General features: G+C 65.4%; 53 protein-coding genes and 1 tRNA gene. 36 read left to right on the forward strand and 18 right to left on the reverse strand.

Annotated elements, in window-relative coordinates:
* Positions 1-314: 314 nt before the first annotated feature.
* Positions 315-1,622, reverse strand: coding sequence for a hypothetical protein (locus ACK4HJ_RS18935; protein WP_409834441.1), 1,308 nt, complete (start codon positions 1,620-1,622; stop codon positions 315-317).
* Positions 1,623-1,640: 18 nt separating this feature from the next.
* The gene (locus ACK4HJ_RS18940; RefSeq protein ID WP_409834442.1) at positions 1,641-3,491 is read right to left on the reverse strand and encodes a glutamine--tRNA ligase/YqeY domain fusion protein; all 1,851 of its coding nucleotides are present in this window, start codon (positions 3,489-3,491) and stop codon (positions 1,641-1,643) included.
* A gap of 172 nt (positions 3,492-3,663) precedes the next feature.
* On the opposite strand from ACK4HJ_RS18940, the gene ACK4HJ_RS18945 reads away from it, so the two are divergent.
* The 6 genes from ACK4HJ_RS18945 to ACK4HJ_RS18970 all read left to right on the forward strand — a co-directional run bounded on the left by ACK4HJ_RS18945 (position 3,664) and on the right by ACK4HJ_RS18970 (position 7,811).
* Positions 3,664-4,017, forward strand: coding sequence for a hypothetical protein (locus ACK4HJ_RS18945; protein ID WP_409834444.1), 354 nt, complete (start codon positions 3,664-3,666; stop codon positions 4,015-4,017).
* Positions 4,018-4,216: 199 nt separating this feature from the next.
* Positions 4,217-4,693, forward strand: a complete 477-nt coding sequence (gene aroQ / locus ACK4HJ_RS18950) for a type II 3-dehydroquinate dehydratase (RefSeq protein WP_409834446.1) — start codon at positions 4,217-4,219, stop codon at positions 4,691-4,693.
* 28 nt (positions 4,694-4,721) lie between these two features.
* The gene (gene arfB / locus ACK4HJ_RS18955) at positions 4,722-5,135 is read left to right on the forward strand and encodes an alternative ribosome rescue aminoacyl-tRNA hydrolase ArfB (protein WP_409834448.1); all 414 of its coding nucleotides are present in this window, start codon (positions 4,722-4,724) and stop codon (positions 5,133-5,135) included.
* A gap of 122 nt (positions 5,136-5,257) precedes the next feature.
* Positions 5,258-6,079, forward strand: a complete 822-nt coding sequence (locus ACK4HJ_RS18960) for a DODA-type extradiol aromatic ring-opening family dioxygenase (protein WP_409834449.1) — start codon at positions 5,258-5,260, stop codon at positions 6,077-6,079.
* Positions 6,080-6,131: 52 nt separating this feature from the next.
* Positions 6,132-6,803 carry an alpha/beta hydrolase gene (locus tag ACK4HJ_RS18965; protein ID WP_409834451.1) on the forward strand — a complete coding sequence of 224 codons (672 nt, stop codon included), beginning with the start codon at positions 6,132-6,134 and terminating at the stop codon, positions 6,801-6,803.
* Positions 6,804-6,908: 105 nt separating this feature from the next.
* Positions 6,909-7,811 (forward strand): DUF3014 domain-containing protein, encoded by a 903-nt coding sequence (locus ACK4HJ_RS18970; RefSeq protein WP_409834453.1) that lies wholly within the window; start codon positions 6,909-6,911, stop codon positions 7,809-7,811.
* Positions 7,812-7,850: 39 nt separating this feature from the next.
* Here the strand turns inward: ACK4HJ_RS18970 and ACK4HJ_RS18975 are convergent, their stop codons facing one another.
* Entirely contained in the window at positions 7,851-8,318 is a 468-nt protein-coding gene (locus tag ACK4HJ_RS18975; protein WP_108615884.1) for an Lrp/AsnC family transcriptional regulator, read from the reverse strand.
* Between the two features lie 150 nt (positions 8,319-8,468).
* On the opposite strand from ACK4HJ_RS18975, the gene ACK4HJ_RS18980 reads away from it, so the two are divergent.
* A complete protein-coding gene (locus tag ACK4HJ_RS18980; protein ID WP_409834455.1) occupies positions 8,469-9,773 on the forward strand; it encodes a methionine gamma-lyase in 1,305 nt (434 codons plus the stop codon).
* Here ACK4HJ_RS18980 and ACK4HJ_RS18985 read toward each other — a convergent pair.
* The gene (locus tag ACK4HJ_RS18985; protein ID WP_409834457.1) at positions 9,721-10,194 is read right to left on the reverse strand and encodes an Lrp/AsnC family transcriptional regulator; all 474 of its coding nucleotides are present in this window, start codon (positions 10,192-10,194) and stop codon (positions 9,721-9,723) included. The two genes, ACK4HJ_RS18980 and ACK4HJ_RS18985, sit on opposite strands and share 53 nt — an antisense overlap.
* Before the next feature lie 103 nt (positions 10,195-10,297).
* Here ACK4HJ_RS18985 and mdeB point away from each other — a divergent pair, with 103 nt between their 5' ends.
* On the forward strand, positions 10,298-12,979 hold the full coding sequence (gene mdeB, locus ACK4HJ_RS18990) for an alpha-ketoglutarate dehydrogenase (protein ID WP_409834459.1): 2,682 nt from the start codon (positions 10,298-10,300) through the stop codon (positions 12,977-12,979).
* 124 nt (positions 12,980-13,103) lie between these two features.
* Positions 13,104-13,337, forward strand: a complete 234-nt coding sequence (locus ACK4HJ_RS18995; RefSeq protein WP_409834461.1) for a hypothetical protein — start codon at positions 13,104-13,106, stop codon at positions 13,335-13,337.
* A 24-nt stretch (positions 13,338-13,361) separates the two neighbouring features.
* Here ACK4HJ_RS18995 and ACK4HJ_RS19000 read toward each other — a convergent pair whose 3' ends face one another.
* From ACK4HJ_RS19000 to ACK4HJ_RS19030, 7 genes are all read right to left on the reverse strand, one after another.
* Positions 13,362-14,345: a threo-3-hydroxy-L-aspartate ammonia-lyase gene (locus ACK4HJ_RS19000; RefSeq protein WP_409834463.1), complete on the reverse strand. Its 984-nt coding sequence runs from the start codon at positions 14,343-14,345 to the stop codon at positions 13,362-13,364.
* Between the two features lie 132 nt (positions 14,346-14,477).
* A complete protein-coding gene (locus ACK4HJ_RS19005; RefSeq protein ID WP_409834465.1) occupies positions 14,478-15,308 on the reverse strand; it encodes a zinc-dependent peptidase in 831 nt (276 codons plus the stop codon).
* A 54-nt stretch (positions 15,309-15,362) separates the two neighbouring features.
* The gene (locus tag ACK4HJ_RS19010) at positions 15,363-16,142 is read right to left on the reverse strand and encodes a UDP-2,3-diacylglucosamine diphosphatase (protein ID WP_409834466.1); all 780 of its coding nucleotides are present in this window, start codon (positions 16,140-16,142) and stop codon (positions 15,363-15,365) included.
* 185 nt (positions 16,143-16,327) lie between these two features.
* Positions 16,328-16,855, reverse strand: a complete 528-nt coding sequence (locus tag ACK4HJ_RS19015; RefSeq protein WP_409834468.1) for a peptidylprolyl isomerase — start codon at positions 16,853-16,855, stop codon at positions 16,328-16,330.
* A gap of 25 nt (positions 16,856-16,880) precedes the next feature.
* Positions 16,881-17,465 (reverse strand): peptidylprolyl isomerase, encoded by a 585-nt coding sequence (locus ACK4HJ_RS19020; protein WP_409834470.1) that lies wholly within the window; start codon positions 17,463-17,465, stop codon positions 16,881-16,883.
* Positions 17,462-18,775, reverse strand: coding sequence for a L,D-transpeptidase family protein (locus tag ACK4HJ_RS19025; protein WP_409834471.1), 1,314 nt, complete (start codon positions 18,773-18,775; stop codon positions 17,462-17,464). The genes ACK4HJ_RS19020 and ACK4HJ_RS19025 overlap by 4 nt, the downstream gene beginning before the upstream one ends.
* A 73-nt stretch (positions 18,776-18,848) precedes the next feature.
* Positions 18,849-19,979 (reverse strand): tetratricopeptide repeat protein, encoded by a 1,131-nt coding sequence (locus ACK4HJ_RS19030; protein ID WP_409834473.1) that lies wholly within the window; start codon positions 19,977-19,979, stop codon positions 18,849-18,851.
* 227 nt (positions 19,980-20,206) lie between these two features.
* Between ACK4HJ_RS19030 and cysS the strand changes: the two genes are divergently transcribed.
* From cysS to ACK4HJ_RS19060, 6 genes are all read left to right on the forward strand, one after another.
* Positions 20,207-21,586 (forward strand): cysteine--tRNA ligase, encoded by a 1,380-nt coding sequence (gene cysS, locus ACK4HJ_RS19035; RefSeq protein WP_409834475.1) that lies wholly within the window; start codon positions 20,207-20,209, stop codon positions 21,584-21,586.
* Positions 21,587-21,631: 45 nt separating this feature from the next.
* The gene (locus tag ACK4HJ_RS19040; RefSeq protein ID WP_409834477.1) at positions 21,632-22,306 is read left to right on the forward strand and encodes a DNA-3-methyladenine glycosylase family protein; all 675 of its coding nucleotides are present in this window, start codon (positions 21,632-21,634) and stop codon (positions 22,304-22,306) included.
* A gap of 109 nt (positions 22,307-22,415) precedes the next feature.
* The gene (locus ACK4HJ_RS19045) at positions 22,416-23,390 is read left to right on the forward strand and encodes an acetyl-CoA carboxylase carboxyltransferase subunit alpha (protein WP_409834479.1); all 975 of its coding nucleotides are present in this window, start codon (positions 22,416-22,418) and stop codon (positions 23,388-23,390) included.
* A gap of 172 nt (positions 23,391-23,562) precedes the next feature.
* A complete protein-coding gene (locus ACK4HJ_RS19050) occupies positions 23,563-25,413 on the forward strand; it encodes a methyl-accepting chemotaxis protein (RefSeq protein ID WP_409834481.1) in 1,851 nt (616 codons plus the stop codon).
* Positions 25,414-25,549: 136 nt separating this feature from the next.
* Complete coding sequence (gene tilS / locus ACK4HJ_RS19055; protein WP_409834483.1) at positions 25,550-26,515, forward strand: tRNA lysidine(34) synthetase TilS; 966 nt, start codon at positions 25,550-25,552, stop codon at positions 26,513-26,515.
* 95 nt (positions 26,516-26,610) lie between these two features.
* Positions 26,611-26,703 (forward strand) — tRNA-Ser (locus ACK4HJ_RS19060).
* Between the two features lie 142 nt (positions 26,704-26,845).
* Here the strand turns inward: ACK4HJ_RS19060 and ACK4HJ_RS19065 are convergent.
* From ACK4HJ_RS19065 to ACK4HJ_RS19080, 4 genes are all read right to left on the reverse strand, one after another.
* Complete coding sequence (locus ACK4HJ_RS19065) at positions 26,846-27,469, reverse strand: hypothetical protein (RefSeq protein ID WP_409834485.1); 624 nt, start codon at positions 27,467-27,469, stop codon at positions 26,846-26,848.
* A 460-nt stretch (positions 27,470-27,929) separates the two neighbouring features.
* Positions 27,930-28,382 carry an RNA-binding S4 domain-containing protein gene (locus tag ACK4HJ_RS19070; RefSeq protein ID WP_409834487.1) on the reverse strand — a complete coding sequence of 151 codons (453 nt, stop codon included), beginning with the start codon at positions 28,380-28,382 and terminating at the stop codon, positions 27,930-27,932.
* Positions 28,379-29,851: a sensor histidine kinase gene (locus ACK4HJ_RS19075; protein ID WP_409834489.1), complete on the reverse strand. Its 1,473-nt coding sequence runs from the start codon at positions 29,849-29,851 to the stop codon at positions 28,379-28,381. The genes ACK4HJ_RS19070 and ACK4HJ_RS19075 overlap by 4 nt, the downstream gene beginning before the upstream one ends.
* Positions 29,852-29,858: 7 nt before the next feature.
* Entirely contained in the window at positions 29,859-30,557 is a 699-nt protein-coding gene (locus tag ACK4HJ_RS19080; protein WP_409834491.1) for a response regulator, read from the reverse strand.
* A 203-nt stretch (positions 30,558-30,760) separates the two neighbouring features.
* On the opposite strand from ACK4HJ_RS19080, the gene ACK4HJ_RS19085 reads away from it, so the two are divergent.
* The 15 genes from ACK4HJ_RS19085 to ACK4HJ_RS19155 all read left to right on the forward strand — a co-directional run bounded on the left by ACK4HJ_RS19085 (position 30,761) and on the right by ACK4HJ_RS19155 (position 48,743).
* Positions 30,761-31,720 (forward strand): Bug family tripartite tricarboxylate transporter substrate binding protein, encoded by a 960-nt coding sequence (locus ACK4HJ_RS19085; RefSeq protein WP_409834493.1) that lies wholly within the window; start codon positions 30,761-30,763, stop codon positions 31,718-31,720.
* Positions 31,721-31,845: 125 nt separating this feature from the next.
* Positions 31,846-32,382 (forward strand): tripartite tricarboxylate transporter TctB family protein, encoded by a 537-nt coding sequence (locus ACK4HJ_RS19090; RefSeq protein WP_409834494.1) that lies wholly within the window; start codon positions 31,846-31,848, stop codon positions 32,380-32,382.
* 15 nt (positions 32,383-32,397) lie between these two features.
* On the forward strand, positions 32,398-33,906 hold the full coding sequence (locus ACK4HJ_RS19095; RefSeq protein ID WP_409834496.1) for a tripartite tricarboxylate transporter permease: 1,509 nt from the start codon (positions 32,398-32,400) through the stop codon (positions 33,904-33,906).
* Between the two features lie 367 nt (positions 33,907-34,273).
* Complete coding sequence (locus ACK4HJ_RS19100) at positions 34,274-34,954, forward strand: DUF2325 domain-containing protein (protein WP_409834497.1); 681 nt, start codon at positions 34,274-34,276, stop codon at positions 34,952-34,954.
* Positions 34,955-35,061: 107 nt separating this feature from the next.
* Positions 35,062-36,582, forward strand: coding sequence for a sigma-54 interaction domain-containing protein (locus ACK4HJ_RS19105; RefSeq protein ID WP_409834499.1), 1,521 nt, complete (start codon positions 35,062-35,064; stop codon positions 36,580-36,582).
* 153 nt (positions 36,583-36,735) lie between these two features.
* A complete protein-coding gene (locus tag ACK4HJ_RS19110; RefSeq protein ID WP_409834501.1) occupies positions 36,736-37,932 on the forward strand; it encodes a substrate-binding domain-containing protein in 1,197 nt (398 codons plus the stop codon).
* A gap of 220 nt (positions 37,933-38,152) precedes the next feature.
* Positions 38,153-39,688, forward strand: coding sequence for a fibronectin type III domain-containing protein (locus ACK4HJ_RS19115; protein ID WP_409834503.1), 1,536 nt, complete (start codon positions 38,153-38,155; stop codon positions 39,686-39,688).
* An 82-nt stretch (positions 39,689-39,770) separates the two neighbouring features.
* Positions 39,771-40,541, forward strand: a complete 771-nt coding sequence (locus ACK4HJ_RS19120) for an ABC transporter ATP-binding protein (protein ID WP_409834505.1) — start codon at positions 39,771-39,773, stop codon at positions 40,539-40,541.
* On the forward strand, positions 40,538-41,266 hold the full coding sequence (locus ACK4HJ_RS19125; protein WP_409834507.1) for an ABC transporter ATP-binding protein: 729 nt from the start codon (positions 40,538-40,540) through the stop codon (positions 41,264-41,266). Before ACK4HJ_RS19120 ends, ACK4HJ_RS19125 begins: the two co-directional genes overlap by 4 nt.
* A gap of 91 nt (positions 41,267-41,357) precedes the next feature.
* Positions 41,358-42,344 (forward strand): branched-chain amino acid ABC transporter permease, encoded by a 987-nt coding sequence (locus ACK4HJ_RS19130; protein WP_409834509.1) that lies wholly within the window; start codon positions 41,358-41,360, stop codon positions 42,342-42,344.
* A gap of 136 nt (positions 42,345-42,480) precedes the next feature.
* Positions 42,481-43,560, forward strand: coding sequence for a branched-chain amino acid ABC transporter permease (locus ACK4HJ_RS19135; RefSeq protein WP_409834511.1), 1,080 nt, complete (start codon positions 42,481-42,483; stop codon positions 43,558-43,560).
* Positions 43,561-43,680: 120 nt separating this feature from the next.
* Positions 43,681-45,834 (forward strand): D-(-)-3-hydroxybutyrate oligomer hydrolase, encoded by a 2,154-nt coding sequence (locus tag ACK4HJ_RS19140; RefSeq protein WP_409834512.1) that lies wholly within the window; start codon positions 43,681-43,683, stop codon positions 45,832-45,834.
* A gap of 298 nt (positions 45,835-46,132) precedes the next feature.
* Complete coding sequence (locus tag ACK4HJ_RS19145; RefSeq protein WP_409834513.1) at positions 46,133-47,281, forward strand: ABC transporter substrate-binding protein; 1,149 nt, start codon at positions 46,133-46,135, stop codon at positions 47,279-47,281.
* A 46-nt stretch (positions 47,282-47,327) separates the two neighbouring features.
* A complete protein-coding gene (locus ACK4HJ_RS19150; protein ID WP_409834515.1) occupies positions 47,328-48,194 on the forward strand; it encodes an alpha/beta fold hydrolase in 867 nt (288 codons plus the stop codon).
* Positions 48,195-48,275: 81 nt separating this feature from the next.
* The gene (locus ACK4HJ_RS19155) at positions 48,276-48,743 is read left to right on the forward strand and encodes a DM13 domain-containing protein (protein WP_409834517.1); all 468 of its coding nucleotides are present in this window, start codon (positions 48,276-48,278) and stop codon (positions 48,741-48,743) included.
* Positions 48,744-48,755: 12 nt separating this feature from the next.
* Here ACK4HJ_RS19155 and ACK4HJ_RS19160 read toward each other — a convergent pair whose 3' ends face one another.
* Positions 48,756-48,998, reverse strand: coding sequence for a glutaredoxin domain-containing protein (locus tag ACK4HJ_RS19160; protein WP_409834519.1), 243 nt, complete (start codon positions 48,996-48,998; stop codon positions 48,756-48,758).
* Between the two features lie 108 nt (positions 48,999-49,106).
* Here ACK4HJ_RS19160 and ACK4HJ_RS19165 point away from each other — a divergent pair, with 108 nt between their 5' ends.
* The 6 genes from ACK4HJ_RS19165 to ACK4HJ_RS19190 are packed head-to-tail and all read left to right on the forward strand — an operon-like array spanning position 49,107 to position 54,532.
* Entirely contained in the window at positions 49,107-49,673 is a 567-nt protein-coding gene (locus ACK4HJ_RS19165) for a lipocalin family protein (protein WP_409834521.1), read from the forward strand.
* Positions 49,674-49,681: 8 nt separating this feature from the next.
* Positions 49,682-50,683, forward strand: coding sequence for an NAD(P)/FAD-dependent oxidoreductase (locus tag ACK4HJ_RS19170; RefSeq protein WP_409834523.1), 1,002 nt, complete (start codon positions 49,682-49,684; stop codon positions 50,681-50,683).
* 18 nt (positions 50,684-50,701) lie between these two features.
* Entirely contained in the window at positions 50,702-50,875 is a 174-nt protein-coding gene (locus tag ACK4HJ_RS19175; protein ID WP_409834525.1) for a DUF2256 domain-containing protein, read from the forward strand.
* A complete protein-coding gene (locus tag ACK4HJ_RS19180; RefSeq protein ID WP_409834527.1) occupies positions 50,872-52,188 on the forward strand; it encodes a DASH family cryptochrome in 1,317 nt (438 codons plus the stop codon). The genes ACK4HJ_RS19175 and ACK4HJ_RS19180 overlap by 4 nt, the downstream gene beginning before the upstream one ends.
* On the forward strand, positions 52,185-53,747 hold the full coding sequence (locus ACK4HJ_RS19185) for a cryptochrome/photolyase family protein (RefSeq protein WP_409834529.1): 1,563 nt from the start codon (positions 52,185-52,187) through the stop codon (positions 53,745-53,747). Before ACK4HJ_RS19180 ends, ACK4HJ_RS19185 begins: the two co-directional genes overlap by 4 nt.
* Positions 53,748-53,794: 47 nt before the next feature.
* On the forward strand, positions 53,795-54,532 hold the full coding sequence (locus ACK4HJ_RS19190) for an SDR family NAD(P)-dependent oxidoreductase (protein WP_409834531.1): 738 nt from the start codon (positions 53,795-53,797) through the stop codon (positions 54,530-54,532).
* A gap of 107 nt (positions 54,533-54,639) precedes the next feature.
* Here ACK4HJ_RS19190 and map read toward each other — a convergent pair whose 3' ends face one another.
* Entirely contained in the window at positions 54,640-55,440 is an 801-nt protein-coding gene (gene map, locus ACK4HJ_RS19195; protein ID WP_409834533.1) for a type I methionyl aminopeptidase, read from the reverse strand.
* On the reverse strand, positions 55,440-55,718 hold the full coding sequence (locus ACK4HJ_RS19200; RefSeq protein ID WP_409834535.1) for a ParD-like family protein: 279 nt from the start codon (positions 55,716-55,718) through the stop codon (positions 55,440-55,442). The genes map and ACK4HJ_RS19200 overlap by 1 nt, the downstream gene beginning before the upstream one ends.
* Positions 55,719-55,767 lie beyond the last annotated feature (49 nt).

Here is a 55,767-nt window from a genome sequence, read left to right on the forward strand (position 1 = left end):
CGCCGGGCAATTGCCCGCGCACAGCGCCTGCTGGGGGCGATCAATTCTCGAAAGCAAGGGCTGTCTTAGTTCGGGCATCACTACGGCACTGCCAGAACCGATTCGTGAAGAGCTTCCTTAGGGCTTAATGACCACCCCGACAAAGTCGTTTTAACAGCAAAAGCGGCGGCGGTGGGCAACATGGCCGTCAATTTCGCCAGCACGATGGGCACAGCCTAAATGGCGCCGACCTCTGGTGCAAAAGGTGACAGCCGACTGCAATCAAGTTGGCAGTGAGAAATACAGGACGGCGAGCACTCCAAACCTCGCGTGCGTCAAGGCGCCACTCCCAATTGCTTACCAATCTCCACGTCCTGTAACGCGGCGGCCTTCAGAAAGCGCAGCGCGATATTGAGCATTGCAGAAGAGGCTACATCTGAAGTAGCCAGTAGTACATCCAATACTTCGGTCGGTGACTTGTTTCCTGGCGGCTTCAGCTCAAAGAAGTCGATTGAGTTCCTTCCAATCTCAAAATTGTCGTGAAGATTCTTTTCTTTTGAGCTATTTATGAACTCTTTAATGTTTCCATTCGTATGGGCATAAACGAAGAAATCTGTGATGAGGCCACGGGTCAAATCGACGGAGATCCCTATAGGTCGACAAGAGAAATTCGTAGATTTAAACTCAGGTGAGGTGTTTGCTTTGTCCCATCCTGTTTCTTCACGAAATTCTCTGAGCGCTCCAGCGATGATGGTGCTTTCGAATGAGTTATTGTTGAGGTCAGAAAAATCAAGAGACCCTGATCCCGAGGGAGCGCAATTCCCAACTTTTCCAGGGGAGAGATTCTTTTTTTGATAAAGCAAGCGGTGGTGCTTGTCAGTCAAAATTAGATTGATGCCAATATGGTGGGCGGTTTGAGCTTCGGATATTTCCGCAATATTCCATTTTCCATCCGCATGACCACTTCCAACAATTAATTCATTGCCAATTATTGCAGTCACCCCCTTTAATTCAATTTTTCGTAAGCAAAAAAAACCGGCAGAAATGTAATCAAAGTAGTTCGTTTCTCGAATCGCGATTGCTTTTACGGCCGATAATTCCTTCGGAGAAGTATCCAGTCTAATTTTTCTGTCATTCCATACGGGAATTCTTGATTTAAAGGCGGTCTGTGAATGAAATTTTCCACTTCTGAAGTAAGAAAGCAGGGAAAATGCAGTGATTCCTTTTAACTCTTTAGCGTCGGCGCACAGTCTGTATGGACTTCGGTGATCGATTGCCTTTTTTAGTGCGCCACGGATAATTTCGATGTTCACCTCTTCGTCGATGAGGTAATAGCGATTACCTATGCGTGTAATGTGATCATTGTTGCCCAACGAATCGATGAGTGCGGTGTTGTAGTGGTGCGAAATATCAATGTCGTGGACTTCGTTGCGAAGACTTCCAATGTCGCTCATCGTTAGCAACGCGCCGGCGAGTGTTCCAGCTAATCCTATGAATGCCCATAGATCAAGCGGTGTATCTGAAAGAGTGAGAAATGTCACTGCCAGCGACACCATAGTTAGCGACGTGCCCACAACGAACTTGGGTCTATTGACGAGCACGTAGCGAAGATAGTGTGCCCACGACTTGAGTGTGATGAACATAGCGTGCTTTTCGATTTATTACTTCCCCCAACTATCCTTCAACCCCACCGCCAAGTTAAACACTGGCTTGCCCGCCGCGTGATCCACCCGGTCCGCCACAAAGTACCCATGCCGCTCAAACTGAAACTTGTCGTCCGGCTTGGCGTTGGCCAATGACGGCTCCACGATGGCGGTCACCACCTTCAGGCTGTTCGGGTTCAGGCTTTCAATAAAGTCCTTGCCGCCCGCATCGGGGTGGGCGTCCAGGAACAGGCGGTCGTACATGCGCACTTCGGCGTTCACGCCGTCGGCCACGCCCACCCAGGTGATGGCGGCTTTGACCTTCACGCTGTCAGCGCCGGGGGTGCCGCTCTTGGTGTCGGGCACCACGGTGGCCAGCACTTCGGTGATGACTCCGTTCGCATCCTTGGTGCAGCCGGTGCATTCAATGACGTAGCCGCCCTTCAGGCGCACCTTGTTGCCCGGGAACAGGCGCTTGTAGCCTTTGGGCGGCACTTCTTCAAAGTCTTCGCGTTCGATCCAGACTTCTTTGCCGATGGTGAAGTGGCGCACGGGGCTTTCAACACCCTCGGGTGGGTGGGGCAGGGCGGGCAGGCTGCAGGGCTCCAGGTGGCCGGCGCCCATCACGTCGTCCCAGTTGGTGAGCACCAGCTTGACGGGGTTGAGCACGGCCATGCCGCGGTGGGCCTTCAGCTCCAGGTCTTCGCGCAGGCAGCCTTCCAGGGTGCTGTAGTCGATCCAGCTGTCGGATTTGGTCACGCCAATGCGTTCTGCAAACACCTGCAGCGCTTTGGGCGTGTAGCCACGGCGGCGCAGGCCCACGATGGTTGGCATGCGGGGGTCGTCCCAGCCGCTGACCTTGTGGTCGTACACCAGCTGGGCGAGCTTGCGTTTGCTGGTGATGACGTAGGTGAGGTTCAGGCGCGCAAATTCGTACTGGCGGGGGGCGGGGCTGGCCAGCAGGCCGCCTTCGGTCAGGCGCTCCAGCAGCCAGTCGTAGAAAGGGCGCTGGTCTTCAAACTCCAGCGTGCACAGGCTGTGGGTGATCTGCTCCAGCGCGTCCTCGATGGGGTGCGCGTAGGTGTACATGGGGTAGATGCACCAGGTGTCGCCCGTGTTGTGGTGGGTGGCGCGGCGGATGCGGTAGATGGCCGGGTCGCGCATGTTGATGTTGGGGCTCGCCATGTCGATCTTGGCGCGCAGCACCATCGATCCGTCTTCGTGCTGGCCGTCGCGCATCTCGCGGAAGATGCGCAGGTTTTCTTCGGGCGTGCGGCTGCGGAAAGGGCTGTCCACGCCGGGTTTGCTGAAGTCGCCCCGGTTGGCGCGCATCTGCTCGGTGGTCTGCTCGTCCACATAGGCGTGGCCCGCTTCGATCAAATATTCGGCGGCGCGGTACATGAAGCCGAAGTAGTCGCTGGCCTGGTAGGGCGCGGCACTGCCGGGCGCTTGGCCAAGCTGGGCCCAGTCAAAACCAAGCCATTTCACGGCGTCGATGATGCTGTTGACGTATTCGGTGTCTTCTTTTTCGGGGTTGGTGTCGTCAAAGCGCAGGTGGCATACGCCGCCGTAGTCGCGCGCCAGGCCAAAGTTGATGCAGATGCTCTTGGCGTGGCCGATGTGCAGGTAGCCATTGGGCTCGGGCGGGAAGCGGGTGCGGATCTTGGCGGGGTCGGGCTCGCCCTGGGCATGGTGGGCGGCGTCGCCGGGGGCGCCAGCCCAGCGGCGGGTGGCGTAGGTGCCTTGCTCCAGGTCTTTTTCGATGATCTGGCGCAGGAAGTTGCTGGGCTTGGTGGACTCAGCGGTGTCCGCAGCGAAGGCGCTGGTTGCGGTGTTTGCAGGTGTGTTGGCGGGGGAGGGGGTGCTCATCCGGTCATTTTAGGCGGCGGTTTCGTGATGCTTTACGCAGTGAAACAAGTGCGTATACGTCCAGACACAACAAAAAGACGCTTTTGTGCCATCCTTTCTCCTACTTGGCGCGTTGTGTGCCGGTGAGGCAGATCAAATTGGCTGGCTGCTCTCGCACAAACAGGAGATTTCCATGACGAAAAACCGTTCTATCTACGCAGTGGCCGCATCGGCTGGCGTGGCCCTGGCCTTGTTGGCTGGCGCCGGTGCCGCCCAGGCCCGCGACGTGAATTGGTCCATTGGCGTTGGCGTGCCTGGTGTGGTGGTTGGGGCCAGCAGTGGCGGCTTCTATGCACCGGCTCCGGTGTACGTGGCGCCCCGGCCCATCTACCACGCACCCCCGCCTGTGTATTACGCGCCACCCCGGCCCGTGTACTACGCACCCCCCGTTTACTACGCGCCGCCTCCCGTGGTTTACTACGGCCATGGTCATCGGCATGGCCACGGTCACCGGGGCCGTGGACACGGCCACCATGGTTACCGCTAGTCCGCCAGAAGGCATTCTTTTGTAACCATCCTCTTGGGCGCCAGTCGCTCACAGGCAGCGTCTTTGCACAGGCTGCCTTTTACAGCGGCCCTTCGGGGCCGCTTTTCTTTGGACAGGGGCTAAGGGGGGCGGGATCACCGCCGCATAATCCGGCCTCTCGCCCGCCGGTGTGGCGGGCGCATCGCCCGGAGACCCGCTTGTGACCGCCCAGAAAACCGTTTTTGTCCTGAATGGCCCCAACCTGAACCTGCTGGGCACGCGCGAGCCCGCCGTCTACGGCGCCCAAACACTGGCCGATGTGGAAAAGCTCTGTGCCGACGCCTGCCAGCGCCATGGCTATGCACTGCGTTTTCACCAAAGCAACCACGAGGGTGTGCTGGTGGACTGGATTCATGAGGCAGGCCGCCTGCACGCGACGGGCGAGCTGGCCGGGGTGGTGTTGAACGCCGGGGCCTACACCCACACCAGCATAGCGTTGCACGATGCCATCAAGGGCACGGGTATCACCCTGATCGAGTTGCACATCAGCAATGTGCACGCGCGCGAGGCCTACCGCCACCATTCGTACATGGCTGCTGCTGCCAAGGCGGTGATGTGTGGCTTTGGTGTGCTGGGCTATGGCCTGGCGATTGACGGCCTGGCGCAACTGCTGGCGCAGCAGCAGCCTGCGGCCTGATGGCCGGGCGCGCGGGCGTTTAATTTGTATGGCCCCGCTGCCCCTGCAGGTCTCTGAGGACGAGGTTGAAATCACCGCCATGCGCGCCCAGGGCGCGGGCGGGCAGAACGTCAACAAGGTGTCGAGCGCCGTCCACCTGCGGTTTGACGTGGCAGCCTCGTCGCTGCCCGAGGGCGTGAAAGAGCGCCTGCTGGCCCTGCGCGATACCCGCATCACGCAAGAGGGCGTGGTTGTCATCAAGGCCCAGCAATACCGCAGCCAGGAGCAGAACCGCGCCGATGCGCTGGCGCGGCTGAACGCGCTGGTCAACACCGTGGCCGTGCCGCCCCGGATACGCCGCGCCACCAAGCCCACTTATGGATCGCAGCAGCGCCGCCTGCAGGGCAAGACCCAGCGCAGTGAGACCAAGGCGCTGCGGGGGCGGGTGCGCGACGGCTCTTGATGGCAGGGTGGGCGCTGCCAGGGTTTGATTGGCATCACCCATAGAACAATCTGTCTGCCCCGCAGGGCTTGGTGTGGGCGCCCGTCCGGCCTACAGTGAGGGCATTCACGGATGAAACTGTCATGACCGCTGTTGCCCACGCCCCTTCCTCCACTGTTCCAGCCCTGTTCGTATCGCACGGCGCGCCGCTGTTTGCGCTGGACGCAGGCACCACGGGCCCCGCGCTCACGCAGTGGGGTCGGGGCCTGAAGGCGCAATACCCCGGCCTGCGCGGTGTGGTGGTGATGTCGCCGCATTGGATGGCGCGCTCGGTGCAGGTGATGACCGGCCCGCAGCCCGCCACCTGGCACGACTTTGGCGGCTTTCCACCCGCGCTGTACGAGCTGCAGTACCCCGCCCCCGGCTCGCCCGCGCTGGCGCAAGAGGTGCTGGGCCTGCTGCAGGCGGCCGGTGTGGCCGCGCAGGGCGATGCCGCGCGCCCCTTTGACCATGGCGCCTGGGTGCCGCTGATGCATTTGTTCCCCGAGGCCGATGTGCCCGTGGTGCAGGTGGCCCTGCCCGTGGGCGCGGGCCCGGCCGAGGTGTATGCGCTGGGCGCCGCCTTGCGCAGCCTGCGCGCCCAGGGCGTGCTGGTAGTGGGCTCGGGCAGCATGACGCACAACCTGGCCGAGTTTTTTGGCGGCGAGCGGGCGCCCGCGCCCTATGTGCTGGAGTTCAGCCGCTGGATCGAAGACGCGCTGGCCCGTGGCGACATGGCCGCGCTGCTGAACTACCGCAGCCAGGCGCCCCATGCCCACCGCGCGCACCCCACCGAAGACCACTTTTTGCCCATCTTCTTCGCGCTGGGTGCGGCGGGCGACGACCTGCACGCAAACTACTTGAGCCGCGAGGTGATGTACAGCATGCTGTCGATGGATGCGTTTGCGCTGGAACCGGTGCATTGATGGTGCATCGGTCCTGCATTTTCTAAGTCAAAACTGCGCCTGGCGCTTGTCTATGCTCAATCTGCCACTCACATTTTTGCAGCGCCCCGCTGCTGCCACCACGCCCCGCCCCTGGCTGCTGGTGCTGATGCACGGCGTGGGCAGCAACGAGCAGGATTTATTCAGCCTGGCGCCACAGATCCCCGAGCGCTTTCATGTGCTCAGCCTGCGCGCGCCGTTCCGCATGGGACCGGGCTCGCACGCGTGGTTTGATTTTTCCATCGAGCCCAATGGCGATCGCACCATCAATGAAGAGCAGGAAGCGCAAAGCCGCGCCCTGGTGGCCCAGGTGGTGGGGTCTGCCGCCGAGCAATTGGGCATTCCGCCCGAGCGGGTGGTGGTGGGCGGGTTCAGCCAGGGCGGCATCATGGCGCTGTCGCTGCTGCTGACTCGACCCGAACTGATGCACGCTGGTATGGTGTGGCACAGCCGCCTGCTGCCTCAGGTGGTGCCGCTCATGGCTTCGGGCGATGCGATGCGCGGCAAAAAGCTGTGGCTGAGCCACGGCACGCACGACAACGTCATTCCACTGGCCAACGCCCAGGCCATCGCCCACCACATGGCGCCGCTGCCGGTGACGGTCACCTACCGCGAATTCCCCAGCGCACACGAAATTCGCCCTTCGGAACTGGCCGCCACGGTGGCCTGGCTGGAATCGCTGACCACTACGCCCACGGCGTTCTGAGGGCAGGTGCGCTACGCGGTAACGTGAAGGCGGGCAGGGTGGGCAGGGAACGGTTGGCGCCTCAGCCTGTCGGACCTGGGTTGTGCCTGTTTGAAAGGAGACCCGATGCCTGATCGCGACACCGCTGAATTCCGCCCTGTGGCCGATTCAGCAAGCCCAGGAGTGTGGGGAGTGGTGGCTGTGCTGCTGGTGGGCGTGGCCGCGGCCGCCGCGCTCTGGTGGTTCTGGTTGCGCACGCCCCAGCCGCCACCCGCCCCGCCCCCTGTGGCCGCCAACGCCCCTGCCGAGCCTGCAGCACAGCCCGCCCAACCCGAAGCCTCGGGCCCCCAGCACCCGGTAGAGGCCCTCGCGCCCGCCGATGCCGCACTGCCTGCGCTGGCTGACTCCGATGCGCGTGTCACGGCGCTACTTGCCGAACTGGTGGGACGCGACAAGCTGGCGGCTTTTTTTGTGACAGACGGCTTTGTGCGCCGCGTGGTGGCCACGGTGGACAACCTGGGTCGCGCGCAGGCCCCCGCGCGCATGTGGCCCGTGCAGCCCACGCCGCAGCGCTTTTTAGTGGAGGTGGATGGCGATGCGCCCACCACCATTGCCGCCGCCAACACCGCGCGCTACAGCGCCTTCATTGCGTTTGCCGAAGCCGTGCCGCTGGACGCTGCCGTGGCGCTGTATGCGCGGCTATATCCCCTGTTTCAGCAAGCGTATGAAGAGCTGGGCTACCCGCAGCGCTATTTCAACGACCGCCTGGTGGCCGTGCTGGACCATTTGCTGCTGGCGCCCGAGCCGCAGCTCCCGCTACAGGTCAAGCGCGCGCCAGTGAACACCGAGCTGCCCGACCCGCGCCCTTGGGTGCGCTATGAGTTTGTGGACCCTGCGCTGCAGTCGCTCTCCAGCGGGCAAAAGGTGCTGGTGCGCATGGGGCTGGCCAACGAGGTGCGTGCCAAGGCGGTCATCCGCGACCTGCGCAAGCGTGTGGCGACGAGCCAGTTGCCGCCGCCCCAGCGGTAGGTCGTGCGGCGGTTGTGTGCTGCGCCCCGCCGTAAAAATCTATACCGGCAGCGCCATGGTGCGCTTCACTTCCTTGAGCGAAAAGCTCGTCGAAATCTCGCGCACGCCCGGCAGGCTGCGCACACGGGTGCGCACGTATTCGGCAAACGATTCCAGGTCGGCCGCCACCACCTCCAGTTGATAGTCATACCGGCCCGAGAGGTTGTGGCACGACAGCACCTGGGGCATGGCCATCACCTCGCGCTCCAGGGCCGAGGTGGTTTCGGCGGTGTGGTCGTGCAGCGCCAGCTGCACGAAGCCCAGCACGCCCCAGCCCACGCGTTGGCGGTGCAGGTGGGCGTGGTAGCCCGCAATCACCCCGGCTTCTTCCAGCGCCCGCACGCGCCGCCAGCAGGGCGAGGTGGACAGCGACACAGCCTCGGCCAAGTCCCCCACGGTGGCGCGGCCGTCGCGCTGCAGGGCGTTGAGCAGGGTGCGGTCCACGGGGTCGAGCGGGTAGGGGTGCATGGCGGTGGGGTGGTAAGGGTTTGGGGCAAATTTTGCCCTTTGGATTGGTTTATGAGGCAAAGAAGGCGAAATTTTGCCTGCTGATGAGTTCAAGAATCTCCGCATCCGACCCCCGCATTCCGTCTGTGGTCGGCCCACCAGGAGACAAACATGACCCGCAGCACCGACCGCAGCCCCGCCACCGGCTTCAGCACCCGCGCCATCCACCACGGCTACAACCCGGCCGACCACCAAGGCGCGCTGGTGCCGCCCATCCACACCTCGGCCACCTATGGCTTCCCGGATGTGGCCTATGGCGCGCGCTGCTTTGCGGGCCAGGAGCCGGGCTACTTCTACACCCGCATCGCCAACCCCACGCTGGCGCTGCTGGAAGGGCGGCTGGCGGCGCTGGAAGAGGGCGCAGGCGCCGTGGTGTTCGGCTCGGGCATGGGCGCCATCACGGCCACGCTGTGGTCCATGCTGGAACCGGGCGACGAGATCCTGGCCGACCTCACGCTGTATGGCTGCACCTTCTCGTTTTTGCACCACGGCCTGGGCCGCTTCGGCGTGACGGTGCGCCATGTGGACATGACCGACCCCGCCCGTGTGGCCGAGGCGCTGACTGCCAAGACGCGCGTGGTCTACTTCGAAACCCCCGCCAACCCCAACATGCGCCTGGTGGACATCGCCGCCGTGTCGGCCCTGGCCCATGCCCAGGGCGCCAAGGTGGTGGTGGACAACACCTACTGCACGCCCTACTTGCAGCAGCCGCTGCTGCTGGGTGCGGATGTGAGCGTGCACTCCATGACCAAATACCTCGGCGGCCATGGCGACCTGACCGCAGGCGCGGCCGTGTTTGTCGATGCCGAGCTGGCCCAGCGCGTGCGGCTGTATGGCCTGAAAGACATGACCGGCGCGGTGATGTCGGCACAAGACGCCCACCTGGTGATGCGCGGCCTGAAAACCTTGGCGCTGCGCATGGACCGCCACTGCCAAAGCGCGCAGAAGGTGGCCGAATTCATCGCCGCCCACCCCGCTGCGGCGGCCGTGCACTACCCCGGTCTGCCCAGCTTTGCGCAGCATGCGCTGGCCAAGCAGCAGATGCGCCAGATGGGCGGCATGATCGCCTTTGAGCTGCGCGGCGGCCTGCAGGCGGGCGTGCGCTTCATGGACGCGCTGCAGCTCGTCACCCGCGCCGTGAGCCTGGGCGACGCCGAAACCCTGGCCCAGCACCCGGCCAGCATGACGCATTCCACCTACACGCCCGAGCAGCGTGCCGCCCACGGCATTGCCGAAGGCCTGGTGCGCCTGTCGGTGGGGTTGGAAGACCTGGACGACCTGCTGGCCGACATCGGCCAGGCGCTGGACCTGGCCCACGCCATGGACCTCAGCGCTGGCATCAACGCTAGCCTCCACGCCGGGCTCAGCCCCGAGCGTGTGGCAGCGGCAGAGCCGTCTTGTAGCGCACCTGCTTGAGCGCGAAGCTGGAGCGGATCTTCTCCAGCCCCGGGATCGGCGAAAGCTGCTCCAGGATGAACCGCTCCAGTGCCGCAATGTCGGGCAGCGCCACGCGGATGAGGTAGTCGGAGTCGCCGCTCATCAGGTAGCACTCCATCACCTCGTCGTGCTCGGCAATGCGCCTCTCGAAGTCGGCCAGCGCCTCCTTGTTCTGCGTCTTCAGGCTGATGCTGATGAACACATTCAGCCCCAGCCCCAGCGCCGCCGCGTTGGCCAGCGCCACATAGCGGGCGATCACGCCCGCCGCCTCCAGCGCCTTCACCCGCGCCAGGCAGGGCGAGGGCGACAGGTGCACGCGCCGCGCCAGCTCCACATTGGAGAGCGAACCATCGGCCTGCAGCTCGGCCAGAATGCGCAGATCGGTCATGTCAAGCTTCATATGCTGCAATACTTTGTTGATGCAGCATATTGTGCTTTAAATGGCGCTTGATTGGCCCGTTTCGGCATCACATTTTTGCCCAACCCTTCTACAGTGTGCTCCCATGAACGCCCCACTGCCTCCCCACCTCCTCAGCCCCCAGGACACCCTGGCCGACATCGACCCGCAAGAGACCGCCGAATGGCGCGATGCCTTCCTGGCCCTGGTGGCCACCGAAGGCCCCGAGCGCGCGCGGTTTGTGCTGCAGGAGCTGGTGCGCCTGGCCCGCACCCAGCGCGTGGGCTGGCAGCCGCAGCTCAACACGCCGTATGTGAACACCGTGGCGGCCCAGGCGCAGCCCACCTTCCCGGGCGACCTGGCCATTGAGGAGCGGCTGGCGTCGCTCATGCGCTGGAACGCGCTGGCCATGGTGGTGCGGGCGAATCAAGCGTATGGCGAACTGGGCGGCCACATCGCCAGCTACGCCAGTGCAGCCGATCTGTTTGAGAGCGGCTTCAACCACTTCTTCCGCGCCCGCGAAGGTGTGGGCGAGGGCCAGCACCGGGGCGATCTGGTGTTCTTCCAGCCGCACAGCGCGCCGGGCGTGTATGCGCGGGCGTTTCTGGAAGGGCATTTGACGGAGAACGACCTGCAGCACTACCGGCAGGAAATCACCGCCCCCAGCGCAGGCGCGCAGGGCCTGTCGAGCTACCCGCACCCGTGGCTCATGCCGGACTTCTGGCAGTTCCCCACCGGCTCCATGGGCATCGGCCCCATCAGCAGCATTTACCACGCGCGCTTCATGCGCTACCTCACGCACCGCAATCTGCTGGACTGCACGGGCCGCAAGGTGTGGGGCGTGTTTGGCGACGGCGAGATGGACGAGCCCGAGAGCATGAGTGCCCTGACCCTGGCCGCGCGCGAAGGCCTGGACAACCTCGTCTGGGTGGTCAACTGCAACCTGCAGCGCCTGGACGGCCCGGTGCGTGGCAACGGCCGCATCATCGACGAGCTGGAGCGGCTCTTCGCTGGCGCGGGCTGGAACGTGGTCAAGCTCGTCTGGGGCAGCGACTGGGACGGCCTGTTCGCCCGCGACCTGACCGGCGCGCTGGTGCGCACGCTGGAAGGCACGGTGGATGGGCAGATGCAGACCTTTGCCGCCAAGGACGGCCGCTTCAACCGCGACAACTTCTTCGGCCAGAGCCCCGAGCTGGCGGCCCTGGCCCAAGGCATGACCGACGAGCAGATCGACCGCCTCAAGCGCGGCGGGCACGACCTGGTGAAGATCCATGCGGCCTACGCTGCCGCCGCTGCCCACAGGGGCCAGCCCACGGTGATCCTGGCCCACACCAAAAAAGGCTACGGCATGGGCACGGCCGGCCAGGGCAAGATGACCACGCACAGCCAGAAGAAGCTGGACGACACCGATCTGATCGAATTTCGAAACCGCTTCAACCTGCCGCTCACCGACGCGCAGGCGACCAGCCTGGCGTTCTACAAGCCTGCTGAAGACAGCCCGGAGATGCAGTACCTGCGCCGCCACCGCCAGCAGCTGGGCGGCTACCTGCCGCGCCGCCAGACGGCCTGCGACGTGCTGCCCGTGCCGCCCCTGGCCAGCTACGCCCAGTTTGCGCTGCAGGCCGATGGCAAGGAGATGAGCACCACCATGGCCTTTGTGCGCATGCTGGGCACGCTGCTCAAGGACGCCACGCTGGGCCCGCGCATCGTGCCCATCGTGGCCGACGAGGCGCGCACCTTTGGCATGGCCAACCTGTTCAAGCAGGTCGGCATCTACAGCAGCGTGGGCCAGCGCTACGCGCCCGAGGACATCGGCTCGGTGCTGAGCTACCGCGAGGCGCTGGATGGGCAAATCCTCGAAGAAGGCATCAGCGAAGCCGGGGCGATTGCGAGCTGGACGGCCGCCGCCACTAGCTACAGCGTGCACGGCCTGGCCATGCTGCCGTTCTACATCTACTACTCCATGTTCGGCTTCCAGCGCGTGGGCGACGCCATCTGGGCCGCTGCCGACCAGCGTGCGCGCGGCTTTTTGCTGGGCGCCACTTCGGGCCGCACCACGCTGGGCGGCGAGGGCCTGCAACACCAGGACGGCACCAGCCACCTCGTGGCCGCCACCATCCCCAACTGCAAGGCCTACGACCCGGCCTACGCAGGCGAGATGGCCGTGATCATTGACGCCGGCATGCGCGAGATGGTGACCGAGCAGCGCGACGTTTTCTACTACGTCACGCTGATGAACGAAAACTACGCCCAGCCCGACCTCCCCGCAGGTGCTGCAGACGGGGTCTTGCGCGGTTGCTATGTTTTCAGGAGCTATCAGCGCTTGTCAGATAAGCGCGAGGGCACGATTTCATCTGAAAAGTCCGTCACCCTGATGGGTTCGGGCGCCATCTTGTCCGAGGTGGTCAAGGCCGCAGAGCAGCTGGCTAGCGAAGGCATCGATGTGACCGTGCTCAGCGTCACCAGCTGGAGCGAGCTGGCCCGAGACGGCCTGGCCTGCGAGCAGCGTGCGCTGGCAAGCAGCGAGACAGAACAAGTTTTGGAGCCCGGTCCCCCCTGGCTTGCAGCCCAGCTGGCCGCCACAAGCGGGCCCGTGGTGGCTGCCACTGACTACGTGCGTGCTGTGCCCGAGACGGTGCGCGCATTTATCCCCGAAGGGCGCCGGTACGTCACGCTGGGCACGGACGGCTTTGGCCGCAGCGACACGCGTGCGGCGCTGCGGCAGTTCTTTGGGGTGGACGCGGCCAGCGTGGCGCACGCCGCCCGGCGCGCACTGTCGCGGGACTGAAGCCGCGGTGCATCGCCGTGTGGCGCGCGCGCCGGGCTGCAACTGCAGGAAAACGCTGATACCGCCGCTGTTGCCCGTTGCGGCGTGCGGTTCCACAATGGCGCAACAACCGCTGGAGGGCGCCATGTCACATGTCAGCTGGGACAACAACCTGCCAACTACCTGGACTGCGCTGATGGACGGGCAAGCCGTTTGCTCCATCAAGCGCAAGGACATCGGTGGATGGACGGCAGCGTGGACGGACGAGCGCCTGTGGCCGGCGCCAGCCCATCTGCCCAAGGCCCTGCCGCAGCCCACGCGGTTCTTCAGCAGCCTGGAAGAAGCCAAGCGGGCGGTGGAACAGGCGCTGGCGCCCTGAGCCTCAGCCGACCCCCCGACCTGTTCAACGTGCCAGCAGGGCGCAGAATCGCGCCAGGTCCACATTGCCGCCGCTGATGAGCACGCCCACGCGCTGGCCCTGGAGCTGGCTGCGCATCGCGCGCGCAGCCGCAAATCCCAAGCAGCCCGTGGGCTCCACCACCAGCTTCATGCGCTCGGCAAAAAAGCGCATGGCCTCCACCAGCTCGTCATCGGTCACCGTGAGGATGTCATCCACATCGCGCTGGATGATGGGGAAGGTGACCTGGCCCAGGTGCTGGGTCTGCGCCCCGTCGGCAATGGTGGCGGGCGTGTCGATGTGCACGATGGCGCCGCTGCGGAATGACTGCTGCCCATCGTTGCCCGCCGCAGGCTCCACGCCATAGAGTTTGGTCTTGGGCGACAGCGCACGCGTGGCCAGGGCTGAGCCTGACAGCAGGCCGCCGCCGCCCAGGCACACAAAGAATGCGTCGAGCGGCCCGACCTCCTCGAACAGCTCCTTGGCCGCCGTGCCTTGGCCGGCCAGCACGTCAGCATGGTCGTAGGGGGGGATCAGCGTGAGGCCGTTCTGTTGCGCCAGGTCGCGCGTGATCTGTTCGCGGTCTTGCGTGTAGCGGTCATAGAACACCACGTTGGCGCCGTAACCTTGCGTGGCCGCCACTTTGGCGGCGGGCGCGTCCTTCGGCATGACGATGGTGGCGGGGATACCCAGTTCACGCGCGGCCAGGGCAATGCCCTGCGCGTGGTTGCCGGACGAAAACGCCACCACGCCCGCCTTGCGCTGCGCGGGGCTGAAGCGCGCCAGCGCGTTGTAGGCCCCACGGAACTTGAACGCGCCCATGCGCTGCAGGTTTTCGCACTTGAAGAACACCTCGGCGCCGAACTCGGCATTCACCGTGCGCGAGGTGATCACCGGTGTGCGGTGCGCCACGCCTTCAATGCGTGCAGCTGCGGCGACAACATCGTGATAGGTAGGAAGCGGGTGGTGAGGTGCGGGCTGGGTGGTCATTGTGCGAGGCGGGTCAGGAGCAACTGGTTTCGGAAGGAAATCGCGATGGGAGCACTGGCATGCTGTGCGCGCGTTGCCCCCGCCGTGAATGCGACCAAATGTTCTGACCTCTCCGCCGATCCTCTGCACCCATCACCGCACAACGACGGGCAGCCGAAAAAACGCGTCCAGTACGGGGAGCAGCGTCGGGAACTCCTGGGCAAACCGGGCCCGGTTCACAAAATAGGCTTCGCAGGCCACCGCAAAGAACTCAGATGGCGACGTGGCACCGTAGCCATCCAGCCACGGGCGCTCTGCGCCAAAGCGCTCGGCCATCACCACGCGCTCGCGGAACTGCTCGTAGGCGGGCTCCCAGGCCGCCCACCATGCCTCATACGCCGCACGGCCCGTGCGTGTGCCCATGAACCCCGCGGGCAGGGGCGGGCAGCCATTGGGCTGGCCGTTTTTCATGTCCAGCTTGTGCACAAACTCGTGCACCACCACGTTGTGGCCGCGCGCAGTGTTCTCGTGCGCGTTGGCCACGTGTTGCCAGCTCAGCATCACCGGGCCGCGCTCCATGGCCTCGCCCAGCAGCACCTGGGAGTGCTCGTGCACCACGCCCGCCTCGTCCACGGTCTGGCGGCGGGCTACGGCTTCGCCGGGGTGCAGCACGATGGTCACGAAATCGTCGTACCAGGCCAGGGCCTTGGCCGGGTCGCCAAAGTGCAGCAGCGGCAGGCAGGCCTGGGCGGCAATGTCGATGGCCATGGCATCGGTCACCACCAGGCCGTGTGCGCCGTGGAATTCCTTTTGGTCCAGGAACAGCGCGCTCAGCACGCGCAGCTTGGCCTGGTCGTGCAGGGACAGGGCGGCCAGGAACGGATAGCGCTGCAGCGTCTGCAGCCACAGCGTGGCGGAGATGTCGGGCACGGGGGCGACGGTGGCCCGCACGCGGCTCCAGAGCCGGTTGAGGAGAGGTGGCATGGTGGGCAGGGTGGGCGCTGCAGTAGGCACAACGCCCCAAGTTCAAGACCCTTGCTACGTGGGGCCCAGGGGCACGCGTTCCAAGCCCGCAGCGGACAAACGCAGTGTTTCCAGGCGCGGGGGTAATGCGGAGGCGTCCCAGTCGCTGAGCACCACGCGCTGCAGGCCGGGCGCCAGCGCATGGTGGGCGGGCCGGTGCGTGTGGCCGTGGATCAGCGTCTGCGCCCCAGCAGCCTGCAGCCAGGCAATGGCGGCCGGGTGGTCCACATCGGCGTAGGGCGCGCCGGACTGTTTGCGCGCCTCGCTCTCCTGCCGGATGCCACGCGCCTGCGCGCGGCGTGTGTCCAGCGGCAGCGACAGAAACTGCTGCTGCCACGCGCTACTGCGCGCCAGCACGCGAAAGCGCTGGTAGTCCACATCGTCCAGGCAAAGCAGGTCGCCATGGCTCAGCACATAACGCTGGCCCGCAAAGACGAGCACGGTGGGGTCGTGCAGCCCGGTGATGCCGCAATGCTGCAAGAAGGCATCCCCCGCCAGAAAGTCGCGGTTGCCGTGCATGAAGTACACCGGCCTGCGCTGAGCGGCCGCGCGCAGCGCGCCGCAGGCCTGCGCTTCAAAGCTGCCGGGCTCCAGCAGCGCGTCGTCGCCCACCCACACCTCGAACAGGTCGCCCAATATAAAAAGGGCATCGGCCTGCGTGGTGCTCAGGTAGTGCTGCCAGGCGTCCACGGTGGCGGGCTCGCTGGCCTGCAGGTGCAGGTCCGAAATGAATTCGACCGTGCGCCAATGCGAAGGAGCGGCAAGCTCCTCGAACCGGGGCACGGTCGGGGTCATGGTTATGCTTTGTCAAGAAACGCTTCAGGCACAACGCTTTGAGCGCTGCACACGAAACCGGCATGGCCGATGCCAGCGGCCGCCGCGCAAGGGCCGCCCCGCCGCGCTGGCGGCGTCCCCCTTCCCGAATTGCGCAGCAATTCGAGAGAAGGGGGAAGGCGCGCAGCGCCTCAGGGGGATGAGGCTCAAAGTGCCACAGCCTTGTCGATCACGACGGCGTCAAAAGGCACGTCGTCATGGAAGCCCTTGCGTGTGGTGCGCACGGCCTTGATGGCGTCCACCACGTCCTGGCCCTTCACCACCTTGCCGAACACGGCATAGCCCCAACCCTGCGGCGTGGGCGAGCTGTGGTTCAGGAAGGCGTTGTCCACGGTGTTGATGAAGAACTGCGCGGTGGCGCTGTGCGGGTCGCCGGTGCGCGCCATGGCCACGGTGTACTTGTCGTTCTTCAGGCCGTTCTTGGCTTCGTTTTCGATGGGGGCCTGGGTTTCCTTTTGCTTCATGTCGGCCGTCATGCCACCGCCCTGGATCATGAAGTTCTTGATCACGCGGTGGAACACCGTGCCGTTGTAGAAGCCGCTGTTCACATAGTTCAGGAAGTTCTCGCTGGACTTGGGTGCCTTGGCAGCGTCGAGTTCAATGGTGATCACGCCCTGGGTGGCGGTCTCTGCCACGTTGATGGTGACGTGGAGTTCAACTTGGGGATTGCTCATTGCAGTGCTTTCTTCAAAAAATGCGTCACTTCACCACGGTGGCGGAGTTGATGGTGACCGGCGTGTTGGGCACGTTCTGGTGGCCGGCTTTGTGGCCCACAGCCACGGCCTTGATCTTGTCGACCACGGCCGTGCCTTCCACCACCTTGCCGAACACGGCGTAGCCGTGGCCGTCGGGGTTGGGGGCGTTGAGCATCGCGTTGTCCTTCACGTTGATGAAGAACTGCGAGGTGGCCGAGTTGGGATTGGCCGTGCGCGCCATGGCAATGGTGTAGGTGTCGTTCTTGAGGCCGTTGTTGGCCTCCAGCGGGATGGGTGCCTTGGTCGGCTTCTGCTGCATGTCGGCCGTGAAACCGCCGCCCTGGATCATGAAGCCGTCCATCACGCGGTGGAACACCGTGCCGTCATAGTGCTTGTCGTTCACATACGCCAGGAAGTTCTCGACCGTCTTGGGGGCCTTGGCCGGGTCCAGCTGCACCACGATGTCGCCCATGGAGGTGGCCAGCTTGACCTTGGGGGCCGCAGACTGGGCGTGCACGTTTGCTACTGAAAACATAGCTGTCAGCGCAATGCTGGCAAGCGCCAGAGTCGAATTTCTTCTGGAAATCATCCAATCACTCCTTCGAAAAATATCTGCCATTGCTGGCCGCGGCGCGTCCAGTATTGGCGTTTGACGGGGCCGGTGCGGGCGCCTTCGGCCACTTCGCCGAACGTTACCACCATGGTGTCGGCCGAATCGGTCCAGCGCAGGTAAGACTTGTCCTTGAGGTGGAGTTCCCGCCCCCGCAGCGCGCGTGTCTCGGCCTGGAGCACGCGGGCCCAATCGCTCAGCGGCGTCTTGCGGTGGCTCTGAAAGTCTGGCGCATAAAAGCCCAGCAGGCGGTTCATGTCGCCCTGCGTCTTGGCGCTGCGCCAGGCGTTCAAAACGGCCTCGAACGCCTTGCGCTCGGCCTGCACGCTGTGGGGCGCCACCCACTGCAGCTGCCGCGCGATGACCACCGGGGTGGAGCGGGGCTCAACGGTCAGCAGGATGCGCTCCAGGTCGGGGTTGGACAGCACCAGGCATCCGTCGGAGGCCAGCGGCGCACGGGCGAACTGGTCGGGCGGCGTGCCGTGCATCCAGATGCCGCTGCCTGTCTTGCCGCGGCTCACGTCCAGTGGGTTGGGATAGTTGATGGGCAGAGCGCCCACGCCGTAGAAATCCTTGAGCGTGGAAGGGTCCAGGCGGCTGGTGATGAAGTACACACCAAGCGGCGTGCGCTGGTCGCCTTCCACGGCCTTGTCGATGCCCAGCTTTCCCACCGAGGCATAGTAGTCGGCCACCAGGTGCAGGCCCTTGGACGTGTTTTCGAACAGGTACAGCCGCGAGCGCGATGCATCGATCGCGATGGCGTGGCGCGAGCGGGCGGGCAGCTCCAGGAACTGCGCGGGAATGGTGTTGGCGGGAGGGCGGCTGCGCTGCGCGTCCACCCGTTGGCGGGATTCGTTGCGAAGCTCTTCAAGCGTGGTGGCCGCGTGAATGCTGCGCACTGTGTCTGGCTCGGGCAGGTCGCCCAGGCGCCGGATGGGGCGCGTGCGGGCGGTCAGCAGGTCGCCCACGGCCAGTTGCGCCAGCTGAAAGTTGGGGTAGTCGCGGGCCAGGCTTTCGGCGTCGCGCAGCGCCTCGCGGCCGCGGCCCTCGGCCACCAGCTTGTACACCGCGAGCAGGCGCGCCTCGGCCTGGCCATCGCGCAGCGACTCGGGTGCCGGCGTGCTGCTGGCGGCAGCCGGCCTGCGTGCCTTGGTGTGGGCATTGTTGTTGTTGCTGGCGCTTTGAGACAGTGCGGGTGCTGTCTGCACCAGCACGGCCAGCGCCAATGCGCCGGCCATCCAAGGGCGGCGTGGCGCGGGCGGACGCACGGGCACAGGCAAACGCGGCATCGGCTTCAGACGGGTCAGGCCAGCAAAAAAAAAGCCCGCGCTCTACGCGCAGGCGCGGCACCGGGCGCCATGCTCAGCCGCCTGTGGCTTCGCGGACGATGGTCCAGCGCCCGTTGTTGTTGACCATGTCCAGCGTCTTGCGGCTGGTCACGTTCAGCGCGTCGGCGCTGTAGGCTTGGCGAAACCGCGCCGTGGCCTTGTCGCCGTTGACGGCCACCGTCAGGTCGGACACCTGCACGCTGATCTTGGACTTGCCGACGATGCGCGACTCGCGCTCTTTCTCCCAGGCGGCACGCGTTTGGCGGCCGGGCGGGTCGAACGATTTGTCGTAGGCCGCAAGGTAAGCCGTCATGTCCTTGGCGGCCCAGGCGGCGGCCCAGGCCTGCACGGCAGACGTAACGGCCTGGATGGAAGCGTCGCTCTGTGCGGCAGCTGCGGGGGCCGCTGCGCTTGCAGGCGCGGGCGCTGCCGGGGCGGGTGCAACGGCAGGGGCGGGCGCGACGGGTGCTGGAGCCGGAGCAGGCGCGGGGGCTGCTGCCACAGCGGGTGCCGCAGCCGGTGTGGGGGCTGCTGCGGGCGCTGCCGCCGGGGCGGGGGAAGGCGCTGGGGCAGGCCGCTGCGTGGCAACCACGGCAGGGGCAGGCGCTGCGGCGGCTGGGCGTCCGGCCTTGCCTGCGGCTTCGGCGGAGAACAGTTCGCGGATCAGCGCGAGCTTGGGCTTCACGGAATTGGCGTTGGCGGAATCCAGCTGAAGCGCCTTGTTGTAGGCCTGGCTGGCCAGCTTGGCGTAGATGTCGCCCAGGTTCTCGTGCGCGGTGGCGTAGCTGGGGTTGGTGCGGATCGCCATTTCCAGAGCGGTACGTGCCTTGTCCAACTGGTTCTGGTTGGCGTACAGCACGGCCAGGTTGTTGTAGGGCTCGGGCAGCTCCGGGTACTCTTCCGTCAGCTTGGTGAAGGTGGTGATCGCGTCGTTTTGTTTGCCGCTGTCGGCCTGCGCCACGCCACGCAGAAAGCGCAGCTGCGGGTCCTTGGCCTTGGCCGCCAGCCGCTGGTCGGCCTTGGTCAGCGCCTCTGCCGCCTTGCCCGCCCGCAGCAACTGGGTGATTTCGGCATAGTCATCAGCATGAACCACGCCAGAGCCGAGCAGTGCAGTAAGGGCCAGCAGGCGCAGGAGTCGTGGGATGGAGCTTCGGGCTTGCTTCATGGGGGTTCGGGAAGGTTGGAGGGCGGCCCGCCGGGCGGGCGCTTATACTGCGGCGGATTGTAGCTGAGGGGGTTGTCATGACGGTACGCTGTTGCCGCGGGTGATTTCGCTTGAGGCCCCCTGCCGGGCCAACCCCCGCCGAGGGCTCTGAAAACCTGTTCCAGGCCCCCTGCTGCCGGGTGCACCTTGTGGTCACCCACCCACCCCATCCCCCTGACTGAGATCCCATGAGCTTGCGCATCTACAACACGCTGTCGCGTGCATTGGAGGACTTTTCCCCGCTCGAACCCGGCCATGTGCGCATGTATGTGTGCGGCATGACCATTTATGACCTCTGCCACATTGGCCACGCCCGCATGATGATGGCGTTTGACGTGGTGCAGCGCTGGCTCAAAAGCAGCGGCTTGCGCGTCACCTATGTACGCAACATCACCGACATCGACGACAAGATCATCAAGCGTGCTCTGGAGCGCGGCATCACCATCCGTCAGCTGACCGACGAGATGATCGAGGCCATGCACCAGGATATCGGCCTGCTGGGCATCGAGCCTCCTTCGGTCGAGCCCCGCGCCACCGAATACGTGCCCCAGATGCTCTCACTCATCACACAGCTGGAGAGCAAGGGCCTGGCCTACCGGGCGAGCAACGGCGACGTGAACTATTCCGTGCGCAAGTTCAACGGCTACGGCAAGCTCTCGGGCAAATCGCTGGATGAGCTGCGTGCCGGCGAGCGCGTGGCCGTGCTCGATGGCAAGGAAGACCCGCTCGACTTCGTGCTGTGGAAGGCCTCCAAGCCCGAGGAGCCGCCCGAGGCCAAGTGGGACAGTGCCTTTGGCGCGGGCCGCCCGGGCTGGCACATCGAATGCTCGGCCATGTGCGGCGCCACGTTGGGTGAGACCTTTGACATCCACGGCGGCGGCGCGGACCTGCAGTTTCCCCACCACGAGAACGAAATCGCCCAGAGCGAAGGCGCCACCGGCAAGCCGCTGGCCAAATTCTGGGTGCACAACGGCTTTGTGCGGGTGGACAACGAAAAGATGTCCAAGAGCCTGGGCAACTTCTTCACCATCCGCGACGTGCTCAAGAGCTACGACGCGGAGACGCTGCGTTTCTTCATGGTGCGCGCCCACTACCGCAGCGCGCTGAACTACAGCGACGCGCACCTGGACGACGCGCGCCAGGCCTTGAAGCGCCTGTACACGGCGCTGAGCCTGGTCGCTGCCGCCGAGGTGGCTGCCATCGACTGGGGCAACCCCTACGCGGGCCGCTTCAAGGCGGCCATGGACGAGGACTTCGGCACGCCCGAGGCCGTGGCCGTGCTGTTCGAGTTGGCGGGCGAGGTCAACAAGACCCGCTCGGCCGAGATGGCAGGCCTGCTGAAAGCCTTGGGCGGTTGTCTGGGCATCCTGCAGGCCGATCCCAAGGCCTTCCTGCAGGCGGGCGCGGCACTGGACGAGTCCGCCATCCAGGCGCAGATCGCCGCCCGTGCCGCCGCCAAAGCGGCCAAGGACTTCGCCGAGGCAGACCGCATCCGGCAAGAGCTGCTGGCCCAGGGCATCGTGCTCAAGGATTCCGCCGCCGGCACGACTTGGGAAGCCGCGCAGTGAACCCCTTTGATGCAAAAAAAGCCTCTGGCGCAGACGGGGTAAGCGGTGGCAGCTACTAAAAAGATAGCGGTGGATGCTGCCAACCCGGCGCTGGTGCTGGCCACCCCCGACTACTGGTCGGAGGCGTGCAAGCACCTCATCAAAAAAGATCGGGTCATGAAGCGCCTGATCCCGCAGTTTGGCGACGCGGCGCTGCAAACGCGCGGCGATGCGTTTGTCACGCTGGCGCGCTCCATCGTGGGCCAGCAGGTGTCCGTGGCGGCCGCGCAAGCCGTGTGGGAGCGCTTTGTGCTGTTGCTGCCGCGCGGCATGAAGCCCGCCAGCGTGCTCAAGCTCAAGATCGACGACATGCGCGCTGCAGGCCTCTCGGCCCGCAAGGTGGACTACCTGGTGGACCTGGCCATACACTTTGAGGGCGGCAAGCTCCATGTGAAGGACTGGGCCGCGATGGACGACGAGGACATCATTGCCGAGCTGGTCGCCATCCGCGGCATCGGCCGCTGGACGGCCGAGATGTTCCTCATCTTCTACCTGATGCGGCCCAACGTGTTGCCGCTGGACGACCCAGGCCTCATCACCGGCATCAGCCAGAACTACTTTTCAGGCGACCCGGTGAGCCGCAGCGATGCCCGCGAGGTGGCCGAGGCCTGGAAGCCCTGGTGCAGCGTGGCGACTTGGTATATTTGGCGGTCGCTCGACCCGCAGCCCGTCACCTACTGACACTGACGCATCCTGACGCATAGGATCAAAACCGTTCACCGTCGGTTACAGTGCGGGCCATTCATCATGGATGGCAGCCGCCCCGGCGCGAGCCCCAAGGAGAAAAACGTTGGCGAAAAAGACCTTTCTGGATTTCGAGCAGCCCATCGCTGAACTGGAATCCAAAATCGAAGAACTGCGCTACGTGCAGACCGAGAGTGCCGTCGATATCTCGGAAGAGATCGACCAGCTGAGCAAGAAGAGCCAGCAGCTCACCAAAGACATCTACAGCGAACTGTCGCCCTGGCAGATCACCAAGATCGCCCGCCACCCCGAGCGCCCCTACACGCTCGACTATGTGCGCGACATCTTCACCGACTTCGTCGAACTGCACGGCGACCGTCATTACGCGGATGACCTGTCCATCGTGGGTGGCCTCGCGCGCTTCAACGGCCACGCCTGCATGGTGCTGGGCCACCAGAAAGGCCGTGACACGAAGGAGCGCGCCATGCGCAACTTCGGCATGAGCAAGCCCGAGGGTTACCGCAAGGCCCTGCGCCTGATGAAGACCGCCGAGAAGTTCAAGCTGCCCGTGTTCACCTTTGTGGACACGCCCGGCGCCTACCCCGGCATTGATGCCGAAGAGCGTGGCCAGTCCGAGGCCATCGGCCGCAACATCTTCGAGATGGCGCAGCTTGAAGTGCCCATCATCACGACGATCATTGGCGAAGGTGGCTCGGGCGGCGCTCTGGCCATCAGTGTGGCCGACCAAGTGGTCATGTTGCAGTACGCCATCTACTCCGTCATCAGCCCCGAGGGCTGCGCCTCCATCCTCTGGAAGACCAGTGACAAGGCGCAGGAAGCCGCCGATGCTCTGGGCATCACCGCCCACCGCCTCAAGGCCCTGGGCCTGGTTGACAAGATCGTGAACGAGCCTGTGGGAGGCGGCCACCGCGACCACAAGCAGATGGCCGCTTTCCTCAAGCGTGCCTTGGGCGATGCCTTCCGCCAAGTGGCCGATCTCAAGGTAAAGGACTTGCTGGAGCGCCGTTACGAGCGTCTGCAGAGCTATGGCCGGTTCAGCGACACCAAGGCCGAGCGCTGATCGGCCGGCTGTTGGAGACAGCCCCTTTTGCAAACCACAACAACGGCCCGCAAGGGCCGTTGTTGTTTTCAAGGCCGCATCCTCCCGGCCAAAACCTCTGGCGCGGAACCCGTAACCGGATGTGGCATGGCTGTACGCCTGCTGCGTGACGGGCGGAATCGAAGGGGGCACCATGTCGCTTCTGAAGACGCTCAAGGGGCAGATCCTGCTGGTTTCGGTGGCCTGCCTGGTGGCGGGCCTGCTGGCCCTCACGGTGGCCAACTGCCTCACTGCACGATCCCAGGCCTACGCGTCCCTCAACGCACAGTCGCAAGCCCTGGCGCACAGCCATATTGAGTCCTTGCGCGATTGGGCGCGCAGCAAGGCCCAGGTGGTCGAATCCGCCGCTGCCGCGTTGGCCGACGCCGACGCCGCCAAGCCGCTCAATATGCTGGCCAAGGCCGGCAACTTCCACACCACCTATTTTGGTTATGCCGACAAGCGCACGGTGTTCTCGGAGCCGCAAAACCTGCCGCCTGACTACGACCCCACCGCGCGCCCCTGGTACAAGCAGGCCGCGGGGGCGGAGGGCTCGGTGCTCACGGCCCCGTATGCCGACGCGGGGGGCGCAGGCCTGGTGGTGACGTTTGCCCGGGCTGCGCGGGAAGGTGGTGCCGTCAAAGCGGTGATGGCAGGCGATGTGTCGTTGGCCGCCGTGGTGGCCAACGTGGCGTCCATTAAACCCACGCCGTCGAGCTATGCCTTCCTGGTGGGGAGCGACGGCAACATCATTGCCCACCCCGAAGTGAAACTGGCTCTCAAGCCCGCCACCGATGTCGCTCCCGTGCTCACGGCTGCCGCGCTGGCCGACATGGCTAAGCGCGCCGACTTGACCGCGCTGGAGCTTCAGGGCCGCGCCACGCTGCTCACGGTGGCCCCGGTTACCGGCACACCGTGGCTGCTGGCGATTGCGCTGGACCGGCGCGAGGCGCTGCAGGCCATCACCACCATGCTGCAGGTGTCGCTGGGCGCAGGCATCGTCGTGCTGCTGGTGGCCCTCGTGGTGCTCGCGGGCATCCTGTCGCAGCGGCTGCGGCGGCTCACGCAAGTGCGCGACGCCATGCACGAGATCGGCGCGGGCGACGGCGACCTGTCGCGCCGCATCGACGCCCAGGGCGAGGACGAACTCGCGCAGATCGCCGCCAGCTTCAACAGCTTTGCCGGCAAGCTCTCCGGCGTGCTCGCGCAAATCCGCGACGCCAGCAACTCGGTGCGCGTGGCGGCCGAGGAGATAGCTACTGGCAATCACGACCTGAGCGGCCGCACCGAGCTCACGGCCTCCAGCCTGCAGCAAACCTCAGCCTCCATGCAGCAGCTGACCGAAACCGTGCGCCACAACGCCGACGCCGCGCGCCAGGCCAACCAACTGGTGGCGCAGGCGTCCAGCGTGGCCCAGCACGGCGGCACCGTGGTGGGCAATGTAGTCACCACCATGGACCAGATCAACGCGGCCTCGCGCAAGATCAACGACATCATCGGAGTCATCGACGGCATCGCGTTTCAGACCAACATCCTTGCGCTCAATGCGGCCGTGGAAGCGGCCAGGGCGGGTGAGCAGGGGCGCGGCTTTGCTGTGGTGGCGGGTGAGGTGCGCAGCCTGGCACAGCGCAGCGCCGAGGCAGCGCGCGAGATCAAGACGCTGATCAACACGTCGGTCGAGCAGGTCGAGAACGGCTCTCGCCTAGTGCACGACGCCGGGGCCACGATGAACGACATCGTCACGTCGGTGCAGCGTGTCACGGACATCATGGCCGAGATCACCGCGTCCACCACCGAGCAGACCACCAGCATCAACGAGGTCGGCCAGGCCGTCGCACAACTCGACCAGATGACCCAGCAGAACGCGGCGCTGGTAGAGGAAAGTGCCGCGGCCGCGCAAAGCCTCAAGGATCAGTCGGTGCGCCTGTCCGACGTAGTGGGCACCTTCCGCTTGTCCACCGACGGGGCATCGGCGCCGCAGCGCTTGTCTGCAACAGTACGGTAGACAACGCAGCGTGGGAGGGCAGGGCGGCGTATAGCCGCGCCGATAATCGGCCCATGCCAGCTTTTGTTGTTGAATCGGGTGCCGCATCCCGCGCGGCCCCATCCGCGCCTGCGATTCCATGTAGTGGGATGCCCGCGTGACCCAATCCTTCGATGCTGCCATGCAGGCCTTTGCGCCGGCACTGCCTTTGGCCGTGGGCCTGAGCGGCGGGGCGGATTCCACAGCGCTGCTGCTGGCCTGCGCGCGGCGCTGGCCCGGGCAGGTGCAGGCCATTCATGTGCACCACGGACTCCAACCCGCAGCGGATGGGTTTGAACGGCACTGCGCCATGCTATGCAATAGCCTGAACGTGGCGCTTCATGTGCATCGCCTGGATGCCCGTCCCGCGCCGGGCCAGAGCCCCGAAGACGCTGCCCGCCAGGCCAGATACAAGGCTTTTGAGGCTGTAGCGCTTGTCAGCCAAGCGCGAGAAGCTATCAAAACAATAGCGATTGCGCAGCACGCCGATGATCAGGTCGAGACCTTGTTGCTGGCACTCGCGCGCGGTGCCGGGGTGGCCGGGCTCGCCGCCATGCCCGCCCGGTGGGAGCAGGGCGGGGTGGTGTGGCAGCGGCCGCTGCTACAGGTTCGAGGCGCAGACATCCGCACCTGGCTGCAGTGCCAGGGCCAGCCGTGGGTGGAAGACCCCACCAACACCGACGAACGCTTCACCCGCAATCGCATCCGCGCCCGGCTACTACCGGTGCTGGAATCCGCGTTCCCAGCCTTTCGCGACACATTTGCCAGATCTGCAGCCAACGCCGCGCAGGCGGCCGAACTGCTGGACGAACTGGCCCGGCAGGATGCGCAACTGGCCGGCCTGCCGCCCCGCATCGCCGCCCTGCAAAGCCTGAGCCGTGCCCGGCAGGCCAACCTGCTACGCCACTGGTTGCGCCAGGCCCACCACACCACACCCGCCGCCGCCCAGCTGGCGGAACTCCTGGACCAACTGGCCGCCTGCACCACGCGCGGCCACCGCATCCACATCAAGGTCGGGCGCGGGTACGTGGTACGTGCGGGGCAGGTGCTCGAGTGGCAGGACATCCAAGCACCAGCTCCATGAGCTGCCCCTCACTGGACATGCACGTCAAGGGGATGCCACCCCGAGGCCGGTCGCTCGCCGGAAGCGCCTCTGAATTGAGGCATAATAGCGGGATTGGAAACGTGACCGAGTGGCCGAAGGTGCTCCCCTGCTAAGGGAGTATGGGGTGTAGAGCCTCATCGAGGGTTCGAATCCCTCCGTTTCCGCCAAGATCGAAGCCAAGTGATTAATTTCGCTTGGTTTTTTTCTTTTGTGCGCTGTCTCCCCGCCCAAAGTTAGTCCGATAGTCCCGCCGGGCGCGAAGCTGGGCGGCCTGCTTTGTATGGCGGAGCTAAGCTGAAGTGCAATACATCAGCGTCGCCTCGGTACGGTCTCTGGCCGATCATCGCTCACGTTGTCGAGCTGGCCGTGCAAGTCTCCCCACGAGCCTTTGTGGCGAGAGCCGAAGATAAGCAAGCTAGCGAGTGACCAGAATAGTCCGAACGCTACGACCAATACAAGCCACGTCAGCAGGGCACCCAGAGGTTTGTAGTCTCCGCCCCGCATGGCCAGCGCTCCGGTTTGCCATGCCCAGAGCAATAGACCCACAGGCACTATGGCAAACGCAATGCCAATGGTCAGGCCGAGACGGGGGAGCGCCTTGCCCAGCCCTGCTACCACCCAGCAAACTGCCACCATCGTCACCAGCGCAGCCATATGCCCAGGCAGCACCAGCCAGCTCAATCCCGCCGCCAATATCTTCAACATGGCAGTTCCCACAACGGAGCCTTGACCGCCGCCACTGTTGGATGAACTGGTTGGCTCGGGAGCTGCGTCTCCACGGTCGAGCCTGCTGTTCAAAACCTCTTGCGCAATGGCCATGGTCGGAGCCGCAAGCATGCCCTTGGCAATTCGGTCCTCAAGCTCCTCAATGGGCATCCGGTGGTAGAGCGCTGCCAGTGAAACTCGCTTCTTTTCGCTGAGAACATTCGTCATCTTGGCAGTCCAATGATTTGGTTGCGGGCTGGGTGCCCTTGCGTAAATCCGAGTGTGTTTTTCGGAAGGGCGGGCCCTAGCGACGGCAAGCGCAGGTGCCTGGACAAATGCCGGATGGACTATAGCCGGGGGGAGGTTATAGGGCGGAGGCAGTCCCGACTAGGAGGTTTGTCGATGAAACACAGCGATAGCTGTAGCTATCGGTGCCCAGCGAAAGCGCCCGGCAACGTGGCAGAACAGGCCGCCAGACACGAAATTTTGTTGGCTACGGTGATAGGGCCTACAGACGGTGAAATTGGTTGTAAACCGCGCCATTTTCTGGCTTTCTGTCACCTCCGTTTCCGCTGAATCAACAAAACCCCGCTCGTCGGGGCTTTGTTGATTTGCGGCCCTGGTTGTTGCAAGAGCCACTGCCGGGGGACGTTTACAAGCGCGGCTCGTCACTGGCTCATGGAACCATTCACTCATCAATGGACGCGCTCCAACGGTCGCCCCAGTCTTTCCTCCCGGCGCGTTGCGCGGTACGGTCGTTGATGCGGTCGATTTCGCGGCGGTCGCGTTTGGTGGGGCGGCCTTCCTGCAGGGTCGCGGCGGGTTCGGGGGCCAGGCGGCGCTGCTCTGCGGCTTTTTCTCGGGCGCTGATGCTTTCTGCCGTTTCTTCATACAGCTGCTGGGCCACGGGCGCCGGACCACGGGCGCCGCTCAAGCCCTTGACCACCACGGTCCGGGCCACCGGCCCCTGGCGCAGGGCGACGGTGTCGCCGCAGCGCAGGTCGCGGGCGGCCTTCACAGCCTGTCCGTTCACCGTGACGCGGCCCTTGCCGACCTCTTCTGTGGCGAGGCTGCGGGTTTTGTAGAAGCGTGCGCACCACAGCCATTTGTCCAAGCGCATGGTCTCCATTGGATGTGTCATGGGGGCGATTGTGCGCCCGGCGGACCGCTGGACGTGTCGGACGATGTGTGGCTGAGCGGCAGGCGAACCACCGCGTCCAGGCCGGTGAGGCGGCCGCCTTCGACGCGGTTGTTGAGGGCGATGCCGCCCGAGAGCGCCAGCACGATTTCCTGGCAGATGGCCAGGCCCAGGCCGCTGCCGGTGCGCACGTCGCCCGCCGAAAAGGGCTGGAAGAGCCGCGTTGCCAGCTCGTCGTCGATGCCTGGGCCGTGGTCGCGGATGGTCAGCGCCACATGCCGGCCATCGGTCCGCAAGTCCACCGAAAGCTCGCTGCCCACCGGGCTGTGGCGCACCGCGTTGTGCAGCAGGTTGCGGCTGAGTTCGCGCAGCATCCATTCGTGGGCCTGGATGGCTGTGGGCTCGGTGTGGATGCCGAAGTCCAGATCACGCTGTGCCACCAAGGGCGACAGCTCCAGCGCCACGCCGCGCAGCACTTCATCAAACCGCGTGATGGGCGGCGTGCTTTGCTGGCGCAGCTGTTCCACCTTGGCCAGTGCCAGCATCTGGTTGGCCAGCTGTGTAGCGCGGTCCACGGTGTTGCTGATCTCGTGCAGCGCCTGCGTGGGCTCGACGTCGCCGCGCAGCGCGGACTGCACCTGGGTCTTGAGCACTGCCAGGGGTGTGCGCAACTGGTGCGAGGTGTCGCGGACAAACCTTTTCTGGTGCCGCAGCAGGTGGTGAAGCCGCTGCATGACCTCGTTCGTGGCATCGATGAGCGGCTGCAGTTCGCGCGGGGCCGAAGGAGCAGAGATGGGGCTCAGGTCGCCTTCGCGCCGCGCCTGCAGGTGGCGGCTGAGCTGGCGCACGGGGTTGGTAGCGCGCTGCACAACCAGCACTACCGTGAACGCGATCACCGCGATGAGCAGAGCCTGGCGCAGCAGCGTGTTGCGCAGGATCTGAAGGGCCAAGGTCTCACGCACCTCCAGCGTTTCTGCCACCTGGATCACGGCCATGGTGCGCCCATTGGGGCTGGCCACGGGCTGCAGCAGAACGGCCACGCGCACGTCGCGGTCGCGGAACCGGTCGTCGTAAAAGTCCACCAGCGCCGCGTACGGCGGGCGGTCCGGAATCTGTCCTTGCCACACCGGCAGCTCCTCAAAGCCCGAGACCATCTCGCCTCTGAGTGTGGAGACGCGGTAGAACATCTGGCTCTGGTTGTCGGCCTCGAAGGCTTCGAGCGCGGAGTAGGGCACGGTGGCGCGCAACTCGGCAGCGTCGTCATAGCCCACCACGTCCAGCTGCTCGCTGATGCTCTTGGCCGAGGCAAGCAGAGTGCGGTCGTAAGCGGTGTTCAGCGAGTCCAGCGTCTGGTGGTACAGGCTGAAAGTGTTGAAGCCCACGAACAAGGTCACTGGCACCAGAATGCCCAGCAGCAGCCGGCGCCGAAGCGAATGGGCGCCGGGCACGCGCGGCGTGATGGGGGTTTTCATGCGGCGCTCATGCGTCGGCGCGCAGCAGATATCCCAGGCCGCGCAGCGTCATCAGCGTAAGGCCGGTGCCTGCCAGCTTCTTGCGCAGCCGGTACACCACCACCTCGATGGCCTCGTACTGCACATCCAGCTGCCCAGGGAACACCAGCTCATACAGCCGCTCCTTGGTCACGGCGTGGCCCGGTTGGGCCAGCAGGGCGTGCATCAGCGCCAGTTCGCGCGGGGTCAGTTCCATGACCTCACCGTTCAGGTACAGCGCGCCGCTGTCCCGGTCATAGCGGATGGCGCCGATCTGCATGGCGTTGGGCGCCAGGGGTGTGCCAGGAGCAGCGTCGGCGCTGCGGCGCACCAGGGCGCGCAGCCGGGCCTCCAGCTCATCCAAGTCAAAAGGTTTGGGCAGATAGTCGTCCGCCCCGGCGTTCAGCCCCATCACCCGGTCGCCCACGGTGCCGCGTGCTGTGAGGATGAGCACCGGCGTTCGCAGGCCGCGTGTGCGTGCCTGCTGCAGAACCTGCAAGCCATCCAGGCCAGGTAGCGTGAGGTCGAGGATGACGGCATCCGGCTGGCGGGCCGCCCATTGGCCCAGCGCCGTGCGGCCGTCTCCCACAGCGGTAACTTCCATGCCGCGCCGCGTCAACGCACGGTGCAGCGTGGCCTGCATGGTGGGGTCGTCTTCAACAAGAAGCAGTTGCATGCGCGGGACCATATCACTCCCGGAGGGCACTGCGCGCGGCGGCGAGCCGCCTTTTTCGCCTGCGTTGTTGCGGCCACGCGCACGCAGCCCCGGCACGGCAGCCCCAACGATTTTGAGGAGTCAGCGGACTAGTGTTTTCCCTGAGCTTGTGGACAGCCGTTTGACAGGCAGCGCGCGCATCATCAGGCCGTTCGCAAACCTCACAAGGAGACACCATGCGTCGCGATACCTTTCTGAAATCCCTGGCCGCCATGGCCGCAGCGGGCGTGCTGCCTGTGTCTGCACAAAGCGCAGCGGCCATCAAGATGATGATTCCCGCCAACCCCGGCGGCGGCTGGGATTCCACCGGCCGTGCCCTCGGCAAGGCCATGCAGGACGCTGGCGCGGCGTCGTCCGTGGCCTACGACAACAAGGGCGGCGCTGCTGGCGCTATCGGCCTCGCGCAGTTTGTGAACTCCAGCAAGGGCGACCCGAACGCCATGATGGTGATGGGCGCCGTGATGCTGGGTGGCATCATCACCGGCAAGCCGCCCGTGGGCCTCGACAAGGTCACGCCGCTGGCGCGCCTGACGAGCGAATACAACGTGTTCGTGCTGCCCGCCAACTCGCCTTTCAAGACCATGAAGGACGTGGTGGACCAGCTGCGCAAAGACCCCGGCAGCGTGAAATGGGGCGGCGGCTCGCGCGGCTCCACCGAGCACATTGCGGCGGCCATGATTGCGCGCGAGGTGGGCGTGGACCCCTCCAAGATCAACTACGTGGCATTCCGTGGGGGCGGTGAAGCCACGGCCGCCATTCTGGGCGGCAACGTCACCGTGGGCGGAAGCGGCTACAGCGAGTTTGCCGAGTACATCGCCGCCGGCAAGATGCGCGCTGTAGGCGTGACCGCGGCGCAGCGCCTCAAGGGCGTGAACGTGCCCACGCTCAAGGAGCAGGGCATCAATGTAGAAATCGGCAATTGGCGCGGCGTGTATGGCGCGCCCGGCATTACCGCCGAACAGCGCAAGGCGCTCATCGACGCCCTGTCCAAGACCTACAAGCACAAGGCCTGGCAAGAGGCCATGGAAAAGAACGGCTGGACCCCGGCCTGGATGGCGGGCGACGAGTTCGGCAACTTTGTGGATGCGGAATTTGCCAGCCTGCGCGCCACGATGGTCAAGTCCGGAATGATCTGACGCCCGCTGCGGGCAGGCCGCCGCAGCGCTCCGGTTGATTTCGATCCCGCACTCCACGCCCCCTCGCGGGTCATGGAGTGCGCCGGTGGCCGGGCCCGCCGGCGCTTCGTCGAAAGAGCAAACACATGACAGAACATTCGACAGACTCCACCCTGCATTCGTCGCGCTCCATCCCCTTGCAGACCGCGGTGGGCGCCGCGCTGGTGCTGCTGGCCATCGGCCTGGGCGTGGGGGCCAGCGCCGTCAGCTCCGAGGCGGGCTACGGCGGCGTGGGCCCCAACTTTCTGCCCTGGGTGGTCAGCGGCGTGATGCTGGTGTGCGGCATCCTGTGCGTGGTGGAAGCGCGCACGGGCGGGTTTCGCGCGCTCGAGGATGGCTCGGGCGATGAGCGCGCCCATTGGAAGGGCTTTATCTGGGTGTCGGCGGGGCTGCTGCTGAACGCGATGCTCATCACCACCATTGGTTTCATCCTGAGCTGCGCGCTGTGCTTTGTGCTCGCCGTGCGGGGCTTCAAAAGCTCGGAAGGGCGGCTTGATCTGCGCCCGCAGATCTGGATCAAGGACCTGCTGATTGGCGTCGCCGTGGCTGCGCCGGTGTACTGGATGTTTACGCAACTGCTGGCCATCAACCTGCCCGGCCTGACCAACACAGGGTGGCTGTAAAGCCTGCTGCACACCATGGATACCTGGAACCTTCTTTTACAAGGCTTTGTTACGGCGGCCACGCCCATCAACCTGATGTGGGCCTTCGTGGGCTGCGTCATCGGCACTGCCGTGGGCGTGTTGCCCGGCATCGGCCCTGCTGTGGCGGTGGCCATGCTGTTGCCCATCACGGTCAAGGTCGAGGCCACTGCGTCAATGATCTTTTTTGCCGGCATCTACTACGGGGCCATGTACGGGGGCTCCACCACGTCCATCCTGCTGAACACGCCCGGCGAGGCCGGGTCGATGGTGACGGCGATGGAAGGCAACAAGATGGCCAAGACCGGCCGCGCCGGCGCTGCGCTGGCCACGTCGGCCATCGGGTCGTTTGTGGCGGGCACCATCGCCACGGTGCTGGTCACCTTCTTCGCGCCCATCGTGGCCGAGTACGCCATCCGCCTGGGCCCGCCCGAATACTTCATGCTGATGGTGCTGGCCTTCACCACCGTGAGCGCGGTGCTGGGCAAGAGCACGCTGCGCGGCATGGTCGCGCTGTTCGTGGGGCTGGCCATGGGGCTGATCGGCATTGACCAGATCACGGGTCAAGCGCGCTACACCGGCGGTGTGCCCGAGCTCATGGACGGCATCGAGGTGGTGCTGATCGCCGTGGGCCTGTTTGCCGTGGGCGAGGCGCTGTACAACGTGATGTACGAAGGCCGCACGGTGGAGACGCAGAACAAGCTCACCAGCGTGCACATGACCAAGCAGGAGTGGAAGCGCTCGTGGCCCGCCTGGCTGCGCGCCACCGCCATCGGCTTCCCGTTTGGCACCGTGCCTGCGGGCGGCAGCGAGATCCCCACCTTCCTGAGCTATGCGGCCGAGAAGAAGCTCAGCAAGCACAAGGAAGAGTTTGGCACCACCGGCGCCATCGAAGGTGTGGCGGGCCCCGAGGCAGCCAACAACGCCGCCATCACCGCCACGTTGATCCCGCTGCTGACCCTGGGTATTCCCACATCCAACACCACGGCCATCCTGCTGGGCGCGTTTCAGAACTACGGCATTCAGCCCGGGCCGCAGCTGTTCGACAAGAACGCTGCTCTGGTATGGGCGCTGATCGCGTCCATGTACATCGGCAACGTGATGCTGCTGATCCTGAATCTGCCGCTGATCGGCCTGTGGGTGAAGCTGCTCAAGATCCCCAAGTCGTACCTGTACGCGGGCATCCTGGTATTTGCCACGCTGGGTGTGTACGGCATGCGCCAGAGCGCGTTCGACCTGGTGCTGCTGTATGCCATCGGCCTGTTGGGCGTGGTAATGCGGCGCTTTGACTTCCCAGCCGCGCCGGTGGTGGTGGGCATGATCCTGGGGCCACTGGCCGAAGCTCAGATGCGCAACGCGGTGGCGATTGGCGAAGGCAAGTGGACGATCTTCATCGAGCGTCCTGGCTCGCTGACGCTGATCATCATCGTGTTGGCCGTGTTGATCCTGCCGCGGCTGCTGCGCCGCTGGGCGGCCAAGCGCCTTGCCATGGCGCAGGCTGGGTAGGTGCTGGGGGCTGTCCACGGCCCCGCTGCTCGCCGCAATCAGGCTGCTGTCGCGGCCTTTTTCATGCGTAAAAAAAAGGGGGCCGGGCACTGCTGCCCACCCCCTTTTGCAAGCCTCACACCAGAGCCCTTCAGATACCCTGCGCGAATCAACCGGCGCGTGGCCACAGGGGCCCAGGGCGCAGCGATAGGTACAGAGGATTCCTGAGGCTGCCGATGCCCTCCCCACCACGGTGGCTTGTCAACGGACGTATTCCACCCGCCTCCGCAGCAGGGCATTGCCTGTGCGTGTTGAATTCAGCAGTGGAACCTCAGGGCGCGAATCGTACCATAAAATGCGAATCGTTCTTATTTGCATGGGGTGGTGCGTGACTTCACTTCCGGACGAGTTCATGGTTCTGTGCCGCCAACTGGGCGAAGCCCAGCAGCGCTGCAGTGCCGCCGTGGCTGCCCAGGCCGCCGAGATCGACGCCTTGCGCAGCGAGGTGGTGCGCCTGCGCGGCGCGCTGGTGGTGCGCGGTACGCAGCTGGCCATGGCGCGCGAGGCGCTGGAGCAGGCCCATGCAGCCACGCCCGGGCTGCTCCGCCGCAGGGCCATGGCGCAGCATATTCGCGCGTTGGCAGAGCGCATTGCCACCCTGACGCGCGAATGCCTGCGCTGGCGGCTGGCGGCGCAGCAGGGGCCTGTGCAGTCGCCATTGCCATTGCAAGCGCCGGCGCAATCCCCCTTGCCCTCCACAGTGCCCTTTGCCCTGCAAGCGGTGCCTTCCGCTGCCCATCCGCTGCAAGACAGTGTCAGCGCCCTGGACGCCAGCCTGGCCGCTGCAGACCTTGTGATCTGCCAGACGGGGTGCATCAGCCATGACGACTATTGGCGTGTGCAGGACCACTGCCGTCGCACAGGCAAGCCGTGCATCCTGGTGGACCAGCCGCTGGCGGCGCTGCAGCCCGTGGCGGTGCTGCGCATGTCAGGCCTGCAGCGCCATGGCCAGGTCGCTGGGGCGCCGGAATCGGTAGTGTTTTTGAATAAAATGGGCTCTAGCGCTTGATGCATAAGCGCTAATTGCTATCAAAAATGTAGTAATCGACCGCAGCAGGCCTGCGCGGCGTTGCAGTGTGCCCCGGTGGTGCGCCCCCTGCGCGCTACCATCCACAGATGCCCTTGATCACCGATGACGCCCCCGCACTGCCGCTGGACGCCCAGGGCATTCTGGAACTCGCGGCGCGCTCCATGTTCCAGCTGTTTTCCAGCGTCAGCCAAGGCATGTTCCTGGTGGACCGCAGCGGCCGCATCGTGTGGGTGAACGAGGGCTACCAGCGTTTTCTGCCGGACCTCGGCTTTTCGTCGGTGGACCAGTTCGTGGGCCGCACGGTGGAAGAGGTGATCCCCAACACCCAGATGCGCCGCGTGCTGGAGACCGGCCAGCCCGTGCTGATCGACCTGCTCACCAACAAGGCCGGCACTTTCGTGGTCAGCCGCATTCCGCTGCGCGACGATGCCGACCGTGTGATCGGCGCCATCGGCATCGTGCTGTTCGACCACCCGGAGACCACGCTGCAGCCGCTCATCAGCAAGTTCGCACTGCTGCAGCGCGACCTGGACGACGCACGGCGCGAGCTGGCCAGCCAGCGCAACCGGTCCCTGGCTGCGGCGGCAGGCGATGGTGAGCGGCGCGCCAAGTACACCTTTGCCAGCTTCATCGGATCGAGCCCTGCTGCTGCCGAGGTGAAGCGCCAGGCGCGGCGGGCAGCGCAGTCCACCAGCCCGGTGCTGCTGCTGGGCGAGACCGGCACGGGCAAGGAGCTGCTGGCCCATGCCATTCATGCCGCATCCAGCCGCGCCAGCGGCCCCTTCGTCAGCGTCAACATCGCCGCTGTGCCCGACACGCTGCTCGAAGCCGAGTTCTTCGGCGTCGCCCCCGGCGCCTACACAGGCGCAGACCGGCGCGGGCGCGACGGCAAGTTCAAGCTGGCGGACGGCGGCACACTGTTCCTCGACGAAATCGGCGACATGCCGCAAAGCCTGCAGGCCAAGCTGCTGCGCGCGCTGCAAGAGGGCGAGATTGAGCCGCTGGGCAGCAACAAGCTGGTGCCCTTCAACGTGCGCATCCTGGCCGCAACGTCGCGCGACTTGGCTGCGCTGGTGCGCGAGGGCAAGTTCCGCGAAGACCTGTTCTACCGTCTGCACGTGCTGCCCGTGCGCGTGCCGCCACTGCGCGCGCGCCGCAGCGACATTCCGGCACTGGTCGAATCCCTGGGTGAAGATCTGGCTCTGCGCAACAGCACTGCGCCGCCCGAGCTGCTGCCCGACGCCATGGCGCTGCTGGCCGGCCAGCCCTGGCGCGGCAACATCCGCGAGCTGCGCAACGTGCTGGAGCAGGCTGTGATGCGCAGCGACTCGCAGTCCATCGACGCGGCGCAGTTGGAGCGCATCCTGCGCGAAGCCGGTGTGGAGCCTGCCGCCCCGGCACCCGTGCAGGACGCATCCCATGGCGCTGCCGACACCGACGGCGATGACAGCCGCTACCTGCGCCCCCTGGCCGAACAGGTGGCCGAGCTGGAGCGCCGCGCCATCGCCGCCGCCATGAAGGCCCACGGCGGCAACAAGCTGGCCACCGCTCGGCAGCTGGGCATCTCGCGCGCCACCCTCTATGGACGTCTGGAAAACCCTGAATAAATTTCAGGCAAATGACCAACTTTCAGACAAATCGGATGTCTGAAAAATAGTCATTGCTAGCCATCTGTGAAGAGAAGTTTCTTGTAAATCAAGCAACTTGCCTGCTGGCACAGACTGTGCAATCCACGGTGCATCACAACAGGAGACATCGCCATGCATCGTCGCAATCTGGTCGCACTTGCCGCTTTTGCCGTTTCGGCTGCCACCCTCTCGGCTCCCGCCGCTTTCGCGCAGCCAGGCGAGATCCGCATCGCCCACATCTACAGCAAGACCGGCCCGCTGGAGGCCTACGGCAAGCAAACCCAGACCGGCCTGATGATGGGCCTGAACTACGCCACCGGCGGCACCATGACGGTGGGTGGCAAGAAGATCGTCGTGATCGAGAAGGACGACCAGGGCAAGCCTGACCTGGGCAAGAGCCTGCTGGCCACCGCGTACTCGGACGACAAGGCCGACATCGCCGTGGGCCCCACGGCATCCGGCGTGGCGCTGGCCATGCTGCCCGTGGCCGAGGAATACAAGAAGATTCTGCTGGTGGAGCCCGCCGTGGCCGATTCGATCACCGGCGACAAGTGGAACAAGTACATCTTCCGCACCGGCCGCAATTCCAGCCAGGACGCGATCAGCAACGCCGTGGCCGTGGACAAGGAAGGCACGACCATCGCCACGCTGGCACAGGACAACGCCTTCGGCCGCGACGGCGTGAAGGCGTTCAAGGACGCAGTCAAGAAGGCCAAGGTGGCGCACGAGGAATACCTGCCCGCCGCCACCACCGACTTCACCGCCGGTGCCCAACGCCTCATCGACAAGCTCAAGGACCAGCCCGGCCGCAAGATCATCTGGATCGTCTGGGCCGGCGCGGGCAACCCCTTCAAGATCGCCGACATGGACTTGAAGCGCTACGGCATCGAGATTTCCACCGGCGGCAACATCCTGCCCGCAATGGCCAGCTATAAGAACTTCCCCGGCATGGAAGGCGCCACCTACTACTACTTCGGCATTCCCAAGAACCCTGTGAACGAAGCCATGGTGGCTGCGCACTACAAGGAGTTCAAGACCCCGCCAGACTTCTTCACCGCTGGCGGCTTCAGCTCGGCCATGGCGCTGGTCACGGCGCTGAAGGCCACCAACGGCGACACCAATACCAACAAGCTCATCAAGACCATGGAAGGCATGAGTTTTGACACGCCCAAGGGCAAGATGACCTTCCGCAAGGAAGACCACCAGGCCATGCAGAGCATGTACCACTTCAAGATCAAGGTGGACCCGGCCTTTGCCTGGGGCGTGCCCGAACTGGTGCGCGAGATCAAGCCTGAAGAAATGAACGTGCCCATTCGCAACCAGCGATAAGCCGCGGTGGCGGGCCCGCTGCGTGGCCTGCCAGCCGACCGACGCAGACACGGCATCCGACACGGTTTGCGTGGCCCGGCTTTTGCGCCCAGGTGCAGAGGCCGGGGTTCATCCCGCGGGGGCGGCCGCCCCTTTTTTTCCAAGCGATATCTGACGAAGGAACCCCTGGGCACACGGGGGCATGGCGAGTGCTTTTCCAAAATACACGGAGACAAGACACATGACGTTCCCTCGGCTTTCACGGATATGCGTGGCGGCGGCCACTGCGGCCCTCGCATCGGGCATCGCCCTCGCGGCACCTGCGCTGCCGCAGTACAACATCGACACCAGCAAGATCAGCGTCTCGGGCCTGTCCTCGGGCGGCTTCATGGCCAACCAGCTGGGCGTGGCGTTCTCATCCACCTTCATGGGGGTGGGCGTCTTTGCGGCAGGCCCCTACATGTGCGCCGGCCACAACAACTATACGGCGTGCATGTACAACGCCACCATCAGCGCCAGCCAGCAGACCACGATGCAGAACAGCCTGAACAGCTTCAGCAGTGCGGGCACCATCGACAACAAGTCCCACATCGCCAACCAGAAGATCTACATCTTTACCGGCACCAGCGACACCACGGTGGGCCCCAACCAGACCACCGCGCTGCAGACGCAATACCTGAACAACGGCGTTCCCTCGGGCAGCATTTCGTACGTGCAGCGCGCCAGCACGGCGCACGTGTTTCCCACCGATTTCGACAGCACCGGCAACAACAGCTGCACCAGCGCCACCTCGCCCTACATCAGCAACTGCGGATACGACGGCGCCAAGGCCGCCCTCGCGCACTTCTACGGTGTGCTGAATGCGCGCAACAACGCGCCTGCGACCAGCAACTACATCGAGTTTGACCAGAGCGCCTACACCGCCAGCAACCCCGGCATGGCCACCAACGGCTGGCTGTATGTGCCCGCCAGCTGTGCCAGCGGCGCGCAGTGCAAGCTGCATGTGGCGCTGCACGGTTGCCAGCAAAGCACCGACAAGATCGGCGACAGGTTTGTGAAGAACACCGGCTACAGCCGCTGGGCCGACACCAACAACATCATCGTGCTGTTCCCGCAAGCCAAGGTGGACAACACCAGCCGCAGCACCGCCGCCAGCGGCTCGCTGCCCAACCCCAATGCCTGCTGGGACTGGGTGGGCTGGTACGGCAGCAACTTCGCACGCAAGGCCGGCACGCAGATGGCCGCCATCAAGGCCATGGTGGACCGCGTGGCCTCGGGCCCCGGCTCTGGCAACGGCGGTGGTGGCAACAACCCGCCTGCGACGCTGCCCGCGCCCACGGGCGTCAGCACCTCCGGTGCCACGGCCAGCAGCATGGCGATCAACTGGTCGGCCGTGACAGGCGCCGCAAGCTACAACGTGTACCGCAACACCAACAAGGTCAACGCGTTGCCGGTCACCGGCACCAGTTTCACCGACACCGGCCTGGCTGCTTCCACCACCTACAGCTGGACGGTGCGCGCCGCGGACGCCAACGGCGCCGAAGGCGCCACATCGGCCGCAGCCTCGGGCACCACGCTGGCAGGTTCAGGTGGCGGCACGGCCACCTGCACCACCGCCAGCAACTATGCCCACGTGCAGGCGGGCCGCGCCTACCAGCAGGGCGGCTATGCGTATGCCAACGGCTCGGCACAGAACATGGGCCTGTGGAACGTGTTCGTGACCAAAACCTTGAAGCAGACCGGCCCCAACTACTACGTCATCGGAACGTGCCCATGAACCTGTGTGGCGCGCTGCCCGGGTGCTGCGCGCCACACCGTTTTCCACCAATGACCCAGACCGTGAAAGTGAACCACCACCCATGAGCACCTTGGCCACCAAGGACTTGACCATCCGCTTCGGCGGCCACGTGGCGGTCAATGCCGTGACCTGCTCCTTCGAGCCCGGCACGCTGACCGCCATCGTGGGCCCCAACGGCGCGGGCAAGACCACGTACTTCAACCTGATCTCCGGGCAGCTCAAGGCCAGCAGCGGCACGGTCACACTGGGCGGGAAGGACCTCACGGGCCAGTCCGTCTCGGCGCGTACCCACGCAGGGCTGGGCCGGGCGTTCCAGCTCACCAACCTGTTCCCCAACCTCAGCGTGCTGGAGAACGTGCGCCTGGCCGTGCAGGCCACGCAAGAAGGCAAGCACCGCAGGGGCCTCAACCTCTGGAGCATCTGGAGCGACCACCGCGCACTGACCGAGCGGGCTGAATCCATCCTGCACAAGGTGGCCATGCACGAGCGGCGCGACACCCCGGTGGCCAGCCTGCCGCACGGCGACCAGCGCAAGCTCGAAGTGGCGCTGCTGATGGCGCTGGAGCCGCAGGTCTACATGTTCGACGAGCCCACGGCCGGCATGAGCCACGACGAGGCCCCCGTGATCCTGAACCTGATCCGCGAGCTGAAGAAGGACAAGACCAAGATCATCCTGCTGGTGGAGCACAAGATGGACGTGGTGCGTGAGCTGGCCGACCGCATCATCGTGCTGACCAACGGCACGCTGGTGGCCGACGGCCCGCCTGCCGAGGTGATCGCATCGCCTGTGGTGCAAGAGGCCTACCTGGGCGTGACAAAGGAGGCCGTATGAGCAGCAGCAATCTTCTCGAGCTGCGCGGTGTCCACACCCACATCGGCGCGTACCACATCCTGCACGGCGTGGACCTGGCCGTGCCCAAGGGCCAGCTCACCATGCTGCTGGGCCGCAACGGTGCGGGCAAGACGACCACGCTGCGCACCATCATGGGCCTGTGGCATGCGTCCAAGGGCACGGTGCATTTTGCGGGCCGCGACATCACGGCCATGAACACACCGGCCATCGCAGGCCTGAACATCGCCTACGTGCCCGAGAACATGGGCATCTTTGCCGACCTGACGGTGAAGGAAAACATGCTGCTGGCCGCGCGCGGCGCCAAGAACGCCGCGCAGATGGACGAAGCGCGGCTGCAGTGGATCTTCAAGCTCTTCCCGGCCGTGGAGAAGTTCTGGAACCACCCGGCCGGCAAGCTCAGCGGCGGCCAAAAGCAGATGGTGGCCGTGAGCCGCGCCATCGTGGAGCCGCGCGACCTGCTCATCGTGGACGAGCCCAGCAAGGGCCTCGCGCCCGCCATCATCAACAACATGATCGAGGCGTTCGACCAGCTGAAGAAGAGCGGTGTGACCATCCTGCTGGTTGAGCAAAACATCAACTTCGCCAAGCGCCTGGGCGACACCGTGGCCGTGATGGACAACGGCCAGGTGGTGCACGCCGGCAGCATGGCCGCGCTGGCCGAGGACGAAGCATTGCAGCGGTCGCTGCTGGGGTTGGCGCTATGAGCTGCGCAAAGAATTTCAAGTGTTTTAGGCCGCTAGCGCTTTCTGGGCAAGCGCTGGGAGCTATCAAAAATGTAGTGCAAGGGGCTGCAGCATGACCGCCGTGCGTGATTTCGACTGGAAGCCATTGGCCCTGGTGCCGGCGCTCGCGCTGCTGGTGCTGCCCTTCATCGGCTCGCCGAGCACCTGGCTCACGCTCACGGTGGCGGGGCTGGCCATGGGCATGATCATCTTCATCATCGCCTCGGGCCTCACGCTGGTCTTCGGGCTGATGGACGTGCTCAACTTCGGTCACGGCGTGTTCATTGCACTGGGCGCCTTTGTGGCGACCAGCGTGCTGGGTGCCATGGGCGACTACACCCAAAGCGCCGAGCTGTGGCGCAACCTGCTGGCCGTGCTGCCCGCCATGCTGGTCGCCATGGCGGTGGCGGGCGCCGTGGGCCTCGCGTTCGAGCGCTTCATCGTGCGGCCCGTGTACGGCCAGCATTTGAAGCAGATCCTCATCACCATGGGCGGCATGATCATTGGTGAAGAACTCATCAAGGTCATCTGGGGCCCGGCGCAGATTCCGCTGCCGCTGCCCGAAGCCATGCGAGGCTCGTTGCTCGTGGGTGACGCCGCCATCGAAAAGTACCGCCTCATCGCGGTTGTCGTGGGCCTCGTCGTCTTCGGCGTGCTGGCCTGGACGCTGTCGCGCACCAAGGTCGGCCTGCTCATCCGCGCCGGCGTGCAAGACCGCGAGATGGTTGAAAGCCTGGGCTACCGTATCCGCCGCCTGTTTGTGGGCGTGTTCGTGGTGGGCTCGGCCCTGGCGGGCCTGGGCGGCGTGATGTGGGGCCTGTACCAGCAGAACGTGATTCCGCAAATGGGCGCGCAGGTCAATGTGCTGATCTTCATAGTGATCATCATCGGCGGCCTGGGCAGCACAGGCGGCGCGCTCATCGGCGCGCTGCTGGTGGGGCTGATGGCCAACTACACCGGCTTCCTCGCACCCAAGGTGGCGCTGTTCTCCAACATCGCGCTGATGGTGGCCATTCTGCTGTGGCGTCCTCAAGGCGTCTATCCGGTCGCGAACAGATGAAACACCCCCTGAGTCGCTTCGCGCCTTCCCCCTCGAAGGGGGACGCCGCCCGTGCGGCCGGGCGGCCCTTTCACGACGGCCGCTGGCTGGGTGCGTGCGGGTGCGAGCGCAGCGAAGAAATTGCGAAAAGGTTGACATGATTCACAGACTTCTCTCCGGCGACTTCCCGCGCAGCAAGGTGCTGGCGGTGATCCTGATCGCCATCTTCCTCGGCCTGGCGTTTGCGCCGTTCCTATTCCCCGGCGTCAAGGCGCTGTCCGTGGCGGCCAAGGTGCTGATCTTTGTGGTGCTGGTCGCCAGCTTTGACCTGCTGCTGGGCTACACCGGCATCGTGAGCTTTGCGCACACCATGTTCTTTGGCATCGGCGCCTATGGCATCGCCGTGGCCACCACGCGCCTGGGGCCGACATGGACGGCGCTGGGTGTGGGGCTGGGCGGGGCGTTGCTCCTGTCGCTGCTGCTTTCGCTGGCGGTGGGCCTGTTCTCGCTGCGTGTGCGGGCCATCTTCTTCGCCATGATCACGCTGGCCGTGGCCGCCGCGTTCCAGACGCTGGCTTCGCAGCTGTCGGACATCACCGGCGGCGAAGACGGCCTGACTTTCAAGGTGCCCTCGGTGCTGTCGCCCAGCTTCGAGTTTGCCGAGGAACCCTTCCTGGGTGTCATGCTGGATGGGCGCCTGCTGACCTACTACCTGCTCTTCGCCGTCGCCGTGGTGCTGGTGCTGGCGATGCTGCGCATCGTCAACTCACCCTTCGGCCGCGTGCTGCAGGCGATCCGCGAGAACGAGTTCCGTGCCGAGGCCATTGGCTACCGCGTGGTGGTGTACCGCACCACGTCCAGCGTGCTGTCGGCGCTGTTTGCCACTTTGGCGGGCGCCATGCTGGCGCTTTGGCTGCGCTACAACGGGCCGGACACGTCGCTCAGCTTCGAAATCATGATGGACTGCCTGCTCATCGTGGTCATCGGCGGCATGGGCACGATTTATGGCTCGGCCATTGGCGCCGTGCTGTTCCTGGTGGCGCAAAGCTACCTGCAAGACCTGCTGCGCGTGGGCAGCGACGCGGCGGCCTCCAGCCTGCCGTGGCTCTCCGCCTTGCTCTCGCCCGACCGCTGGCTGCTGTGGCTGGGCGTGCTGTTTGTTCTGTCGGTGTACTACTTCCCCACGGGTGTGGTGGGGCGTTTGCGCGCAGCAGCCGCGCGCAAATCGGGTGGGTGAGAGGCCGCCGCGCCGCCGCCCCCCGGCGGGCGGTGGCGTGTTGTTGAGCTGATCAGTTGAGTTGAGACGAGCTGTGCTGTGCAACCCCAAGAGCCAAAGAAAAACTCCAGGAGACAAGCCATGACCATGCGCAAGAAGAACCCGTGTTTTCGTCCCTTCATCCCTGCTACCGCCATCGCGGCCGCCGTGCTGGCCGCCTGCGGCGGGGGGGGCGACAGCGGCGGCAGTGCCGCGCTCAACACCAAGCCCGGCTACCTGGGCGCCATCAGTGAAACCAGCTACGACGGCAACAGCAACGACTTGCTGACCGCGGGCCTGGGCGCATCGGGCCTGGCTGCTGCCGCGCCGCCGGCCTATGCCGACCCGCTCAAGCCCACGGCGGCCGAGCTGCGCCGCACGGCCATCCACACCAATTACCGCGCCATGCTCGACATGACGGCCGCGGGCGGCTACGGCACCCTCTACGGTCCCAACGTGGACGCGCAGGGCAAGGTCACCACGGTTGAGGGCAAGGTGGCCGGCACCGAATACATCGCGTTTGCAGACGACGGCACGGGCCGCGAAAACGTCACGCTGATGGTTCAGGTGCCCGCCAGCTTCGACCCCAAGAAGGCCTGCATGATCACCGCCACGGCATCGGGCTCTCGCGGGGTGTATGGCGGCATCTCCACCGGCGAGTGGGGCCTGAAGAAGGGCTGCGCGGTAGCCTATTCAGACAAAGGCACGGGCGGTGCCCCGCACGACCTGCAGAACGACACCGTGGCGCTCATGGACGGCACACGCGCCACCGCAGCGGCTGCGGGGAAGAATGCGGCGTTCAACGCCGGCCTGACGGCCACGGAGCTGGCCGCCTTCAACACCGCCACGCCCAACCGCTTTGCCTTCAAGCACGCGCATTCGGGCCAGAACGCCGAGAAGGACTGGGGTGCCACCACCTTGCAGGCGGTGGAGTTTGGCTACTACGTGCTCAACCAGCGCTATGGCGACACCAATGCCGCAGGCCAGCGCCTGAAGACGCTGACCCCGGCCAACACCATCGTCATTGCCTCCAGCATCTCCAACGGCGGCGGCGCGGCCATTGCGGCGGCCGAGCAGGACACGCAAGGCCTGATCAGCGGCGTGGCAGTCTCCGAACCCGCCATCGAGATGCCCGCCAACCCTGGCGTTACCGTGCGCCGTGGCGGGGCCGAGGTGGCCGTCACTGGCAAGACGCTGGTGGACTTCACCACCTACGCCAACCTGTTCCAGGCCTGCGCGTCGCTGGCGCCGTCTGTCAGCACCAGTCCCTACGCTGCCGCTTTTGCTGCAGGCTTTGCCAGCCCGGCACTGCCCATTGCACCCAACCGCTGCGCGGCGCTTAAAACAGCCGGTTTGCTGACGGCCTCCACCACCGCCACACAGGCTGAAGAGGCCCTGCAAAAACTGCGCGCCTACGGCTGGGAGCCCGAGTCGAACGACCTGCACGCGTCGCTGGCAGCGTTTGAAGTCGCTCCCGCCGTGTCCGTCACCTTTGCCAACAGCCTGTCGCGCAGCAGTGTGAAGGACAACCTCTGCGGCTTCAGCTACGCGGCCACCACGGCGGCTGGCGCGGTCATGCCACTGGCCCCGGCTGCGCTGGCGGGCATGTTTGCCACGGGCAATGGCGTGCCCCCGTCGGGCGGCATCAACTTGGTCAACAACAACAGCGTGGCGGGGCCGGCGCGCGACTTCCTGTCATTCACCGCCGCGGGCGTGGCCGACTGGAACACCGCGGGCGCCGTGTGCCTGCGCAACCTGGTCACCGGCACCGACGCCGCAGCCAAGAAGCTGCAGGCCGGCGTGGACGAAACGCGCCGCAGCGGCAACCTGCGCGGCAAGCCCGCCATCATCGTGCACGGCCGTGCAGACGCGCTGCTGCCCGTGAGCCACACCTCGCGTCCCTATGCCGCACTGAACAAGCGGGTGGAAGGGACTTCCAGCAAGCTCAGCTATGTGGAAGTGACCAACGCCCAGCACTTCGACAGCTTCATCGGCCTGCCCACCGTGCTGCCTGGCTACGACACACGCTATGTGCCGCTGCACGTGTACCTGAACCACGCGCTGGACGCCGTGTACGACCACCTCGCCAGCGGCAAGGCGCTGCCGGCCAGCCAGGTGGTTCGCACGGTGCCGCGCGGCGGCACGCCGGGCAGCGCCCCGGCGATCACGGCCACTAACGTGCCGCCCCTGGCCACCACGCCCGCAGCAGCCAACGCCATCGCCATCACGGCGGGCGCCATCGCCATCCCCGACTGAGAAGTTGTGAACGAACCCGCCATGCCCGCTCATCCCGCCAAAACGCACCCGCTCGTCGTTACAAATGCTCGCCATAGCCCGCGCTATGGCTGCGCTTTGTGCCTAGATCGGGCGCGTTTTGGCGGCCTGCTCGGGCTCGCCGGAGTCATTCACACCTTCTGACCCCAGGAGCTTTGCACGACAGAAAACGTCTTTGCCGCACCCGCGCAGACGCGCACGCCAGGGCCCGGTGCCCTGGCTGCGGGTTGCCTGTGCCGGCGTGCGGCCGCAAGCCACATCCACCAGGGACCCATCGGACATGAACAACCTCAAGACATGGACCCGCCGCATGGCGGCAACGCTGGCCGTGGCAGGGGCGGGCGCCGTAGCGCCCGTACTGCACGCGGCAGAAATCGTGGTGGGGCAGGTGGCCCCGCTGTCGGGCGTGCTGGCCAGCACCGGCGCGCAGATGGTGCTGGGCGGCAAGATTTACTTCGACTGGGTGAACGCCCAGGGTGGTGTGCACGGCGCCACCATCCGCCACGCGGTGGCCGATGACGGCTACAAGGTTGCCGACACCGTGACCCGCACACGCGAACTGCTGGCCAAACCTGAGGTGGTGGCGTTGTACGGCTTTGCAGGCACCGCCAACATCACGCAGCTGCTGTCCGACGGCGTGCTGGAGCAGGGCGGCGCGGCGCTGGTGGCGCCGTATACGGGCGGTGAATCGCTGCGCAACCCGTTCAACCCCTGGATCTTTCACGTCCGCGCAGGCTATGCCGACGAAGCCGAGCACATGGTGCAGCAGCTCACCACGCTGGGCATGAACCGCGTGGCCGTGATGTACCAGGATGATGGTTTTGGCAAGGCGGGCCTGGCGGGGGTCGAGGCTGCCTTGGCCAAGCGCAACCTCAAGCTCGTGGTGTCTGCGGGCTACGAACGCAATACCGACAAGGTGGATGAGGCCGTCAAGGCCATCAAGGCCGCCGACGTGCACGCAGTCATCATGATCGCTGTGAACAAGCCTGCCGCGGCCTTCATCCAGCGCTATCGCGAGCAGGGCGGCGGCGCGCAGCTGTACAACATCTCGGTCGTGGACCCGACCGAGCTGGTCAAACTCGCGGGCCTCAAAAACGCGCACGGCCTGGGCATCAGCCAGGTGGTGCCATACCCCTATCGGCCGCAACTACCCGTGGTGCGCGAGTACCAGACGCTGCTCAAAAAGTACGCGCCCGAGGCCGAGGTCAACTACACCAGCTTCGAGCAGTTTCTGGGCGCCAAGGTGCTGGTCGAGGCCCTGCGCCGCGCTGGCCCCGCGCCTACGCGCGCCAAGGTCGTCAAGGCGCTCGAATCGCTGCAGAGCTACGACCTCGGCGGCATCACGCTGGGCTATTCGCCCACCAACCGCATTGGCTCGCGGTATGTCGAGGTCACTGTCATTGGCAGCAATGGCCGCCTCATGAAGTGAGCCGCTGGCCCCATTCATTTTTTATCTGTTCCACAAGGTCGCCATCATGTCCCCCACCTCGCGCTACGCCACCTGCGCTGGCTATGAAATCCATTACATGGAATGGGGTGCGCAGGATGCCCCGGTGGTGATTGCATGGCACGGCCTGGCGCGCACTGGGCGCGACATGGACCCGCTGGCCGCACACCTGGCCTCACGCTACCGCGTGATCTGCCCCGACACCATTGGCCGTGGCCTCAGCCAGTGGGCGCGTGCGCCGCAGGACGAATACCGCCTGTCGTTCTACGCGCGCATCGCTGCCGATCTACTGGACCATCTGGGCATCCAAAAAGCGCACTGGGTGGGCACCTCGATGGGGGGCGCCATCGGCACCGTGTGTGCGTCTGGATTGTTCCAGCCGCAGCTCAAAGGCCGCATCCAGAGCCTGCTGCTCAATGACAACGCCCCGCGCCTGGCTGATGCGGCGCTGGAGCGCATCAAGGCCTATGCCGGCCACCCGCCCGCGTTCGACACCGTGCGGGAGCTGGAGGCGTTTTTCCGGCAGGTCTATACGCCCTACGGCTGGCTCAGCGATGCGCAGTGGCGCCTGCTGACCGAAAGCAGCACCCGCCGCCTGCCAGACGGCCGCGTGACGCCGCACTACGACCCGGCCATGGTGCAGCAGTTCACCCACCACGCCAACGACTACCTGATCTGGGACCATTACGACGCGCTCGAAATCCCCGTGCTGTGCCTGCGTGGCGAAGAGTCGGACCTGGTGCTGCGCGAGACCACGGCCGAGATGCTGACCCGGGGCCCTGGCGCACGCGGGCTGGCTCGGGTGGTGGAGGTTCCCGGCTGCGGCCATGCGCCAGCGCTGAATGTGCCGGAGCATTACGCGCTGGTGGACGGCTTCCTGGCCCGCGCATCCTGAACGGACAAGGGGGATCTGCGCAGCGTTGAAGGCGCGGGCGCTGCGCTGTACATTGGGTTCCGTTTTGCTGAACCCGCTGCCATGAAACCTCTGCTGCTCGTCGCCTCCCACCTGATCACCTTGGGCCTCGGCTTTGCGCTGGGTGTGTATGTGTTGCCGATTCTGATTGCGCCCGACGCGCCGACACAGCAGCAGATTGATTCAAGCGTGGCGTCCGCGCAATGGACCGCCACCTTCCGCCGCGACCTGAAAGACAGCGACGCCCTGCACTGGGGTGAGGGCCAGGTTTCCATCAGCCCCCAAGCCATCAGTCTGGTGGGCAAGCTGGCCCCGGGGCCTGACTACAAGCTCTACCTGTCGCCCGAGTTTGTGGAGACCGAGGCCGACTTCAAACGCCTCAAGTCCCAGATGCTGCGCGTGGGCGATGTGAAGACGTTCAACAACTTCATCGTCCCGCTGCCGCCGGGTGTGGACCCTGCTAAGTTCAACGCGGTGATTGTCTGGTGCGAAACCTTCAGCGAATTCATCACCGCTGCGAAATACCAGTAGGCCAGGGGGGCGCTATTGGCCCATCTGCGCCAGCGCCGCCTGCAACCCCGCCAGCCCGCCCACGCGCTGGTTGTTGATGAAGATTTGCGGCATCTGCCGCACTGAAGGCCCGCACTTGGCATAAAACGCCAGGCGCTCGGCTTCGTCGTCGATCTTGATTTCCTCAAACGGCAGCGAACGCGACTGCAGCAGCTTCTTGGCCGAATCGCATTGGGGGCAGGCCGATTTGGAGTAAACGGTGATTTGGTAAGTCATGGGCGAAGTTTACGGGCGCGCTACCCAATCGGGTGGAGCGCGTTTCACCGCCACGAGGCTTGTGGTGGTAAATTACCGATTGGTTTGTTTGTGACCAATTGGTAATTTATGCCCTTTTTCTCATATTCCATCCGCCGCCTCGCATGGCTCGGTCTTGCCGCAGTGGTACTTGCGCTCGGCGGGTGCTCGTCCACCCAGCCGCCCGAGGGCATTACCCCCGTCACCCCGTTCGACCTGGCCCGCTACGAGGGCCGCTGGTACGAACTTGCCCGGCTCGACCATTCGTTCGAACGCGGCATGACAGACGTAAGCGCCACCTACCAACGCCAGGCCGATGGCAGCGTGCGCGTGCTCAACCGGGGCTTTGACACCGGCAAGAACGACTGGCGCCAGGCCGAGGGCAAGGCCCTGTTCACGGGCGATGCCAACACGGCCTCGCTCAAGGTGTCGTTCTTTGGCCCGTTCTATGGCGGCTACCACGTGGCCGCGCTGGATGCCGACTACCAGTGGGCCCTGGTGGTGGGGCCGGACCGCAGTTACTGCTGGATCCTGTCGCGCACCAAGCAACTGCCCCCTGGCTTGCGCGAACAACTCATTGCCCGCGCACAGGCGCTGGGCATCGACACCCAGGCTCTGATCTGGGTGACCCACGAACGCACTGACCCACAACCATGAGTCTTGCTATGCCAAAAATCATCGCCGTCGTTGGCGCAGGCTTGGCGGGCTTGTCGTGCGCGCAGGCGCTGCTGCAGGCGGGCCACACGGTGCATGTATTCGACAAAAGCCGCGGCCCCTCGGGCCGCATGAGCACCCGCCGCGCTGAGGACGACAACGGCCCCTGGCAGTGCGACCATGGCGCTCAATATTTCATCGCCCGCGACCCTGCCTTCCGCGCCGAGGTGGCCCGCTGGCAGCAGGCCGGTGTGGCTGCGTTGTGGAATGCCCGGCTGGCCAGCTTTGACGGCAACGCCTGGACCACCCCGGCCACCCCGCTGGAGCGGTTTGTGGGCACACCGCGCATGACGTCGCCCGCCGCCTGGCTGGTGCAGCACCTGGGCGCGACTGCGCTGGCGCAGTGGCAAACCACCGTGCAGCGGCTGGACAACACCGGAGGCGGGTGGACCATCACCTCGGCAGAACATGGCCTGCACAGCCCGCGATACAGCGCCGTGCTGTTGGCCGTGCCCGCCCCGCAGGCCGTACCCTTGCTGGCCCCCGTGTCCCCCGCAGGCGCCGCCATCGCTGCCAGCGCACGCATGCGTGGCAGCTGGGCGTTGATGCTGCGCTACGCAAGCCCGGTGGCCCTGCCGTGGGAGGGTGCGTTCATCAACACCGGCCCCCTGCGCTGGGTGGCGCGCGACAGCAGCAAACCCGGCCGCACGGGGAAAGAAACCTGGCTGCTGCACGCCAGCCCTGAATGGAGCGAAGCCCACATCGAAGACAGTGCCGAGGCCGTCACGTCCGCACTGCTTGCCGCCTTTGCAGCCCTCGGGGGCCCTGCACCCGTTGCTGCCACTGCCCACCGCTGGCGCTATGCCGACACCGAACCCGCGCTCACGCAGGGCAGCTGGTGGGATGCGCAAATGCGCCTGGGCCTGTGTGGCGACTGGTTGCACGGCGGCAAGGTCGAGGGCGCGTGGCTCAGCGGGCGTGCGCTGGCGCAGCAGGTGTTGCTGCCTGCGTAACCCACCCGCAAGTCCGCCATGCGCATGCGCAAGAAATCAGACTTTCCGCAAAAGCAGTGCTTGCAATGCGGCCTGCCCTTCACCTGGCGCAAGAAGTGGGAGAAGGTGTGGGACGAGGTGAAGTACTGCTCGGACCGCTGCCGCAGCGAACGCAAACGCACCGGCAAGGGCGCGGGGGAGGGCGCCACATGAGCACGGTGCTGTTCTGGTTTCGTAACGACCTGCGCCTGCATGATCAGCCCGCGCTGCGCGCAGCGCTCACCAGCGGTGCCACCCACCTGCTGCCCGTGGTGTGCCTGCCTGTGCCTGATGAGACCACCCCCTGGGGCTTTGCCCGTGTGGGCGCACACCGCCGCGCTTTCACCGCCGCAGCACTGCGCGGTCTGCATCAGCAGACGCGTGCATTGGGCAACCCGCTGCTCATCTGCCAAGCCCCGCCCACTACCGCCCTGCCGCACTTGGCCCAGGCCTTGGGTGCCACCACCGTGGTGTGCGAAGACATGGCCGCCCCCTACGAACAGGCCGAGGTCGCCGCCCTGCGCGCGGCAGGCCTGCAAGTGCGTACCGTATGGCACAGCAGCCTGCTGCACCCGGCCGACATGCCCTGGCCTGCCTCTGACCTGCCCGGTGTGTTTACCAGCTTCCGCCAGAAGGTCGAGCGTGCAGGCATCACCCCCGCTGCACCACTGCCAGCACCCGCCCGGCTGCTGCCGCCGCCCCAAGTGCCTGCGCCAGTGCTGCAAGCCGTGGGGGCAGAGCAGGGCGCTGCCAGCATCCAGCAACCCACACCGCCCCAGGGCACCGATGCCCGATCGTCCTTCCCCTACGGAACGCCTGCTTGCGATGGCTGCGAGGCGGCCGCGCTGGCCCACCTGGCGCAGTACCTTGCCCGCAAGCTGCCCCACAGCTACAAGGCCACGCGCAACGGGCTCACGGGGCTTCATTACTCCAGCAAGTTCTCGCCCTGGCTGGCCACGGGGGCACTCTCGCCGCGCCAGATCTATGCCGATCTAAAAACCTTTGAGCGCGACCACGGTGCCAACGATGGCAGCTACTGGCTGTGGTTTGAGCTGCTGTGGCGCGACTACTTTCGGCTGCTGCACCTGCAATACGGCGCGGCGTTGTACCGGGCGCGTGGGCTGTCAGAACTGCCGCCCGCCCCACACAACCCGCGCGGCTTTGAGCGCTGGTGCCGGGGCGAGACCGGCCAGCCGCTGGTCGATGCCGCCATGCGCGAGCTGGCCGCCACCGGGTATCTCAGCAACCGCCTGCGCCAGGTCGTAGCCAGCTATCTTCTTTACGACCTGCACAGCGACTGGCGCGCAGGAGCAGCGTGGTTTGAATCGCAACTGGTGGACTACGACGTGTACAGCAACCAGGCCAACTGGCTCTACATCGCCGGGCGTGGCACCGACCCGCGCGGGGGGCGCCGCTTCAACCCCATCAAGCAGGCGCAAGACCACGATGCCGATGGCAGCTACCGCCGCCTGTGGGGCACGGCATGACCACGCCGCCGCGCACCCACACGTTGCGCCTGCTGCTGGGTGACCAGCTCAACCCCGGGCATTCGTGGTTTGCCACGCAGGACGAAGGCGTGGTCTATGTGCTGATGGAAGTGCGGCAAGAGACCGACTATGTGCTGCACCACGCGCAAAAAATCCTCGCCATCTTTGCTGCCATGCGCGACTTGGCCCGCCACCTGCGCGAGGCAGGGCACCGCGTGCGCTACGTGGCGATGGATGACGCCAGCAACCGCCAGTCGATCCCCGCCAATCTGGCCGCCCTCGTGGCCCACTACGGCGCGCACACGCTGCAATACCAGTACCCCGACGAATGGCGGCTGGACGAGCAACTGCGCACCTGGGGTACTGCGCAGCGCTCCAGCCCGCAGCCCTTTGCCGTGCAGGCCGTCAGCAGCGAGCACTTCTACACCACCCGCACCGAAATGGCCGAGGTGTTCCAAGGCCGCAAGCAGTGGCTCATGGAGCATTTCTACCGCCGCATGCGCCAGCGCCACAGCGTGTTGATTGACGAAGCTGGCGAGCCCGCAGGTGGCCAATGGAACTACGACCACGACAACCGCAAGCCCTGGCCCGGAACGCCTGCATTGCCGCCCGACGCCCGCCCCACGCACGACCACAGCGCCCTGTGGGCCACCATCCAAGCCGCAGGTGTGCAGAGCTTTGGCAACCCGCAGGCCCATGCACTGCGCTGGCCGCTGAACCGGGCCGAGGCGCTGGCGTGGCTGGATCACTTCATCACCACCACGCTGCCGCACTTTGGCGCGTATGAAGACGCGATGAGCACGCGCAGCAGCAGGCTCTTCCACTCCCTGCTGTCCTTCGCGCTCAACACCAAAATGCTGCGCCCGCACGAGGTGGTGCAACGCGCCCAGGCCGCCTACCACGCGGGCGCCGCGCCCCTGCCAGCGGTGGAGGGCTTTATCCGTCAGATATTGGGTTGGCGCGAATACGTGCGCGGCATCTACTGGGCCCACATGCCCGGCTACGACGAGCGCAACGCCCTGGGCCACAGCACACCCCTGCCAGATTGGTTCTGGACGGGCAAGACCCGCATGCGCTGCATGCACCACGCCGTGGGCCAGTCGCTGGAGTTTGCATACGCCCACCACATCCAGCGCCTCATGGTCATCGGCAACTTTGCGCTGCTGGCGGGGCTTGACCCTGCCGCTGTGCATCGCTGGTATTTGGGCGTGTACATCGACGCCTTTGAATGGGTGGAAGTGCCCAACACCGTGGGCATGAGCCAGTTTGCCGACGGCGGCCTGCTGGCTACCAAACCCTACGTAAGCAGTGCCGCCTACATCGACCGCATGAGCGACTACTGCAGCGGCTGCCACTACGACAAAAAACAAAAAGTGGGTGAGCGCGCGTGCCCGTACAACGCGCTGTATTGGGACTTTTTTGCGCGCAACGAAGGCACGCTGGGCAACAACTTCCGCCTCGGCATGGTGTACCGCCAGTTGCAGAAGATGCAGGGCCCGCAGCTCGATGCGTTGCGTGAGCATGCGGCCAGCTTGCGCACGCGGCTCGATGCGCTGTAGCCCGCTTGCCGAACTACCCAACGACACCTTCACCGCAGAGCCAAGCCATGTCTCAAGCTAAGCCGACCGCAACGCCGTTCACATGTTTGCAGTCGCTGCCTGATGGCTACCGCGCCCTCGTCATCGGTGCGACCGGCGCCATCGGCAGCGCCTTCCTCGCACACCTGCAGTCCGACCCGCGCTGCGCCTTGGCTGTGGGGCTGGGCCGCCACACCCAACCGGCGGTGGATTTGGATGACGAAGCCACCATTGCCGCCGCCGCCCACCAGCTCAAGGCCCAGGGCCCGTGGCACTGCATCATTCACGCCGCAGGCCTGCTGCACGGCCCCCACGGCATGCCCGAAAAGCGCCTGGGCCAGTTGAACTACGCGCAGATGGAAGCCACCTTCCGCACCAACACCTTCGGCCCCGCTCTCGTGCTGGCCCACTTTGCACCGCTGCTGCCCAAGCAGGGGCGCGGCCTGCTGGCTGTGCTCTCGGCCAAGGTGGGCAGCATTGACGACAACCGCCTGGGCGGCTGGTACAGCTACCGCGCCAGCAAGGCCGCGCTCAACATGCTGGTCAAAACGGCATCCATCGAAGTGGCCCGCACCCACCCGCAGGCCGTGCTGGTGGCGCTGCACCCGGGCACCGTCAACTCGGCGTTGTCGGCCCCGTTCAATGGCGCAGAAATCGGCCGCCCGGCGGCGGATGCGGCGGGCGACATGCTGCGGGTGCTTGACGGGCTGCCGGTGGAGGAAACGGGGGGCTTTTACGCGTACAGCGGCGACAAGCTGCCCTGGTAGCCGCCCCGGTGCGTGCAAGGCGGTTTGCTATGGTTTTGATACCGAAGGCCCAATACAGTCGTGCGGTAGCGGCCTATTTCATCTGAATTTTGTAGCTCAAAGGCCGCTCACACCGCCTCATACGCCCCCGTGCCCCCCGGCCACGCTGTCAGCACCTCAAAGCCGCTGTCCGTCACCGCCACCATGTGCTCCCACTGGGCCGAGAGCGACCGGTCCTTGGTCACCACCGTCCAGCCATCGGCCAGCTCCTTCGTTTCGCGCTGGCCTGCGTTCAGCATGGGCTCGATGGTGAAGACCATCCCCGCTTCCAGCCGCAGCCCCTGGCCGCGCCGCCCGTAGTGGAGCACCTGCGGCTCATCGTGGTACACGGTGCCAATGCCGTGGCCGCAATACTCTCGCACCACGCTGAAGTTCTCGCGCTGCGCCACCGTGGCAATGGCGTGGCCCACATCGCCCAGCGTGGCGCCGGGCTTGACTTCGCGGATGCCCGCGCACAGCGCCTCATACGTGGTGCGCACCAGCCGCTGGGCCAGCACGCTGGGCGTGCCCACGCAGAACATGCGGCTGGTGTCGCCATACCAGCCGTCTTTTTCCACCGCCACATCAATGTTCACGATGTCGCCCTTTTTCAGCACCTGCTGGGGCGAGGGGATGCCGTGGCACACGACATGGTTCACCGAGGTCAGCACCGTCTTGGGATAGCCCAGGTAGCCCACATTGGCAGGCCGTGCGCCCTGCACGTTCACGATGTGGTCGTAGCACAGGCGGTCCAACGCGTCGGTGGTCACGCCCGGCACCACATGCGGTTCGATCATCGCCAGCACCTCGGCCGCCAGCTGCGCCGCCCGCCGCGCCATCACCAGTTCTTCGGCCGAGCGGATCGGCACCCCACGGTCCGCGCGGGCCATCAGTGCGGCTGCTTTCTGGCGCGTGCGGTGGGAGCAGCGTCTGCAGCAGGCTTGCTGTCCAGCTCACCCCGCGCCGCCAGCGCCACATCCAGACCACCCGCCAGCTCGGCCCGCACCAGCATCTGGCAAATCTCGCGGTGGTCCAGGTCGGGGTACATCTCGGCCAGCATGCCGACGCGCATCCAGTGCTCGGCCTGGGAGTTGATGGAACGGCTCAGCGCCGTGCTGGCCAGACGCAGGTTTTCGTGCATCTGGTCGGAGATTTTGACTATGCCCATGGGGTGCTGCCTTTAAGCGAAACGTATTTGAATTGTATATGTTTCGCGT

This window comes from Acidovorax sp., from assembly GCF_046294525.1.
Classification (GTDB): domain Bacteria; phylum Pseudomonadota; class Gammaproteobacteria; order Burkholderiales; family Burkholderiaceae_C; genus Acidovorax.

Excerpts from the sequence above, each read along its gene's own strand:
- ACK4HJ_RS19180 (WP_409834527.1), top strand. The coding sequence starts at position 50,872 with ATGAGCACGGTGCTGTTCTGGTTTCGTAACGACCTGCGCCTGCATGAT.
- ACK4HJ_RS19160 (WP_409834519.1), bottom strand. The coding sequence starts at position 48,998 with ATGACTTACCAAATCACCGTTTACTCCAAATCGGCCTGCCCCCAATGC.
- ACK4HJ_RS19175 (WP_409834525.1), top strand. The coding sequence starts at position 50,702 with ATGCGCATGCGCAAGAAATCAGACTTTCCGCAAAAGCAGTGCTTGCAA.
- ACK4HJ_RS19125 (WP_409834507.1), top strand. The coding sequence starts at position 40,538 with ATGAGCAGCAGCAATCTTCTCGAGCTGCGCGGTGTCCACACCCACATC.
- ACK4HJ_RS19135 (WP_409834511.1), top strand. The coding sequence starts at position 42,481 with ATGATTCACAGACTTCTCTCCGGCGACTTCCCGCGCAGCAAGGTGCTG.
- ACK4HJ_RS19095 (WP_409834496.1), top strand. The coding sequence starts at position 32,398 with ATGGATACCTGGAACCTTCTTTTACAAGGCTTTGTTACGGCGGCCACG.
- ACK4HJ_RS18980 (WP_409834455.1), top strand. The coding sequence starts at position 8,469 with ATGACCCGCAGCACCGACCGCAGCCCCGCCACCGGCTTCAGCACCCGC.
- ACK4HJ_RS19150 (WP_409834515.1), top strand. The coding sequence starts at position 47,328 with ATGTCCCCCACCTCGCGCTACGCCACCTGCGCTGGCTATGAAATCCAT.
- ACK4HJ_RS18975 (WP_108615884.1), bottom strand. The coding sequence starts at position 8,318 with ATGCACCCCTACCCGCTCGACCCCGTGGACCGCACCCTGCTCAACGCC.
- ACK4HJ_RS19020 (WP_409834470.1), bottom strand. The coding sequence starts at position 17,465 with ATGATTTCCAGAAGAAATTCGACTCTGGCGCTTGCCAGCATTGCGCTG.
- ACK4HJ_RS19185 (WP_409834529.1), top strand. The coding sequence starts at position 52,185 with ATGACCACGCCGCCGCGCACCCACACGTTGCGCCTGCTGCTGGGTGAC.
- ACK4HJ_RS19155 (WP_409834517.1), top strand. The coding sequence starts at position 48,276 with ATGAAACCTCTGCTGCTCGTCGCCTCCCACCTGATCACCTTGGGCCTC.
- ACK4HJ_RS19190 (WP_409834531.1), top strand. The coding sequence starts at position 53,795 with ATGTCTCAAGCTAAGCCGACCGCAACGCCGTTCACATGTTTGCAGTCG.
- ACK4HJ_RS19200 (WP_409834535.1), bottom strand. The coding sequence starts at position 55,718 with ATGGGCATAGTCAAAATCTCCGACCAGATGCACGAAAACCTGCGTCTG.
- arfB (WP_409834448.1), top strand. The coding sequence starts at position 4,722 with ATGGCCCCGCTGCCCCTGCAGGTCTCTGAGGACGAGGTTGAAATCACC.
- ACK4HJ_RS19050 (WP_409834481.1), top strand. The coding sequence starts at position 23,563 with ATGTCGCTTCTGAAGACGCTCAAGGGGCAGATCCTGCTGGTTTCGGTG.
- map (WP_409834533.1), bottom strand. The coding sequence starts at position 55,440 with ATGGCCCGCGCGGACCGTGGGGTGCCGATCCGCTCGGCCGAAGAACTG.
- ACK4HJ_RS19025 (WP_409834471.1), bottom strand. The coding sequence starts at position 18,775 with ATGCCGCGTTTGCCTGTGCCCGTGCGTCCGCCCGCGCCACGCCGCCCT.
- ACK4HJ_RS19085 (WP_409834493.1), top strand. The coding sequence starts at position 30,761 with ATGCGTCGCGATACCTTTCTGAAATCCCTGGCCGCCATGGCCGCAGCG.
- ACK4HJ_RS19075 (WP_409834489.1), bottom strand. The coding sequence starts at position 29,851 with ATGAAAACCCCCATCACGCCGCGCGTGCCCGGCGCCCATTCGCTTCGG.
- ACK4HJ_RS18995 (WP_409834461.1), top strand. The coding sequence starts at position 13,104 with ATGTCACATGTCAGCTGGGACAACAACCTGCCAACTACCTGGACTGCG.
- ACK4HJ_RS18935 (WP_409834441.1), bottom strand. The coding sequence starts at position 1,622 with ATGTTCATCACACTCAAGTCGTGGGCACACTATCTTCGCTACGTGCTC.
- ACK4HJ_RS19080 (WP_409834491.1), bottom strand. The coding sequence starts at position 30,557 with ATGGTCCCGCGCATGCAACTGCTTCTTGTTGAAGACGACCCCACCATG.
- ACK4HJ_RS19030 (WP_409834473.1), bottom strand. The coding sequence starts at position 19,979 with ATGAAGCAAGCCCGAAGCTCCATCCCACGACTCCTGCGCCTGCTGGCC.
- ACK4HJ_RS19120 (WP_409834505.1), top strand. The coding sequence starts at position 39,771 with ATGAGCACCTTGGCCACCAAGGACTTGACCATCCGCTTCGGCGGCCAC.
- ACK4HJ_RS19130 (WP_409834509.1), top strand. The coding sequence starts at position 41,358 with ATGACCGCCGTGCGTGATTTCGACTGGAAGCCATTGGCCCTGGTGCCG.
- ACK4HJ_RS19165 (WP_409834521.1), top strand. The coding sequence starts at position 49,107 with ATGCCCTTTTTCTCATATTCCATCCGCCGCCTCGCATGGCTCGGTCTT.
- ACK4HJ_RS19110 (WP_409834501.1), top strand. The coding sequence starts at position 36,736 with ATGCATCGTCGCAATCTGGTCGCACTTGCCGCTTTTGCCGTTTCGGCT.
- ACK4HJ_RS19170 (WP_409834523.1), top strand. The coding sequence starts at position 49,682 with ATGCCAAAAATCATCGCCGTCGTTGGCGCAGGCTTGGCGGGCTTGTCG.
- ACK4HJ_RS19115 (WP_409834503.1), top strand. The coding sequence starts at position 38,153 with ATGACGTTCCCTCGGCTTTCACGGATATGCGTGGCGGCGGCCACTGCG.
- ACK4HJ_RS19140 (WP_409834512.1), top strand. The coding sequence starts at position 43,681 with ATGACCATGCGCAAGAAGAACCCGTGTTTTCGTCCCTTCATCCCTGCT.
- ACK4HJ_RS18985 (WP_409834457.1), bottom strand. The coding sequence starts at position 10,194 with ATGAAGCTTGACATGACCGATCTGCGCATTCTGGCCGAGCTGCAGGCC.
- ACK4HJ_RS19105 (WP_409834499.1), top strand. The coding sequence starts at position 35,062 with ATGCCCTTGATCACCGATGACGCCCCCGCACTGCCGCTGGACGCCCAG.
- ACK4HJ_RS18965 (WP_409834451.1), top strand. The coding sequence starts at position 6,132 with ATGCTCAATCTGCCACTCACATTTTTGCAGCGCCCCGCTGCTGCCACC.
- ACK4HJ_RS18945 (WP_409834444.1), top strand. The coding sequence starts at position 3,664 with ATGACGAAAAACCGTTCTATCTACGCAGTGGCCGCATCGGCTGGCGTG.
- ACK4HJ_RS19010 (WP_409834466.1), bottom strand. The coding sequence starts at position 16,142 with ATGACCCCGACCGTGCCCCGGTTCGAGGAGCTTGCCGCTCCTTCGCAT.
- cysS (WP_409834475.1), top strand. The coding sequence starts at position 20,207 with ATGAGCTTGCGCATCTACAACACGCTGTCGCGTGCATTGGAGGACTTT.
- ACK4HJ_RS19000 (WP_409834463.1), bottom strand. The coding sequence starts at position 14,345 with ATGACCACCCAGCCCGCACCTCACCACCCGCTTCCTACCTATCACGAT.
- ACK4HJ_RS18970 (WP_409834453.1), top strand. The coding sequence starts at position 6,909 with ATGCCTGATCGCGACACCGCTGAATTCCGCCCTGTGGCCGATTCAGCA.
- ACK4HJ_RS19005 (WP_409834465.1), bottom strand. The coding sequence starts at position 15,308 with ATGCCACCTCTCCTCAACCGGCTCTGGAGCCGCGTGCGGGCCACCGTC.
- ACK4HJ_RS19145 (WP_409834513.1), top strand. The coding sequence starts at position 46,133 with ATGAACAACCTCAAGACATGGACCCGCCGCATGGCGGCAACGCTGGCC.
- mdeB (WP_409834459.1), top strand. The coding sequence starts at position 10,298 with ATGAACGCCCCACTGCCTCCCCACCTCCTCAGCCCCCAGGACACCCTG.
- ACK4HJ_RS19065 (WP_409834485.1), bottom strand. The coding sequence starts at position 27,469 with ATGACGAATGTTCTCAGCGAAAAGAAGCGAGTTTCACTGGCAGCGCTC.
- ACK4HJ_RS19090 (WP_409834494.1), top strand. The coding sequence starts at position 31,846 with ATGACAGAACATTCGACAGACTCCACCCTGCATTCGTCGCGCTCCATC.
- ACK4HJ_RS19070 (WP_409834487.1), bottom strand. The coding sequence starts at position 28,382 with ATGACACATCCAATGGAGACCATGCGCTTGGACAAATGGCTGTGGTGC.
- ACK4HJ_RS18940 (WP_409834442.1), bottom strand. The coding sequence starts at position 3,491 with ATGAGCACCCCCTCCCCCGCCAACACACCTGCAAACACCGCAACCAGC.
- ACK4HJ_RS19015 (WP_409834468.1), bottom strand. The coding sequence starts at position 16,855 with ATGAGCAATCCCCAAGTTGAACTCCACGTCACCATCAACGTGGCAGAG.
- ACK4HJ_RS18960 (WP_409834449.1), top strand. The coding sequence starts at position 5,258 with ATGACCGCTGTTGCCCACGCCCCTTCCTCCACTGTTCCAGCCCTGTTC.